This is a genomic window from Nostoc sp. LEGE 06077 (assembly GCF_015207705.1).
Lineage (GTDB): Bacteria > Cyanobacteriota > Cyanobacteriia > Cyanobacteriales > Nostocaceae > Nostoc_B.
Genome location: NZ_JADEWI010000014.1, coordinates 57,672 through 115,342, shown reverse-complemented (window position 1 = coordinate 115,342; position 57,671 = coordinate 57,672). Strand labels below are relative to the sequence as shown.

Annotated in this window: 55 protein-coding genes (2 of these 55 cut by a window edge); 32 read left to right on the top strand and 23 right to left on the bottom strand. The window is 40.5% G+C overall.

Annotated elements, in window-relative coordinates:
• On the top strand, positions 1 to 717 hold the 3' portion of the coding sequence (locus IQ244_RS12445; RefSeq protein WP_193894356.1) for an AAA family ATPase. It extends 483 nt beyond the left edge of the window; 717 of the gene's 1,200 nt are visible here — the last part of the coding sequence; the start codon falls outside the window, past its left edge; it ends in the stop codon at positions 715 to 717.
• 2 nt (positions 718 to 719) lie between these two features.
• On the opposite strand, the gene IQ244_RS12440 is transcribed toward IQ244_RS12445, so the two are convergent.
• A complete protein-coding gene (locus IQ244_RS12440; RefSeq protein ID WP_193894341.1) occupies positions 720 to 1,058 on the bottom strand; it encodes a hypothetical protein in 339 nt (112 codons plus the stop codon).
• A 222-nt stretch (positions 1,059 to 1,280) separates the two neighbouring features.
• On the opposite strand from IQ244_RS12440, the gene IQ244_RS12435 reads away from it, so the two are divergent.
• Complete coding sequence (locus IQ244_RS12435; RefSeq protein ID WP_193894338.1) at positions 1,281 to 2,258, top strand: threo-3-hydroxy-L-aspartate ammonia-lyase; 978 nt, start codon at positions 1,281 to 1,283, stop codon at positions 2,256 to 2,258.
• Between the two features lie 165 nt (positions 2,259 to 2,423).
• Here IQ244_RS12435 and IQ244_RS12430 read toward each other — a convergent pair whose 3' ends face one another.
• Positions 2,424 to 3,392: a glycosyltransferase gene (locus tag IQ244_RS12430; protein WP_193894397.1), complete on the bottom strand. Its 969-nt coding sequence runs from the start codon at positions 3,390 to 3,392 to the stop codon at positions 2,424 to 2,426.
• A gap of 132 nt (positions 3,393 to 3,524) precedes the next feature.
• On the bottom strand, positions 3,525 to 4,862 hold the full coding sequence (gene ctpB / locus IQ244_RS12425) for a carboxyl-terminal processing protease CtpB (protein ID WP_193894335.1): 1,338 nt from the start codon (positions 4,860 to 4,862) through the stop codon (positions 3,525 to 3,527).
• Positions 4,863 to 5,188: 326 nt separating this feature from the next.
• Between ctpB and IQ244_RS12420 the strand changes: the two genes are divergently transcribed.
• A complete protein-coding gene (locus IQ244_RS12420) occupies positions 5,189 to 5,926 on the top strand; it encodes a YdcF family protein (protein ID WP_193894333.1) in 738 nt (245 codons plus the stop codon).
• An 8-nt stretch (positions 5,927 to 5,934) separates the two neighbouring features.
• Here IQ244_RS12420 and IQ244_RS12415 read toward each other — a convergent pair whose 3' ends face one another.
• Positions 5,935 to 7,281 (bottom strand): pentapeptide repeat-containing protein, encoded by a 1,347-nt coding sequence (locus IQ244_RS12415; protein WP_193894331.1) that lies wholly within the window; start codon positions 7,279 to 7,281, stop codon positions 5,935 to 5,937.
• Positions 7,282 to 7,551: 270 nt separating this feature from the next.
• Positions 7,552 to 8,181, bottom strand: a complete 630-nt coding sequence (locus IQ244_RS12410) for a TetR/AcrR family transcriptional regulator (RefSeq protein WP_193894328.1) — start codon at positions 8,179 to 8,181, stop codon at positions 7,552 to 7,554.
• Between the two features lie 234 nt (positions 8,182 to 8,415).
• Between IQ244_RS12410 and IQ244_RS12405 the strand changes: the two genes are divergently transcribed.
• Positions 8,416 to 9,276 (top strand): tetratricopeptide repeat protein, encoded by an 861-nt coding sequence (locus IQ244_RS12405; protein WP_193894395.1) that lies wholly within the window; start codon positions 8,416 to 8,418, stop codon positions 9,274 to 9,276.
• 188 nt (positions 9,277 to 9,464) lie between these two features.
• On the opposite strand, the gene IQ244_RS12400 is transcribed toward IQ244_RS12405, so the two are convergent.
• Positions 9,465 to 9,863, bottom strand: a complete 399-nt coding sequence (locus IQ244_RS12400; protein ID WP_193894325.1) for a response regulator — start codon at positions 9,861 to 9,863, stop codon at positions 9,465 to 9,467.
• A gap of 227 nt (positions 9,864 to 10,090) precedes the next feature.
• On the opposite strand from IQ244_RS12400, the gene gyrA reads away from it, so the two are divergent.
• The 3 genes from gyrA (at position 10,091) to IQ244_RS12385 (ending at position 13,599) form a co-directional block, all read left to right on the top strand.
• On the top strand, positions 10,091 to 12,592 hold the full coding sequence (gene gyrA / locus IQ244_RS12395) for a DNA gyrase subunit A (protein WP_193894322.1): 2,502 nt from the start codon (positions 10,091 to 10,093) through the stop codon (positions 12,590 to 12,592).
• 5 nt (positions 12,593 to 12,597) lie between these two features.
• A complete protein-coding gene (locus tag IQ244_RS12390) occupies positions 12,598 to 13,284 on the top strand; it encodes a phosphatase PAP2 family protein (protein ID WP_193894319.1) in 687 nt (228 codons plus the stop codon).
• Between the two features lie 132 nt (positions 13,285 to 13,416).
• Positions 13,417 to 13,599: a chlorophyll a/b-binding protein gene (locus tag IQ244_RS12385; protein WP_193894316.1), complete on the top strand. Its 183-nt coding sequence runs from the start codon at positions 13,417 to 13,419 to the stop codon at positions 13,597 to 13,599.
• Between the two features lie 111 nt (positions 13,600 to 13,710).
• Here the strand turns inward: IQ244_RS12385 and rpoD are convergent, their stop codons facing one another.
• Complete coding sequence (rpoD, locus tag IQ244_RS12380; protein WP_015111342.1) at positions 13,711 to 14,886, bottom strand: RNA polymerase sigma factor RpoD; 1,176 nt, start codon at positions 14,884 to 14,886, stop codon at positions 13,711 to 13,713.
• Positions 14,887 to 16,468: 1,582 nt separating this feature from the next.
• Positions 16,469 to 18,406, bottom strand: a complete 1,938-nt coding sequence (gyrB, locus tag IQ244_RS12375) for a DNA topoisomerase (ATP-hydrolyzing) subunit B (protein ID WP_193894314.1) — start codon at positions 18,404 to 18,406, stop codon at positions 16,469 to 16,471.
• Positions 18,407 to 18,781: 375 nt separating this feature from the next.
• Here gyrB and miaA point away from each other — a divergent pair, with 375 nt between their 5' ends.
• From miaA to IQ244_RS12355, 4 genes are all read left to right on the top strand, one after another.
• Positions 18,782 to 19,675 carry a tRNA (adenosine(37)-N6)-dimethylallyltransferase MiaA gene (miaA, locus tag IQ244_RS12370; protein WP_193894311.1) on the top strand — a complete coding sequence of 298 codons (894 nt, stop codon included), beginning with the start codon at positions 18,782 to 18,784 and terminating at the stop codon, positions 19,673 to 19,675.
• Between the two features lie 86 nt (positions 19,676 to 19,761).
• Positions 19,762 to 20,028 carry a hypothetical protein gene (locus IQ244_RS12365; protein ID WP_193894309.1) on the top strand — a complete coding sequence of 89 codons (267 nt, stop codon included), beginning with the start codon at positions 19,762 to 19,764 and terminating at the stop codon, positions 20,026 to 20,028.
• Positions 20,021 to 20,374: a type II toxin-antitoxin system PemK/MazF family toxin gene (locus IQ244_RS12360; RefSeq protein WP_193894306.1), complete on the top strand. Its 354-nt coding sequence runs from the start codon at positions 20,021 to 20,023 to the stop codon at positions 20,372 to 20,374. The genes IQ244_RS12365 and IQ244_RS12360 overlap by 8 nt, the downstream gene beginning before the upstream one ends.
• A 132-nt stretch (positions 20,375 to 20,506) precedes the next feature.
• Positions 20,507 to 21,229 carry an HNH endonuclease gene (locus IQ244_RS12355; RefSeq protein WP_193894303.1) on the top strand — a complete coding sequence of 241 codons (723 nt, stop codon included), beginning with the start codon at positions 20,507 to 20,509 and terminating at the stop codon, positions 21,227 to 21,229.
• Positions 21,230 to 21,383: 154 nt separating this feature from the next.
• Here IQ244_RS12355 and IQ244_RS12350 read toward each other — a convergent pair whose 3' ends face one another.
• The 3 genes from IQ244_RS12350 to IQ244_RS12340 all read right to left on the bottom strand — a co-directional run bounded on the left by IQ244_RS12350 (position 21,384) and on the right by IQ244_RS12340 (position 24,331).
• Positions 21,384 to 22,787 (bottom strand): NAD(P)(+) transhydrogenase (Re/Si-specific) subunit beta, encoded by a 1,404-nt coding sequence (locus tag IQ244_RS12350; RefSeq protein WP_193894300.1) that lies wholly within the window; start codon positions 22,785 to 22,787, stop codon positions 21,384 to 21,386.
• Complete coding sequence (locus IQ244_RS12345; protein WP_015111134.1) at positions 22,784 to 23,077, bottom strand: NAD(P) transhydrogenase subunit alpha; 294 nt, start codon at positions 23,075 to 23,077, stop codon at positions 22,784 to 22,786. Before IQ244_RS12345 ends, IQ244_RS12350 begins: the two co-directional genes overlap by 4 nt.
• 81 nt (positions 23,078 to 23,158) lie before the next feature.
• Positions 23,159 to 24,331 carry a Re/Si-specific NAD(P)(+) transhydrogenase subunit alpha gene (locus IQ244_RS12340; RefSeq protein ID WP_193894297.1) on the bottom strand — a complete coding sequence of 391 codons (1,173 nt, stop codon included), beginning with the start codon at positions 24,329 to 24,331 and terminating at the stop codon, positions 23,159 to 23,161.
• Between the two features lie 820 nt (positions 24,332 to 25,151).
• Here IQ244_RS12340 and IQ244_RS12335 point away from each other — a divergent pair.
• The 8 genes from IQ244_RS12335 (at position 25,152) to IQ244_RS12300 (ending at position 30,763) form a co-directional block, all read left to right on the top strand.
• Positions 25,152 to 25,706 (top strand): DUF2808 domain-containing protein, encoded by a 555-nt coding sequence (locus tag IQ244_RS12335; protein WP_193894294.1) that lies wholly within the window; start codon positions 25,152 to 25,154, stop codon positions 25,704 to 25,706.
• Positions 25,707 to 25,862: 156 nt separating this feature from the next.
• The gene (gene rpmH, locus IQ244_RS12330) at positions 25,863 to 25,997 is read left to right on the top strand and encodes a 50S ribosomal protein L34 (RefSeq protein ID WP_015111131.1); all 135 of its coding nucleotides are present in this window, start codon (positions 25,863 to 25,865) and stop codon (positions 25,995 to 25,997) included.
• A 25-nt stretch (positions 25,998 to 26,022) separates the two neighbouring features.
• On the top strand, positions 26,023 to 26,427 hold the full coding sequence (gene rnpA, locus IQ244_RS12325) for a ribonuclease P protein component (protein WP_193894291.1): 405 nt from the start codon (positions 26,023 to 26,025) through the stop codon (positions 26,425 to 26,427).
• On the top strand, positions 26,414 to 26,800 hold the full coding sequence (locus IQ244_RS12320; protein ID WP_193894288.1) for a PH domain-containing protein: 387 nt from the start codon (positions 26,414 to 26,416) through the stop codon (positions 26,798 to 26,800). The genes rnpA and IQ244_RS12320 overlap by 14 nt, the downstream gene beginning before the upstream one ends.
• A 238-nt stretch (positions 26,801 to 27,038) precedes the next feature.
• Positions 27,039 to 28,181 (top strand): membrane protein insertase YidC, encoded by a 1,143-nt coding sequence (yidC, locus tag IQ244_RS12315; protein ID WP_193894285.1) that lies wholly within the window; start codon positions 27,039 to 27,041, stop codon positions 28,179 to 28,181.
• Positions 28,182 to 28,184: 3 nt separating this feature from the next.
• On the top strand, positions 28,185 to 28,724 hold the full coding sequence (locus IQ244_RS12310) for a protein jag (protein ID WP_193894282.1): 540 nt from the start codon (positions 28,185 to 28,187) through the stop codon (positions 28,722 to 28,724).
• A gap of 91 nt (positions 28,725 to 28,815) precedes the next feature.
• Positions 28,816 to 29,331, top strand: a complete 516-nt coding sequence (locus tag IQ244_RS12305; protein WP_193894279.1) for a YceD family protein — start codon at positions 28,816 to 28,818, stop codon at positions 29,329 to 29,331.
• 1,087 nt (positions 29,332 to 30,418) lie between these two features.
• Positions 30,419 to 30,763, top strand: a complete 345-nt coding sequence (locus IQ244_RS12300) for a DUF1815 family protein (RefSeq protein WP_193894276.1) — start codon at positions 30,419 to 30,421, stop codon at positions 30,761 to 30,763.
• Between the two features lie 208 nt (positions 30,764 to 30,971).
• Here IQ244_RS12300 and IQ244_RS12295 read toward each other — a convergent pair whose 3' ends face one another.
• Complete coding sequence (locus IQ244_RS12295) at positions 30,972 to 31,271, bottom strand: hypothetical protein (protein WP_193894273.1); 300 nt, start codon at positions 31,269 to 31,271, stop codon at positions 30,972 to 30,974.
• A 20-nt stretch (positions 31,272 to 31,291) separates the two neighbouring features.
• Here IQ244_RS12295 and IQ244_RS12290 point away from each other — a divergent pair, with 20 nt between their 5' ends.
• Positions 31,292 to 31,786: an acyl-CoA thioesterase gene (locus tag IQ244_RS12290; protein WP_193894269.1), complete on the top strand. Its 495-nt coding sequence runs from the start codon at positions 31,292 to 31,294 to the stop codon at positions 31,784 to 31,786.
• Between the two features lie 164 nt (positions 31,787 to 31,950).
• Here the strand turns inward: IQ244_RS12290 and IQ244_RS12285 are convergent, their stop codons facing one another.
• Positions 31,951 to 32,148: a hypothetical protein gene (locus IQ244_RS12285; RefSeq protein ID WP_193894266.1), complete on the bottom strand. Its 198-nt coding sequence runs from the start codon at positions 32,146 to 32,148 to the stop codon at positions 31,951 to 31,953.
• Positions 32,149 to 32,359: 211 nt separating this feature from the next.
• On the bottom strand, positions 32,360 to 33,556 hold the full coding sequence (dxr, locus tag IQ244_RS12280) for a 1-deoxy-D-xylulose-5-phosphate reductoisomerase (RefSeq protein ID WP_193894263.1): 1,197 nt from the start codon (positions 33,554 to 33,556) through the stop codon (positions 32,360 to 32,362).
• Between the two features lie 149 nt (positions 33,557 to 33,705).
• On the opposite strand from dxr, the gene IQ244_RS12275 reads away from it, so the two are divergent.
• Genes IQ244_RS12275 through IQ244_RS12265 form a run of 3 tightly spaced genes read left to right on the top strand, consistent with a single transcriptional unit; the run spans position 33,706 to position 37,281 of the window.
• Entirely contained in the window at positions 33,706 to 34,443 is a 738-nt protein-coding gene (locus IQ244_RS12275; RefSeq protein WP_193894260.1) for a class I SAM-dependent methyltransferase, read from the top strand.
• Between the two features lie 32 nt (positions 34,444 to 34,475).
• The gene (locus IQ244_RS12270) at positions 34,476 to 35,861 is read left to right on the top strand and encodes a DUF2079 domain-containing protein (RefSeq protein ID WP_193894258.1); all 1,386 of its coding nucleotides are present in this window, start codon (positions 34,476 to 34,478) and stop codon (positions 35,859 to 35,861) included.
• Between the two features lie 16 nt (positions 35,862 to 35,877).
• The gene (locus tag IQ244_RS12265; RefSeq protein ID WP_228058877.1) at positions 35,878 to 37,281 is read left to right on the top strand and encodes a DUF2079 domain-containing protein; all 1,404 of its coding nucleotides are present in this window, start codon (positions 35,878 to 35,880) and stop codon (positions 37,279 to 37,281) included.
• Here the strand turns inward: IQ244_RS12265 and IQ244_RS12260 are convergent.
• A complete protein-coding gene (locus IQ244_RS12260; RefSeq protein WP_193894255.1) occupies positions 37,276 to 38,829 on the bottom strand; it encodes an ArnT family glycosyltransferase in 1,554 nt (517 codons plus the stop codon). The two genes, IQ244_RS12265 and IQ244_RS12260, sit on opposite strands and share 6 nt — an antisense overlap.
• A 175-nt stretch (positions 38,830 to 39,004) precedes the next feature.
• Between IQ244_RS12260 and IQ244_RS12255 the strand changes: the two genes are divergently transcribed.
• The 3 genes from IQ244_RS12255 (at position 39,005) to IQ244_RS12245 (ending at position 42,103) form a co-directional block, all read left to right on the top strand.
• Positions 39,005 to 39,967 (top strand): glycosyltransferase family 2 protein, encoded by a 963-nt coding sequence (locus tag IQ244_RS12255; protein ID WP_193894252.1) that lies wholly within the window; start codon positions 39,005 to 39,007, stop codon positions 39,965 to 39,967.
• Positions 39,968 to 40,011: 44 nt separating this feature from the next.
• Complete coding sequence (locus IQ244_RS12250; protein WP_193894249.1) at positions 40,012 to 40,380, top strand: EamA family transporter; 369 nt, start codon at positions 40,012 to 40,014, stop codon at positions 40,378 to 40,380.
• Between the two features lie 811 nt (positions 40,381 to 41,191).
• On the top strand, positions 41,192 to 42,103 hold the full coding sequence (locus IQ244_RS12245) for a polysaccharide deacetylase family protein (RefSeq protein ID WP_193894245.1): 912 nt from the start codon (positions 41,192 to 41,194) through the stop codon (positions 42,101 to 42,103).
• A 238-nt stretch (positions 42,104 to 42,341) separates the two neighbouring features.
• Here IQ244_RS12245 and IQ244_RS12240 read toward each other — a convergent pair whose 3' ends face one another.
• Positions 42,342 to 42,809: a hypothetical protein gene (locus IQ244_RS12240; protein WP_193894242.1), complete on the bottom strand. Its 468-nt coding sequence runs from the start codon at positions 42,807 to 42,809 to the stop codon at positions 42,342 to 42,344.
• A gap of 204 nt (positions 42,810 to 43,013) precedes the next feature.
• Positions 43,014 to 43,586: a Uma2 family endonuclease gene (locus tag IQ244_RS12235; RefSeq protein WP_193894239.1), complete on the bottom strand. Its 573-nt coding sequence runs from the start codon at positions 43,584 to 43,586 to the stop codon at positions 43,014 to 43,016.
• A gap of 200 nt (positions 43,587 to 43,786) precedes the next feature.
• Here IQ244_RS12235 and IQ244_RS12230 point away from each other — a divergent pair, with 200 nt between their 5' ends.
• The gene (locus IQ244_RS12230) at positions 43,787 to 44,446 is read left to right on the top strand and encodes a hypothetical protein (RefSeq protein ID WP_193894236.1); all 660 of its coding nucleotides are present in this window, start codon (positions 43,787 to 43,789) and stop codon (positions 44,444 to 44,446) included.
• A gap of 93 nt (positions 44,447 to 44,539) precedes the next feature.
• Here the strand turns inward: IQ244_RS12230 and aroB are convergent, their stop codons facing one another.
• Positions 44,540 to 45,634: a 3-dehydroquinate synthase gene (gene aroB / locus IQ244_RS12225; protein WP_193894233.1), complete on the bottom strand. Its 1,095-nt coding sequence runs from the start codon at positions 45,632 to 45,634 to the stop codon at positions 44,540 to 44,542.
• 159 nt (positions 45,635 to 45,793) lie between these two features.
• Here aroB and petL point away from each other — a divergent pair, with 159 nt between their 5' ends.
• Positions 45,794 to 45,889 carry a cytochrome b6-f complex subunit PetL gene (gene petL, locus IQ244_RS12220; protein ID WP_015111110.1) on the top strand — a complete coding sequence of 32 codons (96 nt, stop codon included), beginning with the start codon at positions 45,794 to 45,796 and terminating at the stop codon, positions 45,887 to 45,889.
• A gap of 73 nt (positions 45,890 to 45,962) precedes the next feature.
• Here petL and bioB read toward each other — a convergent pair whose 3' ends face one another.
• The 4 genes from bioB to IQ244_RS12200 all read right to left on the bottom strand — a co-directional run bounded on the left by bioB (position 45,963) and on the right by IQ244_RS12200 (position 50,292).
• Positions 45,963 to 46,973: a biotin synthase BioB gene (gene bioB / locus IQ244_RS12215; protein ID WP_193894229.1), complete on the bottom strand. Its 1,011-nt coding sequence runs from the start codon at positions 46,971 to 46,973 to the stop codon at positions 45,963 to 45,965.
• Positions 46,974 to 47,289: 316 nt separating this feature from the next.
• Positions 47,290 to 48,012, bottom strand: a complete 723-nt coding sequence (locus tag IQ244_RS33370) for a WGxxGxxG-CTERM domain-containing protein (protein WP_193894226.1) — start codon at positions 48,010 to 48,012, stop codon at positions 47,290 to 47,292.
• 448 nt (positions 48,013 to 48,460) lie between these two features.
• Positions 48,461 to 49,336, bottom strand: coding sequence for an SDR family oxidoreductase (locus tag IQ244_RS12205; protein ID WP_193894223.1), 876 nt, complete (start codon positions 49,334 to 49,336; stop codon positions 48,461 to 48,463).
• Between the two features lie 212 nt (positions 49,337 to 49,548).
• On the bottom strand, positions 49,549 to 50,292 hold the full coding sequence (locus tag IQ244_RS12200; protein ID WP_193894220.1) for a tetratricopeptide repeat protein: 744 nt from the start codon (positions 50,290 to 50,292) through the stop codon (positions 49,549 to 49,551).
• Positions 50,293 to 51,402: 1,110 nt separating this feature from the next.
• Here IQ244_RS12200 and IQ244_RS12195 point away from each other — a divergent pair.
• Both IQ244_RS12195 and IQ244_RS12190 read left to right on the top strand, forming a co-directional pair.
• Entirely contained in the window at positions 51,403 to 52,872 is a 1,470-nt protein-coding gene (locus IQ244_RS12195) for an efflux RND transporter periplasmic adaptor subunit (RefSeq protein WP_193894217.1), read from the top strand.
• The gene (locus IQ244_RS12190) at positions 52,869 to 54,086 is read left to right on the top strand and encodes an ABC transporter permease (RefSeq protein WP_193894215.1); all 1,218 of its coding nucleotides are present in this window, start codon (positions 52,869 to 52,871) and stop codon (positions 54,084 to 54,086) included. Before IQ244_RS12195 ends, IQ244_RS12190 begins: the two co-directional genes overlap by 4 nt.
• A gap of 247 nt (positions 54,087 to 54,333) precedes the next feature.
• Here IQ244_RS12190 and IQ244_RS12185 read toward each other — a convergent pair whose 3' ends face one another.
• Positions 54,334 to 54,669, bottom strand: coding sequence for a hypothetical protein (locus tag IQ244_RS12185; protein WP_228058876.1), 336 nt, complete (start codon positions 54,667 to 54,669; stop codon positions 54,334 to 54,336).
• A 64-nt stretch (positions 54,670 to 54,733) separates the two neighbouring features.
• On the opposite strand from IQ244_RS12185, the gene IQ244_RS12180 reads away from it, so the two are divergent.
• Positions 54,734 to 57,628 (top strand): CHAT domain-containing protein, encoded by a 2,895-nt coding sequence (locus tag IQ244_RS12180; protein ID WP_193894212.1) that lies wholly within the window; start codon positions 54,734 to 54,736, stop codon positions 57,626 to 57,628.
• A gap of 3 nt (positions 57,629 to 57,631) precedes the next feature.
• On the top strand, positions 57,632 to 57,671 hold the 5' end (the start) of the coding sequence (locus IQ244_RS12175; RefSeq protein WP_193894209.1) for a hypothetical protein. Its footprint extends 341 nt past the window's final position; 40 of the gene's 381 nt are visible here — the first part of the coding sequence; its start codon is at positions 57,632 to 57,634; the stop codon falls past the right edge of the window.

The following is a 57,671-nucleotide window of genomic DNA, read 5'->3' as shown; positions in this document are numbered from 1 at the left end:
CCGGTGGAGAAGTTTATCAACTGGGATCGACTAGATGTTGTCAATACTGTGAATGCTTATTGGTCAATGTATGACATTTGGCTGCAAATTGAGCCGTACGATCGCGGACGACGACAATATACTTTAATGTCTAAAGATTTAGCGCCATTAGTCAACAAAGCTACCTACGATTTAGCGGTGATGTTAAGTGGCTATCAAAGTCGTGTGGGTAAGGTTCATAGCCAATTTCCCATTCGCACCTTTCCCACAGAGATTCAAAGTTTTACCGACGCATTACAACAAGCGGTTCTCAATCAAAATCAGTTAGCAGTGGTGGTACATGGCGAACCAGGTACAGGTAAAACCGCTTGGACACAAGCCGTAGCCAAAGAAATTCTCATGCCTTTGGGGTTTGTCATATTTATTTTAGATCATGATGCGATCGCTAATTTTGTCCCGCCAACTTACTTAGAGCGTATCTGTATTATTATTAACGAAGCTGACAACTTAGCTCAAAATCGCGCTTCGGAAATAGCCCAATCTAATAATAAAACCGAACATATTTTGAGTTTGTTGGATGGCACTTTATACCAAAGCGTTATTGATGAATCTGGGATTCAAATGAAACAAAGGTTAGTTGTATTGATGACTTGCAACACCACCGAAAGATTAGATCCCGCAATGTTACGTAAAGGGCGGGTAGATTTAATCGCGGAATTTACACAGCGGTTTGTGTAAATCTATTGATAAGTTTGCTCAATTTTCAATTGGCGATCGCAAGTGTGGATGATTCTCATCACACTCCTGTACAAACTAATCATGGAAATACCTAGGGGGCTACGTTGCCCATATTTTACTTCTAAACCCTCAAACCAAGTTTGAAATTGCTGGTCAGACCAACCTTGAGCCTCATCTTCCAGACAACCCCTGAACATTTCCAACCCACATTCACCAGGAAATTCAGCTGCTATAGCTGCAAGTCGGCACTCTTCCATAGCTTCCACAACGGCAATCATCACAGTAGTGCGAGTCCTTTTGCTAAAATTGCTGTATTGATTGTCGCTAAACGATGTGTGCATAATAATTACGATTTTATGAAAAAATCGTTAATAGTTGAGTACCACCTGCTTTACGCTTATTTACATTTATTCAACTAAACTGCCAAATTTCCTTGTTCCTTAAGAAGCATTTGTCTGTCTTCTCTATGGGAGATGCAGTGATGCTACGTTAAATTTTGTGGTGTTTCACAATTGATTCATCCACCACAATTGATGAATTCTCTTTTGCTCAACCAGATAAAAATGTCACAACCTCACTCTGTCACAATAGACGATGTAAAAGCAGCACAAGGGCGGCTTGCAGGAATAGCGCATCAGACACCTGTTTTAACGTCTAGACTAGTGAACGATCGCACCCATAGCCAAGTGTTTTTTAAATGCGAAAACTTTCAACGCACAGGCGCATTTAAATTTCGGGGTGCGTACAATGCCTTAGTACAGTTATCAGAAATCCAAAAGCAACAAGGCGTAATTACATTTTCCTCTGGGAATCATGCCCAAGCGATCGCCCTCGCGGGAAAGTTACTGCATATTCCTACAACTATCGTGATGCCTGATGATGCGCCAGAAGTAAAGCAACAAGCCACCCGCAGTTATGGCGCAGAGGTAATTTTATACAATCGCCAAGAAACTGACCGCGAAGAATTAACCAAAACCTTAGCCAGCGATCGCCAGCTTACCTTGATTCCGCCTTACGATCATCCCCATGTTATCGCCGGACAAGGAACCACAGCCTTAGAATTCATCCAAGAAGTTGGGCAACTAGATTTATTATTAGTTTGTTGTGGCGGTGGCGGATTAATATCAGGATGTGCGATCGCCACAAAAGCACTGTTACCTAAGTGTCAAGTTATTGGTGTGGAACCAGAACTTGCAGATGATGCAACTCGTTCTTTTCACAGCAAAACTCTGCAAACCGTGATTAATCCACCTACAATTGCTGATGGTGTGCGGACTCCCAGCTTAGGTAAATTAACCTTTCCCCTAGTACTAAATTACGTCGATGATATGGTGACCGTATCGGAAACCGCCATTATTAATAGTATGTTTCTCCTGTGGGAACGCCTCAAAATTGTCGTTGAACCCACCGGTGCATTAGCCGCAGCCGCCTTACTCAGCGGTGTGGTGTCAGTAAAAGACGCGAAAATAGGTGTAATTATCAGTGGTGGTAATGTAGATTTAGCAAAGGTTAAGCAGTGTGTAACTTTCTCTCAAACCTAGCCCCCAACTCCTTCCCTAGAAGGCTATCCATTAGTCAGATCTTTCTTAACATGGATGTAAAGCAGAGTCAGAGGAAGTGAGAGGAGTAAACGATTTCTATACGGAGTAAAATCCATCCTCTAAGAACTTGATTATTCAAGGATTGGGTAAAAGTCACTCTCACTTTTACAACCAAGCAATTATCTTGGCATTTTCGGGTAATTTTGCGTTTTTCTGCCCAGCCATCCGGGCTTGAATGACAAACACACTAATAGGAGTATTGAATAAATCTACAAGACTGGCTTTACCTGCGATCGCCTTTACTGTATTTTTCGGTATTTCCTTAAATATCCAGCGGACTAACCGATGTCCACATTCGGGAAGTGTTAATTCTGGCATAAGTTCTGTACCATACAATTCATGCAAATAGCGATTTGAGCGCCCATAGCGTCGCCATTGACTGGCAAGTTCTTTGAGTGTGGTACGGTGGCGGTGTTGTACAGTCGCCTGGGATGCAAACTCTAAACGCCCAAGATTTTGCTGTAAAATCCGCCAGCAAATATCTGCATCACCACCAGTAGTTAAATAAGGACGAAATAAGCCGACTTTTTCTAAAGCGATGTGGCGAATTGCTAAATTGGCAGTTTGTCCATAGGGACAAAAAGGATGAGCTAAAGTATGCTTTTGCGATAAGATATCCTGAAGTTCGGCGTATTGTTCTAGTAAAGTATTCCCTGGTAGTGCTGTAATTTCCCCAGCAACAATCACCACCTCGGAATTTACAAAAGGTTGGATGAGTGATTCTAGCCATTGGGGTTGGGGATGGCAATCAGCATCCGTAAAAGCGATAATTTCTCCAGTAGCGGCGCGAATTCCTGTATTTCTTGCAGCGTAGGAACTTTGAATTTGATTTTCGCTCAAAGCTCGAATTGTAATTGCCGAATTTGCCGCAGCTTCTTGGAGTAGGGTGAGGGTGCGATCGCTACTATTATTATCCACCAACAAATATTCTACGCGGTCTTTGGGGTAGGTTTGCGCCGACAAACAAGCAATCAACGCTGATAAATCAGCTTCAGCATTATAAATAGGAACAACCACCGACACCATAGGTAAAAATCTGGCGGCGGTGGTTGTATCAACTGGCTGATAATTCATAAGATTAGGGATTTTGGCAATGGGATTACTCATTATTATTCCCAATCCCCAAATCCTATGAAGGTTTAATCAGGCAGTTTTTTTCACTCCAGCAATTGAGTTAACAAACCCTCATACATGAACCGTTAGGAACTAGAACTTCAAGGTATCAACACTAGCGCTCACAGGTGGGATATTTTGAATAACAGAAGACCGAGCAAAACTGTTACTAGATAAAGCTGCGATCGCTCCAGCATACTGGGGATCATTGGGAGTAGCAATTAAACTAGGATTAGATGCCAACTGACGCTCTTGAGCTTCTGTCAAATCTATCTTGATATCTGGCGCGATTCCCTTATGGTTAATATCAGTTCCCAGTGGGGTGTAGTAGTGGGCAATGGTGACAGCTAAACCAGAACCATCAGATAATTCATGCACTGACTGGACTAAAGCTTTACCAAAGGTTTGGCTACCAATAACTACTGCGCGTTTGTTATCTTTGAGCGCCCCTGTTAAGATTTCGCTGGCACTAGCAGAATTACCATCCACCAGTATTGCTAAGGGAAGCTTTGTCAAAGCAGTACGATTAGCTTTGGTTTGCTCACTACTGCCTTGACGGTCAACTGTGCGGACGATCGCACCATTATCCATCCACATCCGCGCAATTTCAATACTAGCCTGTAATAAACCACCAGGATTCCCACGCAGATCTAATACAAAAGCATCGACTTTCTTACCATTTAAATCCCGAATTGCTCGACGCATTTGATCAGCGGCGTGGCCACTAAACTCTCTTAAGCGGATATAACCTACACGGCGATTGCCTTCTTGCTTGAGGTTATAACTAACTGTTGGCACTTCAATCGTTGCCCGTGTCAGTTTCAAGTCAAAAGCACCCTGTCCGCTTCTTTCCAAACGTAATGTGATGGGAGTACCTGCTTGACCACGAATTAGTTTGGAAGCATCATCCACCTTTAGTTTTACAGTGGGTTTCCCATCAATTGCTAATATCTCGTCCCCAGCTTTAATCCCTGCTTTCAATGCTGGAGAATTATCGATGGCTTCGACAACCGTTAGCCGTTGAGTTTTTTCATTGACTTCCATCCGAATGCCGATACCTGAGACTTCCCCAGAGGTTTGATTGGTGAGAGCCTCATACTGTTTGGGATCCATAAATCTGGTATATGGATCGCCCAATTTTTGTAAAGCTTCGCGGATAGCTATGTATGCTTCTTGCTTAGAAGAATAATCTTTACTTAATAGGCTCTGCCTAGTTGCTTGCCAATCTTGTTGATTAAAAGTCCCATCAACATACTCACGATTTACCAGTTGCCATGCTTGGTCAACTATGGTTTTAGGGCTATCTTGTAGGGCGGCACGAACACAGCGAGTCCAAGCAGGGCCAAATACGGACACAGCGGCTGTTGTGGCGATCGCTCCACCAATCATGGCTAGTTGGAGCGGCGAGTAATGCTTCGCAGATTGGTTCATGTATATTAGCTGGAATGGTTGTTTTGTTGAAAGTTTAGCAATCAGACTTTTCAGAGATTTTTAAGTTTTTATAATTTATTTTCAGTTAAGCTTTCTTCATTATTTTCCCCTCGGAATTACCCTAAAAATTTTGCCTTACTTACCATTAGTGTTGTAACCATACATCTGCTAAATAACTTAGCAGTCTAATCACGCCCTATACCAGTACTGTGACACTTTTCACCGTGTCATATTTACACCCTATATTAATTTTATAAGATAGCATTTTGTTGGCTAGACTGCTGGCATTTTGGATATTATTTAACTCAGCTTTTTTTAGCTATGACATGAGATATAAATTTACTCGAAGTTCATCAATTTTTAGCCAGAGAAAATCAAATAGATGGTTGCAATTGTTACAAAAAATTTTCCGTAGTTTATGCTTAATTTTGGGCTGCTGGCTAATTTTCACAACTATAACCTTAGTTTCTGCATCTTCCAAGCCAGTCGATGCTTGGTTTGTACTTGGTGGGAGTATTCGCCGCGAAATCTATGTTGCCCAACAAGCAAAACAAAATCCCCAAATTCCAATTTTAATTTCTCGCGGCTCTTTAGACCCCTGTATATGGCTAATTTTTCAAAGGGAGGCAGCAGATTTACAAAACGTTTGGTTAGAAAACTGCGCGAATTCTACCTTTGAGAATTTCTATTACGGGATTCCGATTCTAAAACGTTGGAAAATACATAAAGTAAAGTTAATTAGCTCTCCCAGTCATTTTCCCAGAGCTAAATGGATGGCACAGATTTTGTTAGGGGCGCATGGCATTTGGGTAGAACCAGAGGTAGTTAAAGAAAAAGGTCGTCCAGCGAATCGAGAATATTTGTGGAAAACAGCATTTGACATCACACGCAGTTTATTCTGGGCGGTGATCAGTCAATTTATCCAACCAAAATGCTCATCTGTTACCGAACTGACTGATGTGGATATGCAGCTTTGGCAAAATCAAGGTTTTGTCTGTGAACGACAAGGAGGATTGGGGCGCAAGGGGGGAAGAGGAGAAGGGAGTAGAACTAATAACCATTGACCAAATAATTATCGTCCCAACAAATTGGGAATACCTTCACATCCACCGGGAATTGTTGCCCTAGTTGCCTCTCCGCCCCAAGCACAGCAATAGCAACGGTTAGTTTCAGACATTCTTTGAACATTGGTGAAATTGGCATTTTCAATCACGGCCCCTGTATGTTCACCCGTTTCGTAGTTTGGTGGTTCTGTCCGGCTACGAGGTGAAGCTTTCTCGACAGAGCCATAAAATAGACGCACTCCATTTATATCAGCACCGCTAAGATTGGCATCATATAAAATGGTGCGGGAGAGGTTGGCTTTTACTAAGTCGCAGGCACTCAGGTTAGCACGGACAAGATTAGCTTCGCTGAGATCAGTCCAACGCAAATCTGTACCAGCAAGGTCAGCGGTGGCTAACATTACGCCTAAATCAATGACGCGCACACCTTCTAAACGGTCTTCTGCATAACCACCCATACCATTGAGAATCGCCCGGCCTAAGCGCCGATCGCGTTTTAAGGGTGTGAGCAATTTGGAACGGGAGAGAAAGCGAAGAATTTTGGCTTTACCACTACCATCAACACTACTAAAAATTGCGGCTGTGCGGCCTTCGGCGATCGCTCTTTCTTGGGGCCAATCTTCTAATAAGCCTTCTTCATCTAACACCAAATCCGAAATGCCTTGGAAATAAGAATCTATAGTTTGCTGCTGAGTAATGATATTTTGTTGAACTGTCAGCAAATTTTGTTGAATTGTCAGGTCTTTGGAAATAACGTATTGTCGCCACGCTACATAAACGGCAATAATGGCAATTAAAATTTGCCCCAACGCCCCAAACCATTCGGCTAAAGTCCCCGAAGCTTCCCAGTTGATTCTCCGCCCTAACATAAAAAGGCGATCGCCAATCCCAGAAAATTTGATCAAGCCCACAATGGCTGCTATTAGTCCCAAGAACCCAACAAACAAGGTTCTGTCTTCTGGTGTAAACCATTCTTTGAGAACATATTGCAACCAAGGCAATAGCATAGCTAGAGATAACACCAAAGTGAGCAAGGTTCCCACTATTCCCACAATCCAGTTATTGAGGATGGCTCCAAGCAACGTGAGAGAGATCGCCGCTATTGTCAGCATTAATGCCCTTGGCGTAACCGTGATTTGATAGGTAGGGCGTTGCTGCATACTAGAACGAGCTTGCTGCATCACTGCGGCATTTTGCGACGATTGCAAAGATGAAATCGCTGCTAGTGCTTGTTGGGCTGTCAGGGCTTCTGGATTTAAATGACTGTCCCTAGAGCCACCATCGAAATCATCTGGCTCTTGTTCGGGTAAAGGTTCTGGGTTTGGGGGAGTGGGAGAGTTAGATTCAATTGCCATGCTTTCTATTTTGCCCCAGTAGACTCAGTTCAACAGCTGTTTTATGTTAACTGCTAACAGGTAGAATTCGGCACAGGGCGATCGCTTGAAAAGGGAACAGGCCAGAGTTTGATACTTCATAACTCATAAATCCATACATTATATTTAGTTAAGAATTTCCTGCTACTTAAATAGCAATAAGGTTCAGATAAGCTTTTTTGTCTTTTACTGTTCCCCGTTCCCTGTTCCCTTATCTCCCCAAGAAAACTTTCTTAACTGAACTGTATTGACTTAAATAGGTGCGATGCCTAACCAAATTGCTTCTATCAGACTCTGCACAAATGAAAACATAACTTTTGGGTGATTTTCTAAATCAAAGTCTTTGACAACTTCTGTGGTGAAACTAGTTTGAGATAGCGATATCTGTTCCGAAAGGACGTAGTTCATCAGGGTTCCTACTAAGATATGAGCAACTATTTTGGCATTTACAGGACGCAATCTACTGAGACTGATCTCTCGCTCTAGGAAAGAAGTTAGCACTTTAACATCTTGCATTGGCCCCTGTTCTTTTCTGGTACAGGGTTCTGGGAAGGCACTGCCACGGGAACGCAGCATAATAAAACGGGGCAGCACTTCATTATAAAATTCTAAAATCTGAAGACACACCTGAATCAGATTTTCTTTGAGATTCCCTGTACCACATAAGTTTTCCAGTTCCTTCATCCACAAAGGTCTTTCTGGAAGCCCCATAGCCGCAAAAAACAATTCTTCTTTCGTAGAAAAGCGCTTGAAAATTGAAGCCTCAGAAATACCAGCTAGTTGAGCAATCTCTATAGTTGAACCACCAAAACCTTGCTGAAGGAAAACTTCGCGGGCAGCTTCTAAAATTTGCTGATTAGTAATTTTAGGTTTACGAGCCATAAATTAGTAACTACACACTGATGAATTTATTCTTGGTTAATGCTCATGTCAAGACTTGTCACAAAGGGAGTTGGGAATAGGCGCTCACTATTCATTACTCCCCACTCCTAACTCAATTAAGCTAAGGTGATGAATACAGCCAGTGCTAACGACTGTAAACTTTACCTTTCGACTAAAGTAGAGATCGTTTAAGCTATCTGACAGATGATTGATTTTTGGGTAAGAGGCGGTAGTGTGCCTAAACACGTTCATTTGATTTCGTTTCTGGTTGCCTGTAGTTTGTTGAGTATACCCAAAGTTGCTCATGCACAGGCACTAATTCCCCATACGCTGCAATTAGATCCAGCAAAGTTGGAGAAACAAGGGCTGACTTTAGCGCAAGAGGCAGCGCAACTAGCTCAATTTCAGCAGATTGATTTAGCTTTACCACGAGCGCGGTTGGCAAGCCAACTGGCTCCCAAAAATGATAAAGTGTGGCTGCTGTTGGGTGGTTTGCATTTACAAAATCGGGAATTTGAACCAGCGCTTGCCGCTTTGAAAAAGGCACAATCGCTCAATCCCAAAAATGCAGACGTTTTTTTTGCGATGGGTTCGGCTAATTTTCAACAGAAAAAGTATGATGCAGCAATTGCTAATTATCAAGCAGGTTTAAAGCTGAAACCCAATGATCCAGAAGCCTTGTTTGATTTAGGTAACGCCTACTATATGCAAGGTAAATTACCAGAGGCGATCGCCCAATATAATCAGGCAGTAGCCCAAGATAAAAAATTCTGGGCAGCAATTAATAACATTGGTTTAATTCAATACGAGCAGGGTAATGCTGATGCTGCTATTAAGCAATGGCAAACAGCTGTATCTATCGATAAACAAGCTGCGGAACCTTTACTGGCCTTAGCCGTGGCACTATATACTAAAGGCGATCGTCAACAAAGTCTGACATTAGGCGCAACTGCTTTACGCATCGATCAACGCTATGCTGATTTGGATTTTCTTAAGGAAAATCTTTGGGGTGAACGTCTATTATCTGATACAAAGAAATTTTTAGAACTGCCCAGCATTCAAGCAGCTCTACAGCAACAACCGACACCACAGTAAAGTCAAAAGGAAAAAGTTAAAAGTCAAAAGTCAAAATAATTTTACTTTTTACCTTCTAACTTTTTCATCTACTACTTGCGGAAAACAGTATCTTGTAGTACATCTATACTAGACAAAGATAAAATATTCCCCCAAAAATGTTTTTGGGGGAATATTCCTCAGAAAATCTAGTTAATTCTCCGTGGTGATTAATTCTGAGGAAGAAGTGCCATGATTTGGTCAACAAATTGTTGGTGGTCAACCACAGGCTTAGAGATATAACCATCAGCACCACTCTGCTTGAGGAAGTTCTCGCGATCGCCTTCCATCGCGTGTGCAGTCACTAGGATTATCGGTAAATTTGCTGTTTGCGGATCAGACTTCAACATTTGGGTAATTTTAATGCCATCAACAGACTTACCTTGATAAACACTTCTAGACAAAGAAACATCCATTAAAATTAGGTCTGCTTTCCCTGATTGAGCAATTTGAATCACTTCTTCGACATTTTCGGTATGTTTTACATCTAAGCCGCCGCGCTTGGTCAAAATTTTGGAAAAAACGCGAGCATTAATTAGATCATCTTCAACAATTAAAACGGTTTTCATGAGAATTTAATTAATAGAGGTGAAGGGGAGAACGCATTGAGCAAAACAGTTGTCTAGCTCTTTTTTAATCACTAATGTATGTCGCCGTCATCAAGGATAATACTACTGCTATTTATCTGGTGACTCACAAGATTGTGTTAGGAATCCCTTTTCATCCGTTATGCTGTGTTTGCTGCATTGTTCAGTTATAGAGATTTTTGTGTAGTTAACTTTCAGGGAAAAAACTCATGGCAAAACAGTTAAACCTTCTCTCAACGGGACAGGTAATTACAACAGCCCTGCACACCGAGATGCAACGGTCTTATCTAGAATATGCCATGAGTGTGATTGTTGGGCGAGCATTACCAGATGTGCGTGATGGCTTAAAACCTGTTCATCGCCGCATTTTGTATGCTATGCACGAACTAGGTTTAACACCGGATCGGCCTTATCGTAAATGCGCCCGTGTTGTTGGGGATGTACTGGGTAAATACCACCCCCACGGTGATCAAGCCGTTTATGATGCTTTAGTCAGGCTGGTACAGGATTTTTCTAGTCGCTACCCCTTACTTGCAGGACATGGCAACTTTGGTAGCGTTGATAATGACCCACCAGCAGCAATGCGCTACACCGAAACTCGTCTAGCTTCCATTAGCCATGAGGGAATGCTGACAGAAATCGGTGAAGAAACTGTGGAATTTGTTGGTAACTTTGATAATTCCCAACAAGAACCCACGGTATTACCTGCACAGTTACCCTTTTTGTTACTCAATGGTTGTGCAGGGATTGCTGTGGGGATGGCGACAAATATTCCACCACACAATTTGGGGGAAATCGTTGATGGCTTAATTGCCTTAATTGACCAACCTGATTTACCTGATGAAAAGTTATTAGACTTAATTCCTGGGCCAGACTTTCCCACAGGTGGCGAAATCGTTGGTGACACTGGTATTCGGGAAGCTTACAGCACAGGCAAAGGTGGAATTGTCCTGCGGGGTGTTGCTCAAATAGAAGAAGTTGCTGGTGGTAAAGGAACGAAGCGCCGGACGGCGATTGTGATTACAGAATTGCCTTATCAAGTAAATAAGGCTGGCTGGATTGAAAAGATAGCCGAGTTAGTGAATCAAGGTCGCTTGCAAGGAATTTCGGATATTCGAGATGAAAGCGATCGCGAAGGTATGCGGGTAGTCATTGAACTCAAACGCGATACTAACCCCCAAGAAGTGTTGCAACATTTGTATCACCAAACCGCTTTACAAACTAATTTTGGGGCAATTCTCCTGGCGATTGTTGAAGGACAACCCCGACAATTAAGCTTGCGGCAATTATTACAAGAGTTTCTCAATTTCCGCGAAGCAACTCTCAACCGTCGCTATGGTTACGAGTTAGATAAAGCAGAAAGTCGTTTGCACATAGTCGAAGGTTTGCTGAAAGCCTTATCTCAAGTTGATGAAGTAATTAGCATTTTGCGCCAAGCTGCTGACGGTAGCACAGCCAAAATTAATTTGAGTAGCCAACTGAATTTGAGCGAGTCACAAGCAGATGCAATTTTAGCAATGCCTTTACGCCGTCTGACCGGTTTAGAACAACAGAACTTGCAGCAGGAATTTGAGCAACTAACTACACAAATTGCCCTCTTGCAAAACTTACTGAACGATCGCCGCGAATTATTAAAGTCGCTGAAAAAAGATTTGCGATCGCTCAAGCGCAAATATGGTGATCCTCGGCGTACCAAGTTGCTATCCGGTATTACCGAGGAATTGAAAAGCAAAGCCGCCGAAGGTTCCAGAAGCCGCAAGACAGAAGAAGTTGAAGAAAATTCCCCAGTCGAACAGCCTGCGGAAGAAGCAATTCTAGAGTTTACCCAACGGGGTTATGTACGCCGCCTTTCAACATCTGGGAAGAAACCAAAAGCGGAAAATGGTCTACCGGACAATGATTTCTTGATTCAAACTGAATTAACCGATACCAACAAAGATTTACTCATCCTTACCAGTGGTGGCAAGGTCTACCCTGTGCGCGTGGGGGATATTCCTTTAACCACTGGCCGTTCTCCACGGGGAACTCCATTGATCACCACACTCACAAGTACGGCTCAAGGTACTCAAGAACCTGTAGTCAGTCGCTTTTTATTGCCAGAAGATTTAAACTCCCAGCAAATGATTCTCCTGACAAAACAAGGCAGAATTAAGCGCTTATCTTTAGCAGAATTTACTAACCTGACTCGTCGCGGCATTACAATTGTCAAGCTCAAAGACAATGATGAATTATTATTTACCCAGTTCACCAACCCAGGAGAGCATTTAATTTTGGCTAGTTCCGGTGGGCGTTTATTGCGGTTTGCGGTAAATGATGAACAACTGTCAGTTATGGGTCGAACAGCAATGGGTTTACAAGCCTTTCGACTGTTGAGAAATCAGCAAATGGTTGGCTGTGCAACTGTGGGCAAAGATGACCATTTACTGCTAGTTACTCAGCAAGGATATGCCAAGCGAATGGCGGCGAGTCAATTAAGAGCCGCTAATCGAGGGGATTTAGGCACGCAAGCGTTGAAATTTGCCAGTAAAACAGACAACTTAGCTAGTATGGTGAAAGCGGTTACTTCTGAAGTTGCACTAGTCACAAACAAAGAGCGTGTAGTCCGGTTAGCTGTAGATAAAATACCTATCTTGGGACGTGATACTACCGGCGAAATTATCCTGCAACTCAACCGAGATGAAAAAATTATCGCTGTTGCTGAAGTACGTTAGTGCAGATGCTCCGAGAAATTGCAAATTTTTGGTTGCGATATATACATCCTCGTCTAGCTCCCTTAATTGGCACAATTGGGATTTTTGGCCTGGCGAGTTGTTTGCTCATACTTTTTGTTTTAGCAGAGCTTTTTGAAGAGGTTTTAGAGCGAGAAGCTTTTGCATTTGATACACATTTTTTGTTGTGGTTGCATCAGTTTGCTAATCCCACCTTAGACAATGTGATGCTGGCAATAACAAACTTAGGCAATCCTAGTGTGGTGGTGTTGGTTGTAGTTGTGAGTTTAGCTTTGCTCTGTTGGCGGCGTTATCTTCAGGAAGCAAGAATATTTGCCATTGCTTGTTTGGGAGCCTTCATTCTCAATACTGGACTAAAGTTGTTATTCACTAAACCTCGTCCCCAACTTTGGCCGCAGTTAATTACGGAAACATCTTTTAGTTTTCCTAGTGGTCATGCGCTAGGCTCTTTGGTGCTGTATGGTATGCTGGCTTATTTGTTGGCGATTCATTACTCAAGATTGTCTCAATTTATTTACAGTCTGGCAATTATGGCGATCGCCGCTATTGGCATCAGCCGTCTATATTTAGGTGTGCATTGGCCTACAGATATAATTGCAGGTTACGGAGTTGGGTTTCTTTGGCTAACGATGTGCATCACAATGCTGAAATTGCAACAACTGAGACAAAACTAGGGTTAATTTTTTTGATGATTTCTAACTTTAATTATAAAAGTTTGATTTAACGTTACATTTTCTAAAGATAGTTGTTATATTAATTTACATAAGGCAATAAACCTTAGTAAATCCTGTTTGGAGTTGAAACAAATGACTAACACAACCACAAAAATCACTGCTCCAGTAGTTGAAGATCGTAACGCTTGGCGTTGGGGTTTTACTCCTCAAGCAGAAATTTGGAACGGTCGTTTGGCAATGATTGGCTTTTTATCTGCTGCATTGATTGAACTGTTATCTGGCCAAGGCTTCCTGCATTTCTGGGGCATTCTTTAAGTAACTTCAATTATCTAAAGATATGAAAAATAAAAACCTGGTAGCCTTGAATAACTACCAGGTTATTTATTGTCATTTGTCAAAAATTTATGACTAATTACTAACTAGTAACTACCGAATATATTCTTTGAGGACGCTATTACGGTTGGGGTGGCGTAATTTGCGGAGAGCTTTGGCTTCAATTTGACGAATACGTTCACGAGTAACGTTGAAAATTTGGCCAATTTCCTCAAGGGTTTTCATCCGACCATCATCCAAGCCATAGCGGAGTCTGAGAACATCGCGTTCGCGGGGGCTGAGACTGTCGAGGACTTTTTCTAAATCTTCACGCAACAGATTCTTAGAAACCTGATCTTCTGGGGTTTCACCATCAGATTCAATAAAATCACCCAATCGAGAATCTTCTTCTTTACCAATGGGGGTTTCTAAGGAAATTGGTAGCTGTGCAGATTTAGCAATAAATCGCAGTTTCTCGATGGTCATTTCCATCCGAGTAGCGATTTCTTCCTCAGTAGGTTTGCGACCCATTTCTTGAGAAAGTAGCTTGGTGGTTTTCTTGATGCGGGAGATAGTTTCGTAAAGGTGAACTGGGAGGCGGATAGTCCGAGACTGATCGGCGATCGCTCTGGTGATGGCCTGACGAATCCACCATGTAGCGTAGGTGGAGAATTTATAGCCTTTTTCATGGTCAAACTTCTCCGCCGCACGAATCAAACCAAGGCTACCTTCTTGAATTAAGTCTTGGAATGATAACCCACGATTCATATATTTCTTAGCAATAGAAACCACAAGCCGGAGGTTCGATTGCACCATTTTATCTTTTGCCCTGCGACCAACGTGCAGGCGATAGCGAAAAGCGGGCAACGGTAATTGCACTGCTTCTGCCCATTCGCTATCACGGGGATCACGATCTAACTGTTCTGAGAGTCTTTCTCGGACTCTTTCTAATTCTAGTAAATCTGCGATTTTCCGCGCTAATTCGATTTCTTCGTCTGCCCGCAACAAGCGAATCCGCCCAATTTCTTGCAAGTAAAGACGAATTGAATCTTCGGTGTAGTGCTTTTTCTTGCTTTGTGTGCGACGACGCGATTTAGCGGCTTTTCCAGACTTTGCGTCGTCCTCATCAGACTGAGGCTCTAAAAATTCATCCATTTCGCCATCATCAACAAGAAGTAAGTCATCCTCTTCTTCAATTAAGAGGTCTTCTAACTCCTCGAAATCAGGCTGATTTATTATTTCTAGGTCAGGCTGATAATTGCTTTCGAGTACGTTGTTAGCCTGGTTCATGCCGCGTTCCTCATGCTCCTTGCAGAATCAATTACTTCAATTACTCAAGATGTATTTAGCGCTCTTTTTATGAGGGCTAGTTAACAACCGAAAATCGGGTTTTAGGCTGTTTTCCCTGAAAGTTTTTCGGTAGTTTTACTCCATTTTGGAGGAGTTTTTTATTGAAGTGTGAAAAGTAGCATTTACTGCTGACTTACTCACTTTAGTTATAGTCGCGTGTTGCTGTCGCACACAACCTTTAACTTGTTTGTTTAAAACAGGGTTTGTCTTTGTCTTGAGCAAAATTTAATAACTCCATACAAACAATTATGATTGTTGGCATATTTTCTGACAAAGACTGTTCCGATTGTAGCCTGTTTCACAGAAATTGCACTCTTTTTGTGTATTAATCATGAAGTCATTAAGTAAGTTCAAGCCACCATTATCAAAAAGATATTAAAAAGGGTAGGTATTCCCTTAAATTTTTTCTAAACCTTTTTGCAATTACAGTGAACTTATCTTTACATTCAAAGGAAATTACTCTCACCTTTACACAATTTTAGGTATTAACTACAACATTAATTACTTAGAAACAGTGTGTTTGATATTAACTGAGGCGAGAAGTATTGAGATGCATCTGTTTACATTTCCTTTATAAATGACTCATCCCAAACAGTTATGCAGGAAGTCCCACAGGGTAGAACAGTAAGAGTGATACTGCTTGTTTGAAGACACCTAACTTTATTGTCTGCCAGCCACCTTAACTGAGGAGTTAAAGCTTTGGCAGAATCTGCCAGATGGTCTTCAATAGGGTTTTAACTGAGTTGGTCTTATTCACACATTAGCGCACAGATGAGATTTCCACCCTATGAATCTTGACAAACTGCTCCTATTGTATACAAAGATATTTTAATCAATTTATAAAGAATTTGTCAGTTGATAATTTAGATATTTATCTGCTTAGGGCAAAAGTTTATTGGATACAGACAAATTGGCAATTTTGGCTAAGACGACATGAAGTTGATTGGATGTTTGTCTTGCACAAATTTCTGCCGTTAGTAATTAGTAAGTTGAACATAAAGAAGTGAGAGCGTTGGTGGAGAATGTATTAGTTAATTCTGAGTACGTACGAATATGTTAAATATACTACTTGCTTTTGCCGAAAATGATGACTGCGTATGATCTTCAACATCCAGAACTACTTGACCAATTTTCGAGTTGGACAAGATCGAGCTTTGCACCTCAAGGATAACAAATGCTCTTCTAGCTTGGATGCAATTTGAATACACAAATTTTTGATTGGGGCTGGTTAACTTTTGGAAAATGCCAAACCAAGTGACATTCACGGATTAAACCCGGATTAGTCAAATACTTGACAATAAAAAGTTTTTATGCACTACTCCAGAAAAAGAAAACTAATAACCTTAGTAATTAATAATTATGTATTCTATCAAACAACTTCCAGATGAAGGAAATAATACTTACAAAAAATTATCGAGGTAGTCGTGCTTTGTTGTCGATCGCCTGGCAAGAAAAAAGGTAATGAGCGATCGCTCATTACCCACCATTAATGCACATCAGGATAATTGATATTAGCTTGATATTAAATATCTAGCTCGGCAAAATTGAGTCTTGAACCATAGGTTTCGATAAATTCACGTCGGGGCGCAACGCGATCGCCCATTAAAATGGTGAAAATGCGATCAGCTTCGGCAGCATCTTCAATTTCGACTTGTTTGAGAGTGCGGGTTTCTGGATTCATTGTAGTTGTCCAGAGTTGTGCTGGCATCATTTCACCCAAACCTTTGAAGCGTTGGATAGTGTAGTTAGCGTTAGCCGGGAACTTAGCAAGGGCTTCTTGCAGTTCTCTATCGCTATAACAATACTCATGATTCTTACCGCGTTCTACTTTATATAAAGGAGGACAAGCGATATAAATGAATCCTTGTTCTATCAGCGATCGCTGATATCTGTAAAAGAATGTTAACAGTAATGTCCGGATATGCGCCCCATCTACGTCCGCGTCAGTCATGATGATAATGCGGTGATAACGCAGTTGGGTAGAGTCGAATTCTTCGCCTTTTACGCCTAAACCCAAAGCTGTAATTAACGCCTGAATTTCGTTATTTTTATAGATTTTGGAATCGTCGGTTTTTTCGATGTTGAGGATTTTACCACGTAGAGGCAGGATAGCTTGGGTGCGGCGATCACGTCCTTGTTTGGCGCTACCACCCGCTGAGTCACCTTCCACAATATAAATTTCCGACTCGCTAGGATCACGAGAACTACAATCTGCCAATTTCCCTGGTAATGGCGAGGATTCCAGTACAGATTTACGCCGTACTAACTCCCTGGCGTGGCGTGCGGCTTCTGCGGCTTTAAAAGCTTGGATAGCTTTATCTAAAATAGAGTCTGCTATCCCCGGATGAAATTCCAGGTACTCAGTTAATACTTCCCCGACTAAAGAATCAACAATTCCCCGTACCTCAGTGTTACCGAGTTTAGTTTTGGTTTGTCCTTCAAATTCAGGATCGGGGACTTTGACGGAAATGACTGCGGTTAAACCTTCCCGGACGTGTTCACCGCTGAGGTTGGGTTCATTTTCCTTGATTTTATTGCGCTTGCGGGCGATCGCATTTAATGTCCGAGTCAGTACCGCCTTTAAACCTTCTAAGTGCGTACCGCCATCAACGGTACGGATGTTATTCGCAAAACCTAACACGTTGTCTGTGTAAGCATCAGTACACCACTGCAACGCCACTTCTATCTGGACGTTGCTGCGTTCCCCCTGCACATAAATAATTTCTTCATGTAGTGGCTGCTTATCGCGGTTCATGTAGGCGATATATTCTTTGATACCACCCCGATATTCGTAGGTTTCGATCTTGGGTGTATCGCTTTTGAGGAGTTCTAAACGGTTGTCTGTGAAAGTAATTTTCACTCCAGCATTGAGATAAGCCAATTCTCGCAAACGGCCTGCTAGGGTGATGTAATCAAACTCAATTCCCGTAGTAAAGATTTGTGTATCTGGTTTGAAAGTTACAGAAGTACCTGTTCTAGCTTCTTTATATGGTTTAGCTACCAGTTCAGTAACGGGAACACCTCGTTCATAGCGTTGGGTATGAACCTTTTTATCCCGCCAAACTGTAACTTCAACAACTTCTGACAAAGCATTAACTACAGAAATCCCAACCCCGTGTAATCCTCCAGAAACTTTGTAGCCACCACCGCCAAACTTACCGCCAGCGTGTAGTACTGTCATTACGGTTTCCAAAGCAGATTTTCCAGTCCGTGAGTGAGTATCGATAGGAATGCCCCGACCGTCATCTGTTACACTCACGGAACCATCTGCATTAATCTCTATTTCTATATGGGTGCAGTATCCTGCTAATGCTTCATCAACAGAGTTATCTACCACCTCATAAACTAAATGGTGGAGTCCTCGCGGCCCGGTAGAACCGATGTACATCCCCGGTCGTTTGCGGACGGCTTCCAGACCTTCCAGAACTTGAATCTGATCGGCACTGTAACTGCTCGTCATGAAAATTCTCCTGATGCGTGGGGTTGAAATCGCCCAAAGGCTGAAAAAGCAAAAACACACCAAAATTCTAACACAAAAGCCTTAGTGACGACTGTAGGGCAATTTTATGAGAAGTTTATCTAGGGGATGTATCCCCATAAGTTTTCCCGATAGATCAGCTAATTTTTTCCGAAATCACTTTTTTCAGTACCAATGGACGCAGAGTATTTTTCAGGAGTACTTTGTTAAGCCTCAATCAAAATACTTCTTTGAGAGGTTAACATGGTTCTCATCTATTGAAAATATAGTACAAAAATACTAAAGCTCCATGTTAACGCCAAGGGATTGGGGAGATGAACTATTGACTATTGAGCAATGAAAATTGATTGTTGACTAATGACCAAATTAATTGTTATTTGTGGGGCGACTGCGACAGGTAAATCGGGTTTAGGGTTAACTTTAGCGACAAGGTTAGGTTCTGTAATTCTCAGTGCAGATTCCCGTCAAGTTTACCGTGAGTTTAACATTGGCACAGCTAAACCAACTTTAGCGGAACAAAAGTTAGTGCCACATTATTTAATAGATATCTGCGAGCCAACAGACACGATGACAGTAGCAGATTATCAAGAGCAAGCACAAACTTTGATTGCGTCGGTTGCTGTTGAGCCAATATTATTAGTCGGTGGAACTGGGTTATATATCCGTTCCATAGTGCAAGGAATGAAAATACCTAGAGTTCCGCCTGATTATGAATTGCGATCGCAATTAGAATCTCTCGGTCAAAATCAACTTTATAGTATGTTGCAACAAGTTGATCCTACCGCCGCACAAAAAATTCATCCCAATGATCCCGTGCGGACTTTACGCGCATTAGAAGTATTTTATATAACTGGAATTCCCATATCTGAACAACAAGGTGAAAACCCACCAGATTATCCAATTTTGCAGATTGGCTTAGATTGTGATGTGGAAAGATTGGATAAACGCATTCACCAGCGGACTGAACAAATGATTGCTGATGGTTTAGTGGCTGAAGTGGAATATCTGAGCCAGAAATATGGTGCTGATTTATCGTTATTAAACACTTTGGGATATCAAGAAATCAAGCAATATTTGACTGGTGAGATTACTTTAAATGAAGCAAAAGAATTAACAGTTTTACATACACGGCAATTTGCCAAGCGACAACGTACTTGGTTTAGAGGATATCCGCAAATTGAGTGGTTTAATGCAGATGATGTTGATTTGTTCAAGAAAGTTTGGCAGCGTGTAAATGAGTTTATTAACTAAAAACTTTCGCAAAACGAGAATTTTATTCGCACTCATATACAATAAGAATCAATAGTATTTTTATGCGGTATGAGTCAGGCAAAGTCATGAAAATTCAGGATATTATTCAAGCATTGCCAAACTTGAGTGTAAGCGATCGCTTAAAGATAGCTGAGTCAGCTTTAAAACTTGTGATCGAGGAAAAAAAATCACTTACTCAAGATGAGCAAAAACAGCAATTAGCACTAGCCGCAATCACCGCTATTTCAGACTATGCACCTGATGGCGAATTAAATGTCTTTGCTGATTTAGAAGGAGAAGATTTTTACAATTATCCCGATGAAGACTTAAATCATTCAGATTCTTATGTATAGAGGTGAAGTCTGGCTGGTAAATTTAGATCCAACGGTAGGGACAGAAATTAGCAAAAAGCGTCCTTGTATTATAGTCAATGATGATGCTATTGGAATTTTGCCTTTGAAGGTTATTGTCCCAATTACAGATTGGAAAGAAAGATATGCAGTCAGACCTTGGATGGTACGCTTAGAATCAAGTATAACTAATGGTTTAGCTAAAGTTTCTGGTGTAGATACTTTTCAAATTCGCTCAGTTTCAGAAACAAGATTAGCAAGAAAACTAGGTCAACTCTCTGAATCAGAAATGCAGCTTGTATCTCACGCATTAGCTGTAGTTTTAAATTTGTCTCACTTAACTAATTAGCGATCGCTTTTTTAACGAACCGCAAAGTTCGCAAAGGGCGCGAAGGAAAAAAGAGAGCGATCGCTTTTTTATATTTACAGTACAAATATACTATAATTTATAAACTAATTATTCACTGTATTAGAGCAAATAATGGTTAAAAGACCTAAGTCTGGTAGATGTGTACATTGTCTACAAAATGTTGATAATTTGACACGAGATCATGTTTTCCCTTCTGCTTGGTATCCAGATAATACTTTAGAAAATTTACAAAGATGGACAGTTCCATCCTGTAAAAAATGCAACGAAGAATATGGCAGATTGGAAGAGGATTTACTCTTGAGACTAGGTATATGTATTTGTCCTGAAGATGCAAATTCAAGCGGAATTTCAGATAAAGTACTGCGTTCAATAGATCCAGAATCAGCAAAAAATAGGACAGATAAGCGCTTCAGGGAAAGAAAAAGAGAAAAGATCAAAAAAGAATTATTTCAATGGAAAACGATGCCAACTATAGGGTTACATCCAAATTTTGGAGTACAAAATAACATTTACTATCCAGAATATCTAACTATTCTAATATCAGCCGAAAAGTTAGAACGCTTGTGTCATAAGATAGTTCGCGGTATAACCTATATTACTGATAAAGTCTTTATAGAAGAAAATTCCAATATTCATTTTTTTACTGTAGATGATAAAGCTGCTCGACCAATATTGGAAGATATGAAAAAAAATTTGGTAACATATGAGCTTCCAGGTATTAAAGTAGTCCGTGCTATGACAAGTGGCAATCTAAATGCTGGTTTTTATGCCATAGAAATATGGGGTAGGTTAAAAATGTACGCTGTAGTCAAGCCAAAGAAACTGTCATGCTGAATGTTATAAATAGTTGAGACAGGAGAGACACCAAAGTTTAAATTTGCAAAACTTTCTTTCTTTTACTAAAAAGCTTGCCTCAGAAGCATCACACCTCCAAGACAAGCCAACTTTCTAATTCTTTCTTCGCGCTCTTTGCGCCCTTTGCGGTTCGTTAAAGTTGCTTCACTTCCGAAACTAACTTCGCCACCATATCTTTCGCGCTACCAAACAACATTGTGGTTTTATCTCTGTAGAACAATTCATTATCTACACCAGCAAAACCTGCACTCATCCCGCGCTTGATGACAATTGTTTGCTTTGCCCGGTCTACTTCCAAAATTGGCATTCCGTAAATTGGGCTATTGGTATCGCTACGCGCGGCCGGATTTACCACATCATTCGCGCCAATTACTAAAGCGACATCCGCTTGCTCAAATTGGGGATTGATATCATCCATATCGTACAACTGGGTGTAAGGCACATTCGCCTCTGCTAATAACACGTTCATGTGTCCTGGCATTCTCCCCGCTACAGGGTGAATGGCATACTTCACATCAACACCCATACGTTCTAGTTGATCTGCCAACTCTCGCACACTGTGTTGTGCTTGGGCAACTGCCATACCGTAACCAGGTACAATCACGACGTTCCGGGCATAGCCCAACATCATTGCGCCTTCTTCGGGATCAATACTGCGGACGGTTTGATCTGTTGCACCAGCCGCAGCCGCGCCACCAGACGCACTACCTGAACCAAAAGCACTGAACAGCACGCTGAACAGAGAACGGTTCATCGCTTTACACATGATTTCCGTCAGGATGAGGCCAGAGGCTCCCACCAATGCGCCAGCGATGATTAACATATTGTTCATCACCACAAACCCCGCAGCAGATGCAGCGACACCCGATAAGGAGTTTAACAGCGAAATTACTACGGGCATATCGCCACCACCAATGGGGATGACGAACATTACACCCAATACTAAAGAAACCCCAACTACTGCTAAAAATATGGGTAGGCTATCTGGTGTGACAATTAAGTAAGCACTACCAGCAAGATAAGCACCTAGCAGCAACAAGTTAAATGGTTGTTGGAAGGGAAATGTAATGGGAGAACCGCTGATTAAACCTTGTAATTTGGCGAAGGCGAGAAAACTACCTGTGAAGGTAACACCCCCAATTAACACATCCAACAACATGGAAATGTTGACATCTAAAGGGATGGGCTGAGAGTGTTCTAGTAACCGCCAGAATTCTGCCACAGCCACTAACGCCGAAGCTGCACCGCCCAAACCGTTGAGTAAACCCACCATTTGGGGCATTTCGGTCATTTGGACTTTGTAAGCTGCGATCGCACCAATGCCTGAACCAATGGCCAAGCCTAACAAAATCATTTCATAATTCAGTACGTGCTGATCCAGCATTGTGGCCACAATTGCCAACAGCATCCCCACAGCCGCAATCACATTGCCATTCCGGGCGGTGGCGGGGGAACCCAGCTTTTTCAAACCAAAAATGAATAAGGATGCAGCGACTAAGTACGTCAGCTGAATTCCAGTTGGTAAAAAGTCGCTCACGCCTTAATCTCCTTTTTCTTGAACATTTGCAGCATTCTGTCGGTGACGAGGAAACCACCCACAACGTTGACTGTGGCGAGGATCACCGCAATCAAACCGAGAATCACCGAAACACTTGTCTCTCTCGCACCAGCCGCCACTATTGCCCCCAGTACAGCAATGCCAGAAATCGCATTGGAACCGGACATTAAGGGTGTATGTAGGGTTGGTGGGACTTTGTTAATAACTTCAAAGCCGATAAAAGATGCCAAAACAAATACAAACAAAGCAGCAAGTAATGCTTCTGTCATGAAATAAAAACTCCTTGGTGAAAGGAACCGCCGATGAACTCCGTACTCTGCATCTGCGTTTATCGGCGGTTAATATTCTGCCTAATTAACTGCGGTTTGTTGAGTGTTGATAGCTTGCAGTGCGTCTTTAACACGTTGATTGCGGATTTCGCCTGCGTGGGTAACGCAAGCTGCATCAACAATGTCGTCTGCAAAGTTAATCTGCAAAGCTTTATCTTTAATTAACAGTTGCATCAACGATGTCACGTTCTTGGCATACAATTGGCTGGCGTGAACTGGCATAGATGAAGGGAGATTAATTGGGCCAATAATGGTGATGCCATTCCAAACAATATCTTTACCGGGATCGGTGCAAGCACAGTTACCGCCTTGTTCTGCGGCTAAATCGACAATCACCGAACCTGGTTTCATTTGTGCCACCATTTCTTCTGTAACTAGCAGTGGGGCTTTTCTCCCAGGGACTTGGGCGGTAGTAATTACTACATCAGCATTTTTAACGTGTTCAGCAACCACTTCTTGAGTACGTTGTTTGCTGGCTTCGGAAATTTCTTTGGCGTAACCACCAGCAGCTGTGGTTTCTTCTTCGAGTTTGACTTCGACGAATTTTGCCCCTAAACTTTGGACTTCTTCTTTGACGGCGGGACGAATATCAAAGGCTTCGACAACTGCACCTAAACGTCTGGCGGTGGCGATCGCTTGCAATCCTGCCACACCTGCACCCATAATAAATATTTTCGCTGGGGCGATGGTACCAGCAGCGGTTGTCAGCATCGGGAAATATTTTGGTAATGCGGCGGCGGCGATTAATACTGCCTTGTAACCTGCAAGTGAAGCTTGTGAAGACAAAGCATCCATACTTTGCGCTCTGGTGCTACGGGGGATCAATTCCATGCTCAAAGCTGTCACTTTGCGGTTGGCTAACTGCTGCGCCACCACCGGATTTCCTAAAGGATTGAGAAAGCTAATTAAAACAGATCCTTCTCGTAATAAATCAATTTCTGAGCGTCCATCTTCTCTTTCTTGCGGTGGACTAACTTTTAATAAAATATCTGCTTCGTTCCATAATTGAGCAGTATCAGTGATAATTTGAGCGCCTGCTGCTTCATAGGCAGAATCACTAAAAAAGGAACGTTCTCCTGCACCTTTTTCTACCCAGACTTCTAAACCTTGTTTAACTAATCGGGCAACAGTGTCAGGATTTAATCCTACACGACGTTCACAAACTTCTATTTCTTTAGCAACTGCTATTCTCATGAAATCTCCTAGAGATAAATACTTACATCTCTGCAAAATCTGCAATTATCCCTATTAAGGGATGTCTCCTACTCCTAATGAAGCTGCAATTCTTGCTCGCGATCGCTTGAATTTGTAGATTGAACCTTGAACTTTATCTTTCCTACTTTGAGTTCTGAAGCTAAAACCAGATTTTACCTTTGGTAAGCTGTTGTGCATACAAGTTGCAGTATTTAAATTGTTGGTAAAAGCTTCAAACCCTCTACCATACTCCCCTGCTCAAGTGCGGTCTCAATGAGCAAATTCAGTGTTTAACAGCTTATAAGTCACACTTGCTGATCGTGACCGATAGATTTACATATTGCTAATGCTATGTTGATTCCCAAGTTTACATCTTTGTCTTTAGGTTATTTTCCAGATTGAAGAATTTTGCCTTACTTACATAGTGAAATCTTCGTAAAAGTTTTAAAGCTTAATAATTTGAGGATTTTTAAAGATTACTATTTTATTGATGTCGACTTATTTTTATTAATCTAGCCCAATATTCCTAGCGATCGCTGATTGTATAGCTCAATTTTTATAACAAAGCACTCAAAATTTAGATACACTCGTACATATTTAGCAACATACACACATTTTTGAGAGTGGTGAGTAACAAGACTAAATCTCTAACCTCTAGCCTCTACTCCCTCTTTCATCATCAGGACTACCTCCTGCCTTCTCTGGCACTTTTTATTTTCGCTAGTCGTCCATTGTCAAGAATTCAGTAGTAAAGTTTAGTTACGAATACTCAACTAAAGTATTTACATCAACCAGCTATATCTGCTAGAGGAGCCTAACTATGCAACGTTTACATTTTGGCAATTGGATTCGACGCAAGCCGCAAGTAGCAATTCTTTCGGCTTTAGCTGTAACTAGCTGCGTAGTGACGGGATTGACAACTCAAGTTTCAGCACAAAGTTTACCTGGATTAACCCTATTTAGCGGCGTGAAAGCTGAAAATCAGCTGCCTTTCCGGTTAGATTTTGGTGGACAAACTAACAGTACCGATAGATACATCTTGAGGATTCCTCAACAAAAAATGAAATTGGCAGTGGCTCAATTTGCCATTACCTATCCCAATTACTACAAAGGAAGTTTTGATGCCAAAAAAATAGAAGTGAGAGTCAAAGGCAAGAAAGTGCCTCTTGCAGAAGTGAAATGGGATAAAGAAGGCCGAGTCATCGAAATATTTCCCCAAGAACCAGTACCCGCAGGTCGCAATGTTGAATTAGTTTTATCTAATGTACAGAACCCTTCCTTCGGTGGAGTTTACTATTTCAACTGTCAGGTTCTCTCACCTGGAGATACACCACTACTGCGTTATGTAGGGTCTTGGATTTTAAGTATCAGCTAAGTCAATGGTCAATAGTCAGTTGTTAGCTGTTGTATTGTGAGTTTCCCAACTTTCTGCTTTTTAACTATGGACTCTTCATCCTGGACTATTGACTATACGCAATGGTATGATTATAGATTGTGACTTTTTATAAGAATCGCCTGAGAGGACAACAGTATGAAAAGAACCCTGGGCGGCACTTGCCGTAAGAGAAAAAGAACCTCCGGTTTTCGTGCCAGAATGCGGACACCAGACGGAAGAAACGTGATCAAAGCTAGAAGAAAAAGAGGACGTTATCGTCTGAGCGTTTAGAGCATTTTCAGCAACTAGAGGGGCTGTGGCTTTGCCCAAGGCGAATCGATTAAAATCTCGCAAAGATTTTCAGGCAGTTTTCCGAGAAGGAATTCGGCGACAAAGCTCTCATTTCACCTTGAGAGCTTTAAGACCGAGATGTTCTCCAGAACCTTCTGGGGATACTGCCACTGCAACTACAAAAGTTGTGAGTACACAAATTGGCATTTCGGTCAGCACGAAAGTCAGTAAAAAGGCTGTCGTGCGTAACCGAATTAAACGTCAAATGGCAGCAGCTTTACATCAGTTATTGCCAAAATTATCTCCAGGATGGCGGTTGGTATTTGTGGTGAAACCAACAGCAGCAGAATCTAAGTGCGGAAGCCAACAATTTCTGCAAGAATTAGAGCAGTTGTTGGCACAAGCTGAGGTATTAAATGGGCATTCGTGAAGAAGTTTATTATGAAGGCGGCCCTCACATTGGGGACTTAATTCTCAACTTATTGATTGGACTGACTGTTGTGGGTATCCCCTTAACAGTGGGCGCAATTGTCAGAGCATTGTGGCTGCGTTACCGAATTACAGATCGCCGAATTTCTTTGAATGGCGGTTGGATGGGGCGCGATCGCACTGACATTATTTACTCAGAAATTGTTAAAATCGTCAAAATTCCCCGTGGCGTTGGTATTTGGGGAGATATGGTAGTTACCCTCAGAAATGGCAGTCGTTTAGAAATGCGGGCAGTTCCCAACTTCCGCGAAGTATATGACTACATCAATGAAAGAATTGCTGCTAAAAACCCCACATACACTGGTGCTAAATAAAAAATAGGGAGTCGGGAGTCGGGAGTCGGGAACAGGGAAAGCAATAATTGCTTTGTATAAAATAAAAAATTCAAAACTTCCCATTTGTCAAAAACTACCTACTCACCACTCCCCACTTCCCACTCCCCAAATTTCTTCATGTGCGGCTATCCGTAGCGAGAGATAGTCGCAGCCGAATCACGATTTAGATAAATTAGATTCAGTTAAATTTACAGTACCTCAGGTTGAATTCAGAATAATGGATTTTGGTATCGGCTTCCTCTCAAACAACGTCATGTTGCCAATCATAGACTTTTTCTACGGCATTTTGCCGAGCTATGGGTTGGCGATCGTTGCCTTGACATTGATAGTCCGCTTTGCGCTTTATCCCCTGAGTGCTGGCTCAATCCGCAATATGCGGCGGATGCGAATTGTGCAGCCTCTAATGCAAAAGCGGATGGCAGAAATCAAAGAGCGCTATAAAGACGACCCGCAAAAACAGCAAGAAGAAATGATGAACGTCCAAAAGGAGTTCGGCAACCCCTTAGCAGGATGTTTGCCATTGCTGTTACAAATGCCAGTGTTGTTAGCGCTGTTTGCTACTTTACGGGGATCACCTTTTGCGGGTGTGAATTACTCCGTTAACCTCCAAATCTTGCCATCTGAACAAATTGAAAGAGTTCAACCACAAGCCTTTGCTACTGCCCCACAAAACATTTATGTTGCTGATGGGGAACACCATAAAGTAACTGCTATCCTCCCTAGCGGTACCAAACTAGCCGTGGGAGAAAAAACAAAAATACAATATCAAACTTTAGAAGGCAAACCTTTTGATGTCTTATTGACAGAACACCCAGAAACAAAGCTAACGCCAGAATGGAAAATCATCAAAGGCGAAGAAAGAATCAAAGTCGATGCTCAAGGTAATCTTGAAGCCTTACAACCTGGAGATGTGACACTTCAAGGCACAATTCCCGGACTGGCAGCAGACAAAGGATTTTTGTTCATCGATGCCTTGGGTAGAGTTGGCGCAGTTGATCCCGATGGTAAAATCCACTGGGATATTGTCGCTATGGTGATCTTCTTTGGTATCAGTCTCTACGTTAGTCAAATCCTTTCGGGGCAGAACTCCAGCGGTGGCAACCCACAACAGGATACAGTCAACAAAATCACCCCAGTTATTTTTTCGGGAATGTTTTTGTTCTTCCCCTTACCAGCTGGGGTTTTGATGTATATGGTGATTGGTAATATTTTCCAAACTCTGCAAACTTATATTCTTTCTCGTGAACCCTTATCAGAGGAACTACAAAAAATTGTAGCCATCCAAGAGAAAGAAACAGTAACAGAACAAAAGTCATTACCTTTTGAACCAAAAAGTTCTAAGAAAAAGGCTACAGGTTGATAGATGAGTAACAGTTCCATGCAGCGAGGTCAGCAGTGGTTAAAATCACTGCTAGAACTCACTGGGGTCTCTGCTGAGATTCAGGGTGACATAGAAGTAGCCCAACCTCAAGATGACGATACCCCAGAACCAGATAATTACTGGTTGACAATTAACGAAACCAACTTAGCACCAACACAAATCCAAGTTCTCATCGGTGCTGATGGTTCTGTACTGGATGCAATTCAGTATCTAGCTAATTCTGTCCTTAACCTGAACCAACCACAGGAAGAACAAGCATCCTACACCATTGAGTTGAATGGTTATCGGGTAAAAAGACAAGCAGAAATTCGCGCTTTAGCTGAAGCAGCAGCAGACGAAGTGCGAACTTTTGCTAGAGAAGTGGAAATTAAATCCCTCAGTTCAGCGGAACGACGGCAAATCCACACCTTCCTCAAGGAATTTTCTGATTTAGAAACCTTCAGCCGTGGCAAAGAACCACATCGTCATCTGGTTGTGCGTCCGGCTGGGGAATATGAAAGCTCACCCAGTCAACAATTTTGACTGTTCCTCTAAGAGCTAAAATAAAGATGTAATATCAGCACAATTGCTGATGAGAAACATAACTGTTTAGTGAGGATGTCTCACAAATCCTATGGACGCAATTTTTATTCCGCAGCTCACCAAAGCCCCGGAGCGGACAGAGGAAATTCAGGTTCAAGAGTTTCTGCCTGGACTAGAAACGCTAACACCAATTCGAGGTCGTGTTCGTGTGCAGCACCAAGGTAATTACCTGGAAGTTTCCGGTCAGGCAGAAACTATTATTACTTGTACGTGTAACCGCTGTTTGCAACAGTATAATCGTCGGTTAGCGCTGAACACCAAAGAAATTATTTGGTTGGATGAGGCAGCCAATCAACCACAAGACTTGCCCCTAGAGCGGGAAATAGCTCTGGAAGACTTGCTAGAAACCCTGTCACCCAATGGATATTTTTCTCCTAGTGAATGGCTTTATGAGCAAATGTGCTTAGAAATGCCTCAGCGTCAGTTGTGTGATCTGAATTGTCCAGGTATTTTGAGCAGTGTTGATGAGAGTCTAGATAGTCAAGAAAAGCCTGTTGATAACCGCTGGGCTGGATTGGAAGCATTGAAAAAGCAACTTCCTGGTTAGTATGAGGGAGTGTGTTTCGTATACCTCGTGAATTTTGGCGATCGCCTGGGAGAATGTCTAAACACCCTTTAAGAGAAAATTATGGGCGATCGCATTCTCAAAATAGAATTTATCTTATCTTAAAAAGATTTACTGAAGTTATACATAGGTTTGTTGCATTAATCTCTAACTATTGTTAGAGTGACAAATCTTAAGTCTCAAATATTATGGGTTAACATAATTTCTGGAAAAATCAGATCTCCTTGAATAAGGAATATAAGTAAAATTAATGATTTATTGCTTTTTTGCTGCTAAATTCAGCAACCATAAAAAGTGCCTAGCTACTTCCAGCTTAAATCAACATTCTCACCCGTTATCTGAAAAATGTTACCCGATTGTAAATAGTTTCTTCTGGAAAATTTCCAAACTTTATAAAAACCTGGCGAAATGGCAACATACCTATTCCGCATTTCTTTATTCTCTGGGCTTAGTCTAGAGATAGTTGGGTAAAAAATTATCTTAGTGTCTCAGAACACTTTCTGTATCAAAATTTTCTGCAACTCTATTAATATTGCTGGAAATTAGCATCTCTTTTCGGCAAGTTTTTCTACCGAACTGCATATATTTATTTAGGAGGCATAAATATTTATTACTAAACATTTAGGTAGTACTAAACTGAGGCTTAACTATACTCTCAATTGACTAGCCAAATAAAGGCGTAAAGAACATTAAAGGGTCTTAAAGCTTTTGCCCATCATGGGTTAGGCTACACATAGCTGGTAAACACGATATCCGTAGCTTTTCTGTGGTTGACTAGTACCAAATCTGGGTTACTCTTGAAGCGGAACGCGGCAAGTTAACATCTTTAATGATAGAAATACATGAAGAAACAATAATTTTTGCAGTTCTGTCTGAAAGATTAAACTTGCAAACTGAATAGTTTGATACGGCAAACTTAACAGTTATCTCATACCCTAAGCTAGGTAGTTAATTAACTACTGCAAATATATCCGGGAATTGTAATGAATAGTTTACAATACCAGTGGGTAAGAAAATCTAAAAAAAATATAAAAGTGCCTAAAATGACTGTGGTGTCTGGAGGACAAAAGTGTTTCTGAGACTAGCGCATCAACACCGACAATTCGTTCAAGACTTGGTAATGAACCTACAAGCCTTGGCAATTGTACTAGAACGACGTGGTTATCCTGCGTCTTGTTATACCTGTGGCGACCAGATGAATAGTGCTTCATTTATGGTGAGCCTAGGAAATAACCATCTGATTCGATTTTTGGTATCCGATTATGGGATTACTTGGACAGAAATGCGGGATGACCGCGAACTCATGAAGTTAGAAGGCGCAGAAGCAATTAACCAGTTACAGGAACTGGCAAATCTAGTGAAGCAATCTGCACCAGCTTATGCGGGTGGTAAAGCCTTAGCCAAAAAGAGTTAAGGATTCCTGGAATCTGATGGGTTATTTTCTCACAAACTCCGAAAATAAATTGCTCATTAAAAATGGCTCACTGGTAATTGGTAATTGGTAATTGTGGCAGGGTTTTTCATCCCCCATTACCTATTCACCATTACCTTCGATAGATTGGTTAATGGCGAAAAAAAGGCTGAAGTCGGAAATAAACCCCCAAATATAATGGGTCTTTTATTTACGCCGAATGTGCCTGTAAACTAAGACTGGAATTATAGAAATAATTTTTCAGGTGTTCTTCATGCTGAAAAAGATTGGGGATTGACCTAGCAAGAAATATTAGGGATGCATCATTGTTCTGTGTGACATTTAAAATAATTGAATTTTTGGTTGCTGCATCTGTGATGTGAAAGTCAGGCAACTGAGATATGTTTTGGAGGATGGTGATGAGAATTATGCCATGCGATCGCAAGATGATTTTGGCGGTCTTATGCCATATATGTCTCCTTTTTGTGATATTCCAGATGTGGAAAACCATAATCCTTCACAAACGGGAAAATGTCTGAATCACAACCAAACCCAGCCCTACCACCAACCGATGCGATCGAAATTACAGATAGTCGTGCTTTTGAGAGTTGGTTTGAATATCCTATCAGAGTGCAGCCCCATCATACTGACTATGCAGGTATTGTCTGGCATGGCACTTATCTGACTTGGATGGAAGAAGCACGAATAGAGTGTTTACGTTCTATCGGAATTGAATTTGCTGATTTAGTAGTACTAGGCTGTGATTTACCAGTGGTAGAACTTTCAGTCCGCTATCACCGTTCAATTCAATTGGGTATGCAGGCCATAGTTAAAACTCGGATGACAGAAGTGACTGGTGTTCGGATTAACTGGGATTATGCAATTGTCTCCCTGGATGGACAGCAATTGTATGTCACCGCTAAAGTCACCTTAGTAGCATTAGACAGGGAAAGAGGTAAGATTATGCGTCAGCTACCTGTAAGCGTCAAGGATGCGCTGGCGAAAATTGCTGCATTACATTGGTAATTAATCAGGACTTACGCACAAATATAATCTGTGGAGACTGGGTGTAGGGGTGAAAAGGTATAGGTTGAGAGGGTTTTGAATAAGTACACCCCTATACCTATGCACCCAACCTGTTTGGACAATCTTGATGCGTAAATCCTGGGATAGTTGCTTCTGAATTCTGATTACTTATTAATGCGAATCTGCGACAGAGTTTGCGTAAACTGAATGATCTGATGCCAAATATCTTGTGGTGTAATGCCAAAACCTACTTGTAGCAAAACAATAATTGCCGCAATAGTTAAGGCATTACTCACAGTTGTTTTGACGATTTTCCACAATATTGTAAATACAATCCAAGCCACAATTAAAGTAGGAATCATGGTAATTTTAAATTTGTAATTAGGAAAAATAATAAAACTATTGTTTGGTAATAATACCTGAAATTTAAACAGAAATTTATTACTAGTGTTATTCTTTAGAAAAAATTTATAAAATAAATTGCCAAAAACAAAATCCCCGACTTCTTTGAGAAGCAAGGGATCTGAGTATCTGAATTTTTACAAATCAAATGGGATTGCTATATCTGAGTTTTTAGTGCAGAGAAATCATCTGTGGGGAAGTTTCTAAATTTTTAGTTGCGGTTAAAACTTCTTGTCTTGCCCATTGATCGGCTGCCAAAATGTCATCTAAAGAAGGATTTTTACGGTTATCATTTTGATGGCGTTCGCATACCCATTCAATGCACCGAGGAATATCTAAAAAGCTAATTTTCTCTGCTAGAAATAAAGCTACAGCTTGCTCATTGGCAGCATTTAAAACAGCCGGCATAGAACCACCTGCTTTACCTGCGCTATATGCTAACTGCATACAAGGATACTTTTGATGATCTGGTTCACTGAAGGTGAAACTGCCAGCTTTGACTAAATCGAGACGTTCCCAATCAGTGTAAATGCGATCAGGCCAAGATAAAGCATATAACAGGGGTAAACGCATATCCGGCCAGCCTAGTTGGGCTAACACAGATGTGTCTTGTAACTCAATTAATGAGTGAATGATGCTTTGAGGATGGATGACAATTTCGATATTGTCGTAATCTAAGCCAAACAAAAAGTGAGCTTCAATTACCTCCAATCCTTTATTCATCAAAGTAGCCGAGTCTACCGTAATTTTTTTGCCCATCGACCAATTTGGGTGCTTGAGGGCATCAGCCACTGTGACTTCTGGCAACTTTTCTACAGGCCAATCACGGAAAGCACCACCAGAGGCTGTCAGTAAAATCTTCCGCAAGCCGCCTTGAGGAACGCCTTGCAGGCATTGAAATATAGCTGAGTGTTCAGAATCAGCAGGTAAGAGTTTTACCCCATGTTTTTCCACTAAGGGGAGAACTACAGGGCCGCCAGCAATTAAGGTTTCTTTGTTGGCGAGGGCAATATCTTTACCCGCTTCAATGGCGGCGATAGTTGGTAATAAACCAGCACAGCCAACAATACCTGTGACAACCGTCTCGGCATCGCCATAGCGGGCAACTTCAATCACTCCAGCTTTACCAGCCAGTAAAATCGGCTGGGGATTGAGGTCTTGGATAGCTGCTTGGAGTGCGGGTAATTTATCTTCAGCGGCGATCGCGGCTATACTCGGACGAAACTGCCGAATTTGATTCGCCAGCATCTCCACATTATTCCCTGCTGCCAATCCCACAATCCGAAACTTATCTGGGTACTGAGCGACAATATCTAAAGTCTGAGTACCAATTGAGCCAGTGGAACCAAGAAGAGTAATAGCTTTCACAATTGCTTAAGGATTTACAGATAACTCCCACTATAAATTGCTTGGGACTCAGATATAACAGCGATCGCCACAATCATTCATCAAAAGTTCTGAGTGATGCGAAAAAGTGTGAAAATATTGGCATTATTGCTCAGACACCAAATTTCTGAATGGATAAAAACTTTTATCTACAGTATTCTGCCGTTGAGGATCAACATTGGTGGTTTGTCGGTCGCCGCCGAATTGTCGAGGAATTGATTCATCCACTCAATCTTCCGAAAAATGCCAAAATTCTTGAGGCTGGCTGTGGCACTGGTGGCAATTTGACCATGTTAGCTCGTTACGGTGAAGTTGCAGCGATGGAGTTAGATGAAACAGCTTGTCAGTTGGCTAACGAACGGCGAGTCACTACAGTACAACAAGGCAGTCTACCTGATAAAATTCCCTTTACCAGCCAATATGACTTAATTGTGATCTTAGATGTTTTAGAACATATTGATGATGATTTATCTGCTTTAGAGGCATTATCTACCAGATTAAAACCAAATAGTTGGTTATTAATTACAGTGCCAGCTTATCAATTTTTATGGAGTTACCATGATGAAATTAATTATCATAAACGCCGTTATACATTGAAAAAATTACAACGAGTGGTGAAACAAGCTGGCTATAGTGTCTGCTATGGTAGCTATTTTAATACTTGGTTATTTCCCCTGGTTGCTGGAGTACGTTTATTAAAAAATCTCCTCAAACTTGATAAAAAGGCTGATGCTAGTAGTGATTTAAATTTACCGGCGAAACCCATCAATAAATTTTTGACTTTTTTATTTGCCAGTGAACGTTATTTAATTAATCGAGTTAGTTTACCTTTTGGGGTATCTGTTGTGCTACTTGCCCAGAAAAACTAATCTAAATTATCAAGATTTTAAGTAAAAATATTATGCGATCGTCTGCAAATAAGACTGTCATTTGGATGACGGGCATAAGTGCCTTGATTTTATTTATATGCAGCAGTTTACGGCACGAATTATTTCAATCAAACTCTTTTGATTTAGGAATTTTCGACCAAGCAGCATATTTAATCAGTCAAGGAAAACCACCGATTTCGACAATCATGGGTTATCACATTCTTGGCGATCATGCAGCTTGGATTTGGTATCCCTTGGCGTTACTTTATAAAATTTATCCTAGTGTTTACTGGCTATTTGCCGTACAAGCAATTGCATTAGCTTTAGGTGCTTTACCTACATGGATGTTAGCCCATCAAGCTGGTTTAAAAGACAGTCAAGCGATCGCAATGGCTACTGTATATTTGCTATACCCTTTAGTATTTAATATCAATTTGTTTGATTTCCACCCAGAAGTAATTGCTTTACCGCTAATATTAGCAGCAGTTTTGGCAGCACGTCTCAAGCAAATAGGGTGGTTTTGCTTAGAGATATTACTGGTATTAGGGTGTAAAGCAGTACTTTCATTCACAGTTACGGCAATGGGTTGTTGGTTACTGTTTTTTGAAAAGCGGCGTTTACATGGTGCGATCGCTATTTTTTTGGGAGTGGCTTGGTTGTTAATTGCAACTCAATTAATTATTCCTAATTTTAGCGGTGCAGAAGCAGCAGCAGTCGGACGTTATAGCTATTTAGGTAACTCAGTTTTAGAAATTGGTAAAAATATAATTTCTCAACCAGGATTGATTTTAGGAAAAGTATTTGTATTAAGCAATTTAGAATATTTGTTACTGCTATTAGCACCTGTGATTTGGGGTTTTTCATTTGTAGGGATGAAACCTTTAGTAGCTGCTATTCCTTGCTTGGCACTTAACTTAATTGCCGATTATCAACCACAAAAAGATTTAGTTCACCAGTATTCTTTACCAGCTTTACCATTTATTTTGTTAGTTTTAATTTCTAGCTTGGCCGCTAGAAAAGGATTAATCCAACATAAACGAGCAATTATTATCTGGTCATTGATAGCATTTTTGAGTTTAGCAAAATATACGCATTTTTTTGGTAAATATTTTCAGCACCTTGATACTTGGCAAGCTACACGAGAAGCGATCGCTTTAGTGACAACTCAAGGTAGTGTGATAACTACAGAAAAAATTGCTTCACATTTAAGTCATCGAGAATTAATTCAAACTACCTCAGCTAATGAGGTAAATATTGATAATTTAAATACTTTTAATTATGTATTGCTAAATCTCCGTCATCCTGGCTGGATAAATTTTACAGATGCGAATAATAGTATAATAAATCAACTAAAAAAATCTTCAATATTTGATTTAAAGTATAAATGTGACGATGTTTACTTATTTATTAAAAAATAATTTTTCTAAAAAATTAATGTTGATAAAAAAACACTATAAATTTGATCCTCTATGGTTGATGATTGGTACAAGTGCCGTAATTTTATTTATATGTAGCAGCTTACGACATTTGTTATTTCAATCTACTGCCTTAGATTTAGGAATGTTTGACCAAGGCACTTATTTAATTAGTCAAGGTATACCACCTATTTCTTCTTTTACTAATTATCACATTCTTGGTGATCATGCTGCTTGGATTTGGTATCCGTTGGCTTTACTTTACAAAATTAATCCCAGTGTTTATTGGTTATTTGCTGTACAAGGAATTGTCTTAGCCTTGGGTGCATTACCTACATACCAATTAGCCCGTCAAGCTAAATTAAATAAAAGTCAAGCCCTAACTATCGCTGCTACTTACCTACTGTATCCTTTAGTATTTAATGTTAATTTATTTGATTTTCATCCAGAAGTTATAGCTGTACCAGCACTTTTGGGGGCAACTTTAGCAATGAGAAATCAACAACTTGGGTGGTTTTGTCTGAGTATTTTATTAGTTTTAGGATGTAAGGCAGTCTTAGCATTAACAGTTGTGGGAATGGGTATTTGGTTAATATTGTTTGAACGGCGTTTATATGGAGCGATCGCAATTATTAGTGGTGTGGTTTGGTATGCGATCGCTAACAAAATTATTATTCCTCTAATTGGTGGCGATGCAGCTTCAATAGACCGTTATCTTTTTCGCTATCAATACTTGGGTAATTCCTTTACGGAATTAATGAATAATTTGTTTTTTCAACCAGGATTAGTTTTACCAAAACTTTTATCTTGGGATAATTTAGCCTATTTAATATTATTATTTATCCCAATTATTTGGGGTGTTTCTTGGCAAGGAATAGCACCTTTAATTGGAGCATTACCTTGTGTGATGCTGAACTTACTAGCTGACTATCAACCACAAAAAGATTTAATTCATCAATATTCTGTTCCGGCTTTGCCATTTATAATATTATCTGTGATTGCGAGTTTATCTTTAAGTAAAGGATTATTCCAAAATAAACGTATAATTATTCTATGGTCAATTGTCGCATTTTTGAGTCTGGCAAAGTTTACTTATTTTGGTGGCAAATATCTGCAATCGCTCGATACCTGGCAAGCTACAACAGAAGCGATCGCCCAAATTCAGCCAAATAAAAGTGTCCTAACTACAGATGAAATCGCGCCTCATTTAACTCATAGAAAATTAATTAAGTTGATAGCCACTCCAGCGACACAAATTAATTTAAATATATTTGATTATGTATTACTGAATCTCCGTCATCCTGGTTTATCGAGTAAACCAGAGTTTAATCAAGATTTAGTTAAATTACTCAACAATAGCCAAGATTTTCATCTGCAATATCAGCGTGATGATGTTTTATTATTTCACAAGTCGAATTTATAGCTTATTAGCTGGTGCAATTAAATTAAATCCTTCAGCAGTACCCAGATTTTGATTATTAGCTAAAGTAATGTTTTTTAAGGTGGTGCCGTCTATAAGTAAATAAGATGACTTAGACAAACTTTTTTCTAATTCCCCAGGATTTTGAGGTATAACTTTGCAATCGCAATAAAAATTTAAACTAGGACGACTATAAGCAAATGATGTGTAAATTGTTGTCCCTGGTAAAACATGGTTGCGAATCAATGCTGCAACTGGTTTAACGGCAAAATTTTCATTTAATTCCCAAATCCAAGATTGGGAATTCATCAATAACAATAAGACTAAATACATCCCAGAAAATAATACAGGAATAAATCTGCGATCGCATTTGTAAATTAACCATGCCACCACAGCCATACTGATTGTTAAAACAATACTCATGACTATGAGTACAGGCTCTTCCTGTGCAAGAGTAAAGTAAACAATGCCGCCTAAACCTGCGATCGCTATAATAACTATCAATATTGCCCAAACTCTTGAATTAAAGGCTTTTTGCTGCCAAACTTGACTGAGTTTTGCCCCAATTGCCAGCGATAAAAATGGGTACAAAGGCATAACATACCACGGCAGTTTTGTAGTTATTAAAGAAATAGCTACAAAATAAACAATCGTACCAACTAAAACTAAGCTACCCCAGCTATAATCCCGTTTTTTCCAAGCTAGATGAAATCCTTCTGGCCAAAATAATAACCAGGGAAAAGCATATTTCAATAACTCAAGTAAATAATACCAAGGAGCGCCTGTATTACCTTCAACTGGTTGGGCAATACGGTCAAAGGTTTGCGCTTGTAGATTTATCTGTAAGAAATTACTACCATAATATTGCCATTGGGCAACATACCAAGCGATCGCTGGCGCAATTCCCAACAAAATTCCTGTCCATAAATAGGGGTTACGGAACACAGCTAATTGCGACGATACCAAAATGAATAATCCAGCGATACCCCCCAGCAACAAAACTAGCATTCCTTTGGTCAAAGTAATTAGTCCTAGGCAAAATCCCACACCTAAAGCCCAAGGTTTCTGCTGACGTGACTTTAATAAGCAAAATAATAATAGTAAGAAAAAAGTAATGCTTGTACCATCTAACATTGCCAAGCGTCCATGACGCACTACAGGCAAAGTTGTTAAGTAAACTAAAGCCGCAAACAAAGCTGATAAACTATCGTTAAACAGCAAACCCCCCACTAAATAAAGTAAAGGCACTCCCAACGCTGTTAACACAGCAGCAGGTAAGCGGGTTGTCAATTCATTCACGCCGCCTAGGGAGTAAGACCAAGCAATTAACAAATGCATCAGGGGCGGCTTATTATGATAAGGTTCACCTGATAAAGTTGGATACAGCCAATGCAGAGAACCAAAGGATGCACGCCAAATTTCACGGGCGACTTGCGCCACTGTACCTTCATCCCAGTCTCGTAAAGGGGAGTTTCCCAAACATATCAGCCACAGAAGTAAAGAAACCAGTAGCAAGCTAAATAGCCATTCTTTTTCTCGGAATGGGCGCATATATAAATTTAGTTTAATTATTTAATCGCGTGTTTATTGATTACAATGACTCGATATAATCTCAATTACTTTAGAAAGATTTTTATATAAAAAACTACATCAATAATTTTATAGTATATATCTGTCTGAATCTTGCCTTATCTTGCAGCCTTGATTTCATAATCTGATAAAAACAGTGATTCAACCAATATACTCTTTAGTAATTCCTATTTATAACGAAGAAGAAAATATTACGGAAATGTATCGTCGTCTACATCATGTGGCAGAGCAGTTAGACGGTGAAGTTGAGTTAATTTTAATAGATGATGGTAGCCGCGATCGCTCTTTGAGTATGATTCGGGAACTCCGCCATCTCGATAGTCGAGTACGTTACCTCAGTTTTGCGCGAAATTTTGGTCATCAAATCGCTGTTACAGCTGGGCTAAATTTTGTCCAAGGCAAATGTGCAATTATTATGGATGCGGATCTACAAGATCCTCCAGAGCTAATCTTCCAGATGCTGGAAAAGTGGCAACAAGGCTATGAAGTAGTGTATGCTCAACGTCTATCACGTAAACAAGAAAGTTGGCTAAAACGCTTTACTGCTTATGCTTTTTACCGTATTCTCCGGCGTTTATCTCATGTCGATATCCCGACAGATACAGGAGATTTTTGTTTACTAGACAGACAGGTTGTAGATATTCTCAATGCTATGCCTGAACGGAACCGTTACATTCGCGGCTTACGCGCTTGGGTGGGTTTTCGCCAAACTGCTGTACTTTTTGAACGGGAACCGCGTTTTGCAGGCAAAGTGAAGTATACCTTTGGTAAGTCTTGGGCTTTGGCTATTGATGGAATTATTTCTTTTTCCACAGTGCCATTAAAGTTAGCTACTTATATAGGGATGGTAGCAGCTGCGATCGCCTTGTTAATGATCATATTAGTACTATATTGGCGTTTATTTGACCATGCTAGTCCCTTAATTGGTTACACTTTGATTACAATTGCTATATTTTTCCTTGGGTCTGTGCAGTTAATTTGTATCGGAATTTTAGGCGAGTATATTGGGCGAATTTATGAAGAAGTTAAAGCCCGGCCTATATACACCATCAAAGAAACTGGTGGTTTGATAAAAGTCTCAGAAATGCAGTCTAAATAGTGACTGGGGAACCGAGTTAAGAAATTGCCATAAACTACAATGATATGACACCGCAAGAATTCAGTTTATTAATTTTATCAATTCTGATCAGTTCAGCAGGACAGTTTTGTTTGAAAATAGGTGCAAACAAATTAGGCAGAGTTCACATAGGTAACGCAATTAATCACATTCTAAGTATTATCACAATCCCAGAGCTTTTAATCGGATTAACTTGCTATGGCATCGGTGCTATGTTTTATATTCTGCTGCTCACACGAGTTAATCTCAGTGTAGCTGGCCCATCTATATCTATAGGGTATATTTTCTCTGTGTTGCTAGGATATTGGATATTGAAAGAACCTATCTCTCTGATGCGTTTGTTTGGTTTGAGCTTTATTGTAGTAGGAGTAATATTAGTAGTTTGGCAAAAATAAAATCTCTACTTTATTAGCTTGTTGTATAGCCAGAGACGAAATTGTGGCAATCTAACTATTAATAACCCATATAACAGGCTGAATAAATATTAAATTATGTTTAAATTTTTAATAAAAAATATACTCAAACAGTATCATACTCCTACTAAAATATAGTTAAAATCAAGAATCATTCATATCATCAAAAATAAATGATTAAAGAGTATATAAATTAACTACTTATGATTCCTTAATAATGAGAAACTAGCTTTTGTTGATTATCAGCAGATAAATCGATGAAAAGCATAAGCAATCTATTGATCAAGAAAGAAGTTAATTTTTTCTTTAAAATCAAAGAATATTTTTTAGCAGTAAAATATACAATATTAAATGAAAACTGGGTAATTCTTAAGGGATAGCTTGGGTGAATAATCCACTCCCCTAAAATCATCAACTATAGATAAAAATTTCGTAGAATACGGATTTTTATTCATTTCTAGAAATACTCTAGGAGGCTTCTCAAAGGTAGATTGATTTAGTATCCCAATAAAAGCAGAATTTTCTTGCTTATCCGTATGGGAACTAACAATTTAGCAATAAACACCAGTGATTATGTACCAGCTATCACTAGAGTGAGCATTCACTATAAGTGATATCACTTATATCTCAACTGCTCCCTTATCAGAAGAACTCAAAGATAAACTTCTGTAAAACTGAACTAAATTTTCAGGATTAAGGGAAAGTATTTGAGTATCTAAATTTTAGATAAAAGTGTGCTATAAATTACCGTCAGAACCATACATAATGGTTCGACCCTTGAAGGAGTTATGAAGTGGAACACAATAAATCTTTACTTTGGCCGCAAGGTATATTGATTGCCTTGCTTGCCTTGGGTGCGACATTAAGCGTTGCTGTTATGATGCTTCTAAGACCAAATGCTTCTGAGGCACAAAGCAATCAGCGTATAAATATCAATAATAATTTAGTTGCTAAAGTAGGTACTCAAAAGCGTATTGAAGGCTTAAAAGCGACAATGCTGACAAGTTGGCAACAAGAAGCACAAGCCAAAGGCCTTGGTTATGCATTAGCTAAACGCTTTCAAGGGGCAGTCATTAAAGAGGCTAAACTTAGTCCATCTCAAAAAGTAATTGCTCTAACCTTTGACGATGGCCCTTGGCCTGAAAGTACCGCGCAAGTACTGGAGATTCTCAAACAGAATAATATCAAAGCTACATTTTTCGTTGTTGGTCAGAACGTCAAAAATTATCCAGACTTACTCAAGCGGGTAAGTGCTGAAGGCCATGTAATTGCTAACCACACTTGGCATCACTGGTATCATTTCATGAATCAACAGGCAGCAGCCTATGAAATTGAGCATACAACAGACATGATTTATCAGATTACAGGTGTGAAAACAAATTTGTTTCGCCCACCTGGAGGAATCATGCACAATGGCGTAGCCGCATACGCTAAAAATGCCAAGTATGCTGTTGTGATGTGGTCAACTGATTCTGTAGACTATTCTCAGCCTGCTGTACCCAAATTGATTGATAATGTCTTTCGACTAGCTAAACCAGGTGGTATTGTACTCATGCATGATGGTGGCGGAAATCGTTCCCGCACTGTGCAAGCTTTACCAGAGATTATTAATAGATTTCGTCAGCAAGGATACCGCTTTGTGACGATTCCAGAGCTTTTAGAAATGGAAGATAAAGCCCAAAGTGTAATTGCTAAGAAAAAGTAATAGCTAATTTAATATTAATTAATATGTAATTTCGGCTATACGAATGTAACCGTGCTGGCACGGACTAACCATAATTAAAAATTTTGAGCCTGCATGGTGCGCCACGCAGACTATCTCAAAACCCGCCTGCGCGGGTTTTGCTTGTATAGCCCCAGACTTTAGTCTGTTCGCATAGCGTGCGCCTTAGCGCAAGGCTATGTGCCGACGAAAATCGAAGCACCTAATTGGATTGCTATATTTATCGCTTTAATTGCTCTCGCCATTCATCTAAACTGATGTATTTATTCTCAATCAAATCAAGAACTTCAATCAGACCGCTATTATTAAACACCCGAAACCAATAAATTGTTGAATCGTAGTCTGATTGATTTTCAAATATACGAATTGTATAGTAAGGCTCATTGGGAGTAGGAGAACCATCAACTATTGCACCTAGTTTAATAGTGCCTTTAGACAGCCGTTCAATTTCCTTAGCTTTGCGTTGTACCTGTGGTAACTTCCACACTAAATTCAAAGCGGTATCTTCATTAATTTGTTGGCTGACTTCAGCAACTTTCACAATATTAGCTGGCTTTAACTCAGATAATGTTTGTGCAGTAATTAACCTCGGTTTAACATCATAGTTGGAACTTTGAGAAAGAGCTACTTGGCATCCCACACTCATCAATAAAGAAGATATTATCGGTAAGTAAATGAACCTTTTCATGGAGCAATCCCTGAGTGTTATGCTTTCTTTCACTTCGCGTCATATATACACTAGGGTAACAGCCATAACCTCAAATATGAGGTGATTAATCATTTCTTCTTATTGGTATTCGTAATTATACTGAGGTTATATTTATGAGATGCCCGAATTATTTGATAATTCAGGGATATGGAACTTTACTAATAATTCATAACCGCAAAATAATTACTTTAAAGGGATTTTTGCCTGTATAAATACTTGCTCAACTGTAAATTCTAAGCCAGAAAACAGCGCATCCTTGAGTATTTCATCTCCCATATATGTTTGTGGTGCTGCATCTGGGAAAAACACAGTAATACTTCTGGCTTTGCTATCAACTACCCACACTCGAAGTACTTTTGCATCTAAATAATCTTTGGCTTTAGCCATCATCTGACCAAAGGTTTGCCCTGGTGAAATAATCTCAATAACCAAATCTGGGGGAACTGGACAAGCTTCATCTTCATTCCAGTTAGCTGGTAAACGCTGATAAGAAATATATAAAACGTCTGGTGTTGGTACCCAGTCACGTCCTCGACGTTGTAAAACCACAGACCATTCTGGACAGACAATGCCCTGTTCTTTGTTCCATTGTTCTATTAACTCTAAAAAGACGTAAGTTAGCTTGGCGTGAAAAAACTTTGGTGACATTTTAGGAATAGCTTGACCATCCACAAGTTCGTAGGTAGTATCTCCCTCACCAGAAGGAAGATGTAAAAACTCTTGTAAAGTTAATTGATTTTTGGCTTGGAGAATCATGGCAAAAACTAGCTGACAGCTAGTTTTAATTGTAATTAACCTGAGTTCGGGATCAGCTTAGACCTTAATTTTATCGTTATTGGTAAGAATAATGCTTAAGTTCAGATAACATACTGCACTTGTTCGAGTAATTTTTTTGGGTGTTGTTCCATGAGGTGTTATACAGAAAATAGTTAGCAATCAGAAGAAGTATAAACAAAATGACCATTACTCATGATTTCAGCGACTTTCCCCAGGCGCTATACGACTTTGCGATTAAACAGATAATTTGGTTTAAAATTCTTGAGTTTGACGAATCAGCATACGTAATTAGAGAAGCATCAGATATAGAACAACAGAGACGATTACTTCTTGAAAACGATCCTTATGGATACTGGATATGGTGGTTGCATTTTTCAACAGGATTTGAAGCGCTAATAAAAGCTGTTTTCCTGAGTAATAAAATTTCACTTATCCGTAAAAATGATCATTTAAAAAAGGGAGTCAGAGGCTCTGACAAATTATTAACCCCTATAGCAGCGCAAGTATACCAATTCATTGAGTCAACGAGAACCTCAGCATCAAATAACGCATGGCTTCAAGAAGAATTGACTCGACTCAATATCAATCATCCTTATGAAATCAATACTGGAAACCTTGGAAAATACAAAAATAGTCTTGAGAAGCTAGAGGAGAAGTCGAAGATTAGTAGTGCAGAGCGCATTTTTCTTAAAGATGCTATCACAGTATTATCAGATATTCGTCGTAATGTGGATGCTCATGTGTTTTTAAAGTCGCAAATAGGAGGTAGCATTAACGGTGATTTGTCTCAGTTATATATTCCGTCCATCAACATTCTGCTAGTTGCATATCAAAGATAATTTCTAACAATCCGCTTGCACACCTACCATTGATGAGTTATTTGTTAAGTACGAGAGGCTACTAGCGGCGGATGAAGCGGGAAGTTAGCTAATCTATTGCATTCCTTGTAGTACTTGCTGGATGACATCTGCTGGTACTTGGTCGGTAACTGTGACTACACCAATTTGGGTTGGTAACACAAACCGCACTTTACCTGCTTTGACTTTTTTATCTAGTTGCAGTGCGTCAATAATTGCGGCAATATCTACACCCGCAGGTAATTTTGTGGGTAAACCTGCTTTTTGAATGATAGCGTTTTGTCGGTAAGTTTCTGCTTGTTGCCACATACCTAAATTGACAGCAATTTGTCCAGCCGCTACCATACCGATCGCAACAGCTTCGCCATGATTCACTACTCGATAACCTGTTAAACTTTCGATCGCATGACCAATAGTATGTCCATAATTGAGAATTGCCCGTAGTCCACCTTCTTTCTCATCTTTGCCGACAACATCAGCTTTGGCTTGGCAAGAACGAATTAAGATTTCATTCAACAGTTCCGGCTTCATGTAACGGAGTTGGTTGAGATGTTTGCTGGCTTCCAAGTGGGTAAACAATTCCCCATCCCAAATCACACCATACTTGATAACTTCTGCCATACCTGCACGAAACTCGCGCATAGGTAGAGTTTTTAATACTTCTGGGTCAATTAAGACTAAACGCGGCTGATGAAATGCGCCAATCAAGTTTTTGCCATTGGGATGATTTACGCCTGTTTTGCCGCCGATAGCAGAATCTACCATTGCTAAAAGGGTGGTAGGTACTTGGACAACGTTAATTCCCCGCAGCCAAGTTGCAGCGGCAAAACCTGTCATATCACCAATTACGCCTCCCCCCAACGCTACCATTGTCGAGGAACGTTCCAGGCGGTTTTCTAAGGCAACATCATAGAGTTTTTGGATGGAATTGAGGGTTTTGTAGCGTTCCCCGGCTGGTAAGCAATAACTCGCTACGTTAAACCCTGCTGATGTGAGTGAGGCGATCGCTCTTTCGCCATAATGCTTGAAAATAGATGGATTAGAAACTAACACTACTTTCTGCCCTAGCTGGAGATTAGCCAGACTTTGACCAAGCTGATCTAAACTGGCAGGTGCGATCGCAATCTCGTAAGACTGCTGCGGTAAATTAACGTTAATGGTAGAAGTCATTGCCCAACCCTAAAAAGCGCCCGTGGGCTTGTATTTTAACGCAATCTGGGTCTGAAATATGAAGTCGGAAATTGCATTCTTTAGCATTTTGACCATTGACCATTGACCCGTGACTAATGGTTCAATAGATTTAGTGAAGTATTGTGGAGAAGCATCAAAATGTTTGCAATAGTTGCTTACGTCGGTTTTTTAGCTTTATTCACCGCAATAGCGGCTGGTCTGCTGTTCGGGTTACGTGCTGCTAAGATTCTCTAAATTAATTAAGGGTATGAGGTATAGGGGCGTAAGTGAGGCAGAATTTTACACCCTTACACCCTTACACCCTTATTTATCCCACCGCCGCAGGACTAGCCACCTGATTTGCTCTTTGCACGGGTGGACGCATTTCTAAACCCAGCAAGTTCAACATTTCCTGGTCAGCATCATAATCTGGACAAGGAGTGGTGACAGTGAGCATTTTGTTATCGTCACTAGAAAAGATAGAATTTGCTCCAGCCATAAAGCAAAAAGCTTGTTCAACTTGAGAAAGTCTGGCGCGGCCAGCACTCAGCCGCACATCAGAAGTGGGCATGACAATACGTGCAGTGGCAATCATTCGTACAATATCCCAAATAGGGACATCTGGTTGATTTTCCAGCGGTGTACCTTCAACTTGAGACAGAATATTAATTGGAACTGACTCTGGGTGAGGATTGAGGTTAGCTAGGGTAGATAACATCGATACTCGGTCTTTAGCAGTTTCACCTAAGCCTAGAATACCGCCAGAGCAAACAGTCACATTAGTTTGGCGAACATTCTCAATTGTATTTAGGCGATCGCTATAAGTTCTAGTTGTAATAATTGTGCTGTAATAGTCCTCTGAGGTATCCAAATTGTGGTTATAAGCATACAACCCGGCTGTTTCTAATCGCTTGGCTTGGTCGGCTGTCAACATTCCCAGGGTACAGCAGACTTCTAAACCCATATTGGTAACTTCTTTGACCATTCCCAGCACTGCTTCAAACTGAGAATTATCTTTCACTTCCCGCCAAGCCGCACCCATACAGACACGACTGACACCTTTTTGTTTAGCTATTTGGGCAATATTCACCACGGTATCTTTATCCAGAAGTGCTTGTGGTTTCACTTCTGTTTTGTAACGAGAAGATTGAGCGCAATAGCCACAATCTTCAGGACAACCTCCGGTTTTAATGGAGATGAGTTTACAGACTTGTATTTTTTTAGGGTCATGATATTGGCGATGTACACTAGCAGCTTGATAAATAAGCTCTAGCAACGGCATATCATAAATCTTCTGAATCTCTGCTTCCTGCCAATCGTAGCGTATTCCCACCGACATTCAATAAATCCTTCTTGTTGACTGGATTGATTAATATCTGTCTTGTTGCTGGATCTGTTGAAGTACTGCTTTCAATCCTAGGGCTGTAGACATTAGACATCAGCTTATCAATATTTTGATTTTGCGGGGATGGCAGATTAAGAAATCAATATATAGCAGAGAGGATTCAGAATTCAAAATAAGAATAGGCTCTATACCTAAATTTAAGACTGGAAATCTACTAAAAATAGAACTCCCCAACTTTTTGCCAAGAGTTGGGGAGTTCTATTCTGTTGGGAAAATTTAGCGATGTGAGTTAGCGTAGCGATCAGGCAAATTAATATCTAGACCCAGTACGTACTTCATTCGGATCGCGGTAAGTTGTGGGTTCTTGGCGCTTACGAGCTAGTCCGGCTAAACCAGCTAAACCCAGTAAACCTAACCAACCCCAATTGGAATTGCGATCGCCTCTTACATCGCTAGTTCCTTGGTAAGATGTAGTGCCTGTCGTGTTTGTCGTTCCGGTGTCTGTTCCAGTTCCAGTCGTGCCAGTTCCACTTCCGGTAGTTCCAGTAGTACCAGAGCCTGTACCATAATTATCTGTGGTTCCAGTGCTTGTGCCAGTAGTGCCGGAGCCTGTACCATAAGTACCTGTACCATTAGTCCCATTGCCTGTACCTGTGCCAGTTCCAGTGGTTCCAGTACCTGTCCCATAATTGCCAGTGGTACCTGTGCCAGTTCCTGTACCAGAGCCTGTACCGTCAGTTCCTGTACCAGTTCCAGTAGTTCCTGTGCCAGTCCCATAATTGCCAGTGGTACCTGTGCCAGTTCCTGTACCAGAGCCTGTACCGTAAGTCCCTGTACCCGTACCAGTTCCAGTGGTTCCAGCGCCTGTCCCGTAACTGCCAGTAGTACCTGTGCTAGTTCCAGATCCGCTAGTTCCTCCACTACCTGTACCAGTTCCTCCAGATTGAGCATAAATAGGCGTAGATAGTGCAACCGCACAACTGATGGCAAATAAACTCACTAAAACAGACTTGGATACATTAAGAGATTTCATGTTTTGATTTCCTTGTATGTACTAAATGCTCTGGTTGTTTGATTTGGAAAAATGCTTGGTAGTGATTATCTTCTGTCTCTATCCTGATGCTAAGTATAGAAATATTAAGCTAATACCCATTAGAGATAAGCTACTTTCAGCACAAGGAATTAAGAATTGCAAAAATATCTATTTAATTTATTACTTTATTCAGCCTTATCTTTCAAAAAATCTTTCACAAGTCCTTGTTTTATTATTTTTTGAAAGCCTGAATAATTGATGTAGCATTTTGTTGTTTACCTTCAAGTACACAATGCTTTTCAACAATTAAATTGTTGCAGAGTATGAAGAGCCTCACCTCTTTCTTGAGATATAAGTTGAAGCTAGGGAAATAACAGCAAAATGGAGGATTTAAAATTTCGATCTCTTGCTCAACTTTACTAATTCATTAAAATGCATACAATAAAAGCTATTCATACTTAGCTATTATTTGTAATTCTTCTTTGAGAGATAAAGGCTGATATCCTAACCTAAAAGCTTGAGAACTATCTAAAGAAACATCTGCTGGTCTGGGTGCTGACATTTTTACATCTTTTTGACGACAGCTTTTTATGCCTGTGGATGGTAGTTTGAATACTTCTACCAATAACTGTCCAAAGTCATAGCGTGAAATCCGTTCTTTCCCGCCTAGGTGAATAATGCCATTCACTTTTTCTACAGCTAACAATAATCCTTTCGCGGCAGTTGTCCCGCTCGCTGGTGTGCGGTATTCATCAATAAATAAATTTAATTCTTTTTCTTCTTTTAAAGTTTGAATAAAAGGTTGAATAAAGTTCTGTGCTGTGGGTGTCGCGCAGCCAAAGAGTAAGGGTATCCGACAGACTGCGGTCATGGGATATCGCTCTAACATACCCATTTCAGCCATGACTTTTTGCTCACCATATATATTGATAGGACATACTGGTGCATTTTCATGATAGGGAGGCGTTAAGCCATTAAAGACTTGATCTGTTGATGTAAACACGCAAGGAATCGAAAAATCTGCACATAGTCCAGCTATATTGCAAGATGCAGTGACATTAATGAGGTGTGATTCTTGAGGATAAATTTGACAAAAATTTGGTTGGGAGTGTGCGGCTGTATGAATAACTGCGTCTGGATGAATATCGTTAAATAGTTGTTGTAATTCTTGAAAGTCTGTTAAATTGACTTTAAGTATTTTGATTCCCGGAATTTCGATAAAATGTGAGTTATAAGTACTATAAACTTCCCAGTCTGGTTTTGCTAGTTGGCAAAGATGCCATCCTAAAAAACCACTGGCTCCGGTAATCAATAGTTTTTTCATAATATTATTTTGATCGCAGCGAGTAAATCAATGCAGATATTAGATTTAGTTAATCCAAATCATACCCTGTAACTTGTAACAGAGTGCATATTATTACTTGTATTGCTGGGAACAGAAAACAGTCTGAGAAACTATTTATAGTCTTTATTTGATGATGAATTTTTTTCCGAGTCTATTCGGCAAATACTAAAGTTTTTGGCTGTTGGAAGCAGCTATTGAATTAATTGTTGAAATCTTTGATCACCACGTACTTTTTTAAAGTCTGGATCGGTTTTTGCTAACTGCTGGTATTTTTCTGGAACTAGGCGTATAGCTGTTTTTAAGTTCGTAATTGCTAAGTCTACTTTGTTTTGCAAGGCATAAGTACAAGCTCGATTGTAGTAAGCTTCTGGCTTGTCTGGCTTGATAGCGATCGCTTTATCGTAAGATGCTAATGCCTCCTGATAACGTTGCAGTTTTGTCAACGCTATCCCGCGGTTAATCCAGGCTTCTTGTTTATCTGGTTTAATGGAGATCGCTTTATCATAAGCTGTAATTGCAGCTGCATAACTTTGCAAGGATGCTAAAGAATTACCTCGGTTGTACCACGCTTCATCTTTATCCGCTTTAATCGTAAGCGCTTGATCATAAGATGCTAATGCTTCTGTGTGTTTTTGCAGTTTTGTCAAAGCGATGCCTCGGTTTATCCAAGCATCAGCACTGTCTGGTTTGAAGGCGATCGCTTTATCATAAGCTGTTATAGCATCTTGGTAGTGTTGTGCATCTAATAGTTTATTGCCCTGATTAAATAAATCTTCTGCCTTTTGACTCGTCTTTGCTTCTGTCAGCAACTGAGAAATATTAATTTCTTGTACCACTTGCTGGGTATTTTTTATTGATGATTGTGCTTTGCTATTGCACCCAGATGTGAAGCAAATAATCAAGCCAGAGGCAGCCAAGCAGCGCCAAAAGACCATGCTGTACCTACAGAACTCTAAATTTGATGTTAAATCATTTTGATATTTATTAATAGTATCATAAAAGACTGTCGTTTTTTAATTAATCTGCTTATCTGTGCAATTGCTAAATTTTGCTGTTCAGTAACCTGACAGTATTCCTGACATATTTATCCTTTGCTGGGTAAGACTTTTAGCTCATATTTGACGTAATTAATTGAGTTATAGCAATCCTAAATAATTTACAAACATATTTCCCCTTTGTCTTCCTTGTTCACCTTGCCTCTTTTATTCAGATATCAAATAGGACGGTTATCTAAGCCCGAAGTCAAGACGTAGAGACGCTATTTCTCTAAGTTAGAGTCTGGTATTTTCTAATTTACTTAATTGCAAACTCCTGTATTTAGCGTTTTTAAGCATTAATGAGCAAGTGTTTTATCATCGCAAGTGTAATAAAATTAATAACTTTGCAGTGTATATTTTAAATTCTTCGTCAAAAGAGAATTTAGCTAAATACGAATAAATGATTAATCTTTTTCCAAGTCCATCGTTGAAAAATTTGACCGTGCCAATTTGAGATTTTAAATTTTGGATTGTGCGAAAATTTGAGCCAGTGCATTGGGAGGGTTCCCCTACTTGAGCAAATCTAAAATCCCCAAACTGCGTCTTCTTGTGGGTGCAGTTAATCTAAAATCTCAAATTATTTGACCAATATTTTCTTAATTCCCTAACGATAAATATGCTTACAAATCAATTTACTGTAAGTTAGGCGATCGCCAAAACTCAATCCGCTTTGTCATAACGCTGTATTAACTAGTTTAAGCAAGGAAGTGGGCAGAGGCAGAATCAGCAAGTACTATTGACTAAATATCTCAGTTCATCCATTTAGGTGAAGGCGAGTAAAATTACTAAAGACTAATATTAAGGAAAGTTAATTTATATTTGCCAGAATTTTTCATAAATAAAAAATTCCCCTAATTTCTAGTCTTATAGCTATAGGCAAGGTAGTTAGGACATCGGTAAGCGATAGAACTGAGACAATAAAAGACTTTTAACTCTGTTACCTATCACCTTCTATATAGCCTGTATAGACAACTCAAAAGCCCAAAAGTACTCGTTAGACCGTGATTTATGAACACCTACATAGAAGTTCCCGTTATTGGCAAAGTTTATCACCCACTCCGCTGGCTGATGGGGTTGATAGCCACGGGTGCGGTTGTGGTTGGTGTTGCTACTACCGCCAACATAGTTAAGCAAACAGCCAGCGAACAGGATATTACACAACTAACTGTGCCTGTAGAAGCGAAAAATGTGACTTTGAAAATTACTGCCAGTGGTAAAGTTGTCCCTGTGCAGAGTGTGAATATTAGTCCAAAGAATCCTGGGGTACTGGCAGAATTATATGTGGAACAAGGCGATCGCGTAGAACAAAATCAAGTTATCGCCAGAATGGATGTAGGCGATTTGCAAGCGCAAATTCTGCAATACCGCGCCAACTTAGCCCAGTCCCAAGCCCAATTAGATCAAGCCTTAGCGGGGACTCGTCCCCAAGAAATTACCCAAGCAAAAGCCCGATTGTCCCAAGCCCAAGCCCAGTTAGCCCAAGCCCGTGCAGGTAATCGTCCCCAAGAAATTGCTCAAGCGCAAGCTCAAGTAGATGCAGCCCAAGCAAGGGTAAACTACACCGCTGAACAAGTTAAACGTTATCAATATCTTTACCAACAAGGTGCCGAGAAAAAGCAATTATTAGACCAAGCAGTCAGTGAAGATAAATCGGCTAAAGCTAACCTAGAAGAAGCGCGTCGCCGTTTATCATTGATGCAAAGTGGCTCCCGCAGCGAAGAAATTGATTTGAAGGAAGCTGCTGTCACCGAAGCCCAAGCCGCTTTAGTTTTATTACAAGATGGTACACGTAAAGAAGAAATTGCCCAACGCCAAGCCGCAGTCAAAGCCGCACAAGCCCAGTTAGTCGCCGCAAACGTCAAAATAGAAGAAACGGTGATTCGCGCCCCCTTTGCGGGAATTGTCACCCAGAAATATGCCAACATCGGCGCATTTGTTACACCAACTACCTCGGCTTCTAGCAGTGCTTCGGCAACTTCTAGTTCCATTGTGGCTGTTGCTAAAGGTTTAGAAGTATTAGCCCAAATTCCCGAAGCCGATATTGGTAGAGTTAAACCAGGACAGGAAGTGGAAATTGTCGCTGATGCTTATCCTGATCAAATATTTAAAGGTCGTGTCCGCTTGATTGCCCCAGAAGCAGTAGTAGAACAAGGTGTAACATCATTTCAAGTGCGGGTGGCGTTAGAGACGGGTACAGATAAACTGCGTTCTGGCTTAAATGTTGACTTGACTTTTTTAGGCGATCGCGTCACCAATACCTTAGTATTACCAACTGTGGCCATTGTCACCGAAAAAGGTAAAACCGGTGTCCTGGTTCCCGATGCCAAAAATCAGCCCCAGTTTCGGGAAGTGACAACAGGGGCGCAAATTCAAGACCAAACTCAAGTTTTGTCTGGCGTGCAACCAGGCGATCGCGTGTTTGTTGATTTACCCAAGGACTATAAAATTAAGAAGGCGCAGGAAGCACAAAACCAATGAACTTCTTAGAAAGCGTACAAATGGCAGGTAAAACTCTGCTATCTAATAAGTTGCGTAGCGCCCTGACGATGTTGGGTATCGTGATTGGTAACGCCTCGGTAATTGCCATGATTGGCATTGGTGAAGGGGGACAGAAATTCGTTTCTAATCAGTTAGAATCTCTAGGGCCGAATGTATTGTTTGTCATTCCTGGTAATCAAGAAACTGAACGTGTTTCCAGAGATGTGCCGAAAACTTTAGTATTGGAAGATGCCAAGGCGATCGCTACTCAAGTACCAACTGTAGCAGAGGTGACGGCAGAGTTAAATAGCCGTCAGGTAGTGACTTACGCTAACAAAAACACCGATGTCAACATTATCGGTACAACACCCAGCTTTTTGACAGTAAGAGACTTTACCACTGACAAAGGGCGGTTTTTTTCCGACATAGACATGAAACGCAGTAACCAAGTTGTCGTACTGGGTGCAAAATTAGCTGAACGACTGTTTAGTAATAGTAACCCTGTAGGGCAGCAGTTACGCATCAACAATACCAGCTTTCGTGTCATTGGGGTGTTAGTTAGTAAAGGTTCCAACTTAGGTGTTGATTATGATGATGCGGCCTTGATTCCGGTAATTACAATGGCCAACCGCATTGTTGGGCGGACTTCACCTTATGGATTAGAGTTAACTTATATAGTTGCTTCGGCAAAAAACGCCGATAGCGTAGATGCAGCAGTTTTTCAAATCACTAATTTACTGCGCCAACGCCACAAAATCATCGGCGAAGATGACTTTACCATCCGTACCCAAAAAGATGCTTTGCAAACTGTCGGCCAAATCACAGGTGCATTAACAATTATGCTGGCGGCGATCGCGGGTATCTCCTTATTTGTTGGCGGTATCGGTATCATGAATATCATGTTGGTTTCCGTCACCGAACGCACCCAAGAAATCGGACTCAGAAAAGCGATCGGCGCAACCGAACAAGATATATTGTTACAGTTCATGATTGAAGCGGTAATTGTTTCCGCCATTGGTGGTTTAGTTGGGACTGCTGTTGGTGTCAGCGGAATTATGATAGTCGCAACTTTAACACCACTAGAAGCAAGCATTTCTCCTATAACTATTGCTACCGCCGTGGGGATTTCTGGTGCGATCGGTTTATTCTTCGGTGTCGTTCCCGCCCGCCGTGCTGCTAAACTTGACCCAATTGTCGCCCTACGAAGTGCTTAGTATAAATATTCTTTACACACGCGCGATCGCATCCGTAGTCAAAGAATTATAATATTGTCTGTGTTTTTACTCATGTTTAATATTGATTTGTTATTTGAGAATAAGTAACGCCATCGCCATGTGCTACTTTCTCTCAAACCTAACCCCCAACCCCTTCCCTTGTAGGGAAGGGGAGCAATATTCAAAGCCTCTCTCCGTTTCGGGGAGAGGTTTGGAGAGGGGTTTCAAGAATAAGTTGCACATCGCGTTAAGTATAATCAGCAAATGCGATCGCCGAAATAACAAATGCGTTCACCGAAATAACAAATGCGATCGCCGAAATAACAAATGCGTTCACCGAAATAACAAATGCGTTCACCGAAATAACAAATTCGTTCACCGAAATAACAAATGCGTTCGCTGAAATAACAATTGCGATCGCAAAAATAGCAAATGCGATCGCAAAAATAACAAATGCGATCGCAAAAATAACAAATGCGATCGCAAAACCTATAAATATTACTCTCCGCGCCTCCGCGCCTCCTCGTGAAGTAAATCTATCCCCTAATTCTTCAAAAATTGAGGATAATACTGTTGTAAACAACTACCAGTCCTCAGTTATCAACCCTACTTCCTGTTAACTGATAACTGTTAACTGATAACTGATTATGGATGAACAACGCCTACAAGCTTATTATCAGCTAATTGAAAGCCTGCTAAGTTGCCCTAGCGGAGAAGAACCAGAGATATTAGCAGCGAATACAGAATTACTAGACGCTGATTTTGTGCAGGTAGTAGCAGCAGCAGCCGAACATTCTGCCCAGCAGGGACAAGAAAACACCGCTAACTGGTTGAGGAACTTAGCCACCTATCTCACCACCCCAGAAACACCCGCCATCACTGAAGCAGATATAGAGACTTACGGGCAATTTATCTTAGAAGTATTGCAAGCAACAGGAGAAAGCAACGGCGATCCTCAAGTAATTTACCCGTTGCTGGAGGCTAACACCGATAAACTCAACCCGATTTTTGCAGAATTATTGCGGCGTTGGGCAACCCATACCCTAGCGGAAGCGGAACCAGATAAAGCAACATTCATCGCCGCAGTGATTGGTGAATTTAGTAATTTGATTAACCAGTTTCCCTTGGGTAGCAAAGCCAACAATATAGAAATTGCCATAACTGGTTACGAAATCATCCAAACTGTTTACACCCGCAGCGCCTTTCCTGAATTATGGGCAACTTTGCAAAATAATTTAGCGACTGCTTACTCTGACAGAATATTGGGAGAGAAAGCCGAGAATCTCGAAAAAGCGATCGCATCTTTTACCGCTGCACTGGAAGTATACACCCGCAGCGCCTTTCCCCAAGATTGGGCAATGACACAAAATAATTTGGGGAATGCTTACTCTGACAGAATATTGGGAGAGAAAGCCGAGAATATCGAACAAGCGATCGCATCTTTTACCGCTGCACTCGAAGTCAGAACCCGCAGCGCCTTTCCCCAACAATGGGCAACAACGCAAAATAATTTGGGGAATGCTTACTCTGACAGAATATTAGGAGAGAAAGCCGAGAATCTCGAAAAAGCGATCGCATCTTTTACCGCCGCACTCGAAGTATATACCCGCACCGCCTTTCCCCAACAATGGGCAATGACGCAAAATAATTTAGCGACTGCTTACTCTGACAGAATATTAGGAGAGAAAGCCGAGAATCTCGAAAAAGCGATCACATCTTATACCGCTGCACTGGAAGTATACACCCGCAGCGCCTTTCCCCAAGATTGGGCAACAACGCAAAATAATTTGGGGAATGCTTACCGTAACAGAATATTGGGAGAAAAAGCCGAGAATATTGAACAAGCGATCGCATCTTTTACCGCTGCACTGGAAGTATACACCCGCAGCGCCTTTCCCCAAGATTGGGCAATGACACAAAATAATTTGGGGAATGCTTACTCTGACAGAATATTGGGAGAGAAAGCCGAGAATATCGAACAAGCGATCACATCTTTTACCGCTGCACTCGAAGTCAGAACCCGCACTGCTTTTCCCCAAAACCATGCCGAAACGTTGTTAAATCTCGGCATCTTATACCAAGAAGAACAACAATTTGACTCAGCTTACAATACGTTTACCCAAGCAATAGCCACAGTCGAATCTATCCGGGGTGAAATAAAGTCTGGTGAAGAAGCCAAGCGCAAACAAGCAGAAGAATGGAATCAACTTTATCACCGCATGATAGAAGTTTGCCTAGCATTAAACAAAGACACCGAAGCCATAGAATATATCGAACGCAGCAAAACCCGTAACTTAGTCGAACTGTTAACCAAAGCCGATTCCGCAACTACAGAAAATCTACCTTTAGTTAATAACAGCATCAAATTTGCAGAAATTCAAAATTTGTTAGACAACCAAACTGCAATCATCCAGTGGTACATCTTCAGTGATTGTTTTCGCGCCTTCATCATCACCCACGACAAATTAACAATCTGGCAATCTGAGGAACAAGATTTAGATGCGCTTTTGGATTGGACAAAAGAATATTTACTTAGCTACTATAACCCAGAAGACAACCATAAAAATCAATGGCGAAATCAGTTAGCACAACGCTTACAAAAGTTAGCTGATATTCTGCATATTGAAGAAATACTAGATATAGCCAAAATTCCCCAACACTACAAATTAATTCTTATTCCCCATCGCTTCTTACATCTATTTCCCCTTCATGCTTTACCTGTAGGTGAGTCATACTTATTTGATTTATTTCCCAAGGGTGTGGGTTATGCGCCTAGTTGTCAAATCTTGAAACAACTACAACTACGCCAACGCCCTAATTTTGAATCTCTAGTTGCTATCCAAACTCCAACAGAAGACTTATATGAAAAAGATTTAGGTGCAGTTACAGCCATTAAAAAACAATTTGCTAATGCTTATGTGTTAAAGCAAGCCAAAGCTCAAAAATCAAAACTTCTCCATATTAATGAAAATCCTCCCCATACCACCCTAAATAAAGAATTAATCAAAGCTAACTGTGTGTTTTTCTTCTGTCACGGGTACTTTAACCTTAATTCTCCCCTAGATTCTGGTTTACAGTTAGCTGATGACAACTTGACTTTGACAGATATCATTACTCATTTCAAACTAGATAATTGTCGCCTAGTCAATCTTTCTGTTTGCGAAACTGGTGTGATAGATTCCACAAACACCAGTGATGAATATATTGGTTTACCCAGTGGTTTCTTATTAGCTGGTAGCACCAATGTAGTCAGCAGCCTTTGGACTGTTGATGCTACAGCTACAGCTTTATTAATGATTAAATTTTACGAAGAATTACATCAGCAGAGTAGTATTATATTAGCTTTAAATACAGCCCAACGCTGGTTAAGAGATACTACAGTCCAAGGCTTTCAAGATTGGCTGGGTAACTCTGCACTCAGTCTAGTTTGGCAGACACAACTAAATCAATATTTTACTGATAACTATCAAAGTACCTCAATCCAACCTTTTGCATCGCCTTTTTATTGGGCTGCTTTTTCTACCATAGGTAAAGGAGATTAACAAATGTCAGTTTATTACAATAGTATCCAAGCTTTTATTCAAA

Excerpts from the sequence above, each read along its gene's own strand:
- IQ244_RS12305 (WP_193894279.1), top strand. The coding sequence starts at position 28,816 with ATGGACGCAATTTTTATTCCGCAGCTCACCAAAGCCCCGGAGCGGACA.
- IQ244_RS12270 (WP_193894258.1), top strand. The coding sequence starts at position 34,476 with ATGCGATCGTCTGCAAATAAGACTGTCATTTGGATGACGGGCATAAGT.
- rpoD (WP_015111342.1), bottom strand. The coding sequence starts at position 14,886 with ATGAACCAGGCTAACAACGTACTCGAAAGCAATTATCAGCCTGACCTA.
- IQ244_RS12200 (WP_193894220.1), bottom strand. The coding sequence starts at position 50,292 with ATGGTCTTTTGGCGCTGCTTGGCTGCCTCTGGCTTGATTATTTGCTTC.
- IQ244_RS12440 (WP_193894341.1), bottom strand. The coding sequence starts at position 1,058 with ATGCACACATCGTTTAGCGACAATCAATACAGCAATTTTAGCAAAAGG.
- IQ244_RS12310 (WP_193894282.1), top strand. The coding sequence starts at position 28,185 with ATGAGTAACAGTTCCATGCAGCGAGGTCAGCAGTGGTTAAAATCACTG.
- IQ244_RS12235 (WP_193894239.1), bottom strand. The coding sequence starts at position 43,586 with ATGATTCTCCAAGCCAAAAATCAATTAACTTTACAAGAGTTTTTACAT.
- IQ244_RS12415 (WP_193894331.1), bottom strand. The coding sequence starts at position 7,281 with ATGGCAATTGAATCTAACTCTCCCACTCCCCCAAACCCAGAACCTTTA.
- miaA (WP_193894311.1), top strand. The coding sequence starts at position 18,782 with ATGACCAAATTAATTGTTATTTGTGGGGCGACTGCGACAGGTAAATCG.
- IQ244_RS12340 (WP_193894297.1), bottom strand. The coding sequence starts at position 24,331 with ATGAGAATAGCAGTTGCTAAAGAAATAGAAGTTTGTGAACGTCGTGTA.
- IQ244_RS12290 (WP_193894269.1), top strand. The coding sequence starts at position 31,292 with ATGTCTGAATCACAACCAAACCCAGCCCTACCACCAACCGATGCGATC.
- gyrB (WP_193894314.1), bottom strand. The coding sequence starts at position 18,406 with ATGACGAGCAGTTACAGTGCCGATCAGATTCAAGTTCTGGAAGGTCTG.
- IQ244_RS12420 (WP_193894333.1), top strand. The coding sequence starts at position 5,189 with ATGAGATATAAATTTACTCGAAGTTCATCAATTTTTAGCCAGAGAAAA.
- IQ244_RS12320 (WP_193894288.1), top strand. The coding sequence starts at position 26,414 with ATGGGCATTCGTGAAGAAGTTTATTATGAAGGCGGCCCTCACATTGGG.
- IQ244_RS12275 (WP_193894260.1), top strand. The coding sequence starts at position 33,706 with ATGGATAAAAACTTTTATCTACAGTATTCTGCCGTTGAGGATCAACAT.
- petL (WP_015111110.1), top strand. The coding sequence starts at position 45,794 with ATGTTTGCAATAGTTGCTTACGTCGGTTTTTTAGCTTTATTCACCGCA.
- IQ244_RS12390 (WP_193894319.1), top strand. The coding sequence starts at position 12,598 with ATGCTCCGAGAAATTGCAAATTTTTGGTTGCGATATATACATCCTCGT.
- IQ244_RS12385 (WP_193894316.1), top strand. The coding sequence starts at position 13,417 with ATGACTAACACAACCACAAAAATCACTGCTCCAGTAGTTGAAGATCGT.
- aroB (WP_193894233.1), bottom strand. The coding sequence starts at position 45,634 with ATGACTTCTACCATTAACGTTAATTTACCGCAGCAGTCTTACGAGATT.
- ctpB (WP_193894335.1), bottom strand. The coding sequence starts at position 4,862 with ATGAACCAATCTGCGAAGCATTACTCGCCGCTCCAACTAGCCATGATT.
- yidC (WP_193894285.1), top strand. The coding sequence starts at position 27,039 with ATGGATTTTGGTATCGGCTTCCTCTCAAACAACGTCATGTTGCCAATC.
- IQ244_RS12360 (WP_193894306.1), top strand. The coding sequence starts at position 20,021 with ATGTATAGAGGTGAAGTCTGGCTGGTAAATTTAGATCCAACGGTAGGG.
- IQ244_RS12345 (WP_015111134.1), bottom strand. The coding sequence starts at position 23,077 with ATGACAGAAGCATTACTTGCTGCTTTGTTTGTATTTGTTTTGGCATCT.
- IQ244_RS33370 (WP_193894226.1), bottom strand. The coding sequence starts at position 48,012 with ATGAAATCTCTTAATGTATCCAAGTCTGTTTTAGTGAGTTTATTTGCC.
- IQ244_RS12410 (WP_193894328.1), bottom strand. The coding sequence starts at position 8,181 with ATGGCTCGTAAACCTAAAATTACTAATCAGCAAATTTTAGAAGCTGCC.
- IQ244_RS12335 (WP_193894294.1), top strand. The coding sequence starts at position 25,152 with ATGCAACGTTTACATTTTGGCAATTGGATTCGACGCAAGCCGCAAGTA.
- IQ244_RS12205 (WP_193894223.1), bottom strand. The coding sequence starts at position 49,336 with ATGAAAAAACTATTGATTACCGGAGCCAGTGGTTTTTTAGGATGGCAT.
- IQ244_RS12190 (WP_193894215.1), top strand. The coding sequence starts at position 52,869 with ATGAACTTCTTAGAAAGCGTACAAATGGCAGGTAAAACTCTGCTATCT.
- gyrA (WP_193894322.1), top strand. The coding sequence starts at position 10,091 with ATGGCAAAACAGTTAAACCTTCTCTCAACGGGACAGGTAATTACAACA.
- IQ244_RS12180 (WP_193894212.1), top strand. The coding sequence starts at position 54,734 with ATGGATGAACAACGCCTACAAGCTTATTATCAGCTAATTGAAAGCCTG.
- IQ244_RS12265 (WP_228058877.1), top strand. The coding sequence starts at position 35,878 with ATGTTGATAAAAAAACACTATAAATTTGATCCTCTATGGTTGATGATT.
- IQ244_RS12250 (WP_193894249.1), top strand. The coding sequence starts at position 40,012 with ATGACACCGCAAGAATTCAGTTTATTAATTTTATCAATTCTGATCAGT.
- IQ244_RS12285 (WP_193894266.1), bottom strand. The coding sequence starts at position 32,148 with ATGATTCCTACTTTAATTGTGGCTTGGATTGTATTTACAATATTGTGG.
- IQ244_RS12365 (WP_193894309.1), top strand. The coding sequence starts at position 19,762 with ATGAAAATTCAGGATATTATTCAAGCATTGCCAAACTTGAGTGTAAGC.
- IQ244_RS12195 (WP_193894217.1), top strand. The coding sequence starts at position 51,403 with ATGAACACCTACATAGAAGTTCCCGTTATTGGCAAAGTTTATCACCCA.
- rpmH (WP_015111131.1), top strand. The coding sequence starts at position 25,863 with ATGAAAAGAACCCTGGGCGGCACTTGCCGTAAGAGAAAAAGAACCTCC.
- bioB (WP_193894229.1), bottom strand. The coding sequence starts at position 46,973 with ATGTCGGTGGGAATACGCTACGATTGGCAGGAAGCAGAGATTCAGAAG.
- IQ244_RS12230 (WP_193894236.1), top strand. The coding sequence starts at position 43,787 with ATGACCATTACTCATGATTTCAGCGACTTTCCCCAGGCGCTATACGAC.
- IQ244_RS12295 (WP_193894273.1), bottom strand. The coding sequence starts at position 31,271 with ATGGTTTTCCACATCTGGAATATCACAAAAAGGAGACATATATGGCAT.
- IQ244_RS12260 (WP_193894255.1), bottom strand. The coding sequence starts at position 38,829 with ATGCGCCCATTCCGAGAAAAAGAATGGCTATTTAGCTTGCTACTGGTT.
- IQ244_RS12430 (WP_193894397.1), bottom strand. The coding sequence starts at position 3,392 with ATGAATTATCAGCCAGTTGATACAACCACCGCCGCCAGATTTTTACCT.
- IQ244_RS12240 (WP_193894242.1), bottom strand. The coding sequence starts at position 42,809 with ATGAAAAGGTTCATTTACTTACCGATAATATCTTCTTTATTGATGAGT.
- IQ244_RS12435 (WP_193894338.1), top strand. The coding sequence starts at position 1,281 with ATGTCACAACCTCACTCTGTCACAATAGACGATGTAAAAGCAGCACAA.
- IQ244_RS12400 (WP_193894325.1), bottom strand. The coding sequence starts at position 9,863 with ATGAAAACCGTTTTAATTGTTGAAGATGATCTAATTAATGCTCGCGTT.
- IQ244_RS12355 (WP_193894303.1), top strand. The coding sequence starts at position 20,507 with ATGGTTAAAAGACCTAAGTCTGGTAGATGTGTACATTGTCTACAAAAT.